Origin of the sequence: Gordonia sp. DT101 (genome assembly GCF_049844895.1) — a bacterium.
In the GTDB taxonomy this organism is placed as follows: domain Bacteria; phylum Actinomycetota; class Actinomycetes; order Mycobacteriales; family Mycobacteriaceae; genus Gordonia.
This window is the reverse complement of the sequence record NZ_JBNCLX010000002.1, coordinates 1,030,999-1,088,669: the sequence shown is the minus strand read 5'-3', so window position 1 is coordinate 1,088,669 and position 57,671 is coordinate 1,030,999. Positions and strand designations below refer to the sequence as shown.

The following is a 57,671-nucleotide window of genomic DNA, read 5'->3' as shown; positions in this document are numbered from 1 at the left end:
GATCTGTCCAACGCGGCGGCGTTCCTGGCCGCGGCCGCCGTCACCCACGGCGCCGTCACCGTGCCGCGGTGGCCCGCGACCACCACACAGCCGGGTGCGCAGATCGTCGACATCCTGGCCGAGATGGGTTGTGCCATCGAATGTGCCGACGGCACACTGACCGTCCGCGGCCCGGAGAAGCTCACCGGGATCAGCATCGACCTGCGCGACGTCGGCGAACTGACCCCCACGGTCGCGGCGCTGTGCGCCCTCGCCGACGGCGAGTCGGTGCTGTCGGGCATCGGCCATCTGCGCGGCCACGAAACCGACCGCCTCGCGGCGCTGTCGACCGAGATCAATCGGCTCGGCGGCGACTGCACCGAGACCGACGACGGTCTGCGGATCAGGCCGACGACGATGCACGGAGCGGTCTGGCAGTCCTATGCCGATCACCGCATGGCCACCGCCGGCGCGCTCATCGGGCTCCGGGTACAGGGGGTCACCGTCGACGACGTGGAGACCACCGCCAAGACCTTGCCCGACTTTCCAGGTATGTGGCAGAAGATGATCGGGCACGTGTGACGTGACGCGCCGCGCCTCGAGCTACGACGAATCCGACGTCCGGATTCGTCCTGGCAAGGGCACCCGGCCGCGCACCAAGACGCGGCCGAGCCACGACGATGCCCAAGACGCGATGGTGGTGTCGGTCGACCGGGGCCGGTGGGGTTGTGTGATCGCCGGCGATCCGGATCGTCACGTGGTGGCGATGCGGGCGCGCGAACTCGGACGCACACCCGTCGTCGTCGGCGATCGCGTGTCGATCGTCGGTGACCTGACCGGACGAGCGGATACGTTGGCGCGCATCGTGAAGGTCGCCGAGCGGAGCACCGTGCTGCGTCGGACCGCCGACGACACCGATCCCTATGAGCGCATCGTCGTGGCGAACTCGGATCAACTGCTGATCGTGACTGCATTGGCCGATCCGCCACCGCGCACCGGGTTCGTCGAGCGCGCGCTCGCCGCAGCATTCGTCGGCGGGCTGATGCCGATTCTGTGCCTGACAAAATCCGATCTCGCCGACCCCGCCGAATTCACCCGTGCGTTCGCCGGTCTCGACCTACCGATCGTGCTCGCCGGTCAAGCCGATCCACTCGACGCGGTGTCGGGCATCCTCGCCGGACACATCACCGCGCTCATCGGACATTCCGGGGTCGGAAAATCGACCTTGGTCAATCGGCTTGTGCCCGATGCGGATCGGGCAACCGGGGTGGTTTCCGGTGTCGGCAAGGGCCGGCACACGTCCACCCAGTCGGTGGCACTGCCGCTGCCCGGCCGGGCCGGGCCGCAGGGTTGGGTGATCGACACCCCGGGCATCCGGTCGTTCGGTCTGGCCCACGTGACCCCCGACGACATCGTCGATGCCTTCGATGACCTGCGCGACGCCATCGAGGACTGTCCGCGGGGCTGTACACACCTCGGCCCGCCCGCCGACCCCGAGTGTGCGCTCGATCAGTTGGAGGGAAATTCGCATCGGCGAGCCATGGCGGTACGGGCCCTGCTCGTGGCGGTCACCGGATCGCCCGAGACCGACTCCGAACGCATGCACGACCACTCCTGACCTCCCGACCGGGCGCAGAATTCCGTCGATCGGGCGCAGAATTTCATCGATCGTGCACGTCCGCGCACGATCGGCGAGAGGAAGCGCACAATCGGCGAAGGGAAGCGCACGATCGACGTAGAACAGGGCACGATCGGCGCGAAACTGTGCCCGATCGGCGAGTGGGTCAGCGGTCGACGACGGTGGTCTCGAAGAAGTAGCGATCAGCGCGGTAAGCATGCCGCCCGACCTCGACGACCCGTCCGGCATCGTCGAATGCCGTGCGCTGCATGGTCAGCAACGGCGCACCGACCTCGTCGCCGAGGAGAGCGGCCTCGTCGGCATCGGCTGCCTTCGCCCCGATTCGCTGACGGGCGAGGCGGATGTGCACACCACGTCCACGCAGCCCCTTGTAGAGGCCACCGTTCTCGAGCTCACCGGCGGGCGGGCAGATGTCGGCCGGCAGGTGATTGATCATCAGCGCCAACGGGTCTCCCCCGGCACTACGCAGTCTCTTGACCGTGACCGCCTCCGCACCCACCGCCATCCCGAGTTCGGTGCGCAGCTCGTCGTCGGGCACCCCGATCCGATATTCCAGCAGCTGCGTCGTGGGATGCATTCCCGCCGTGGTGAGGTCGTCGTACAGACTGGTCAGCTCCACCGACCGATGGACCGGGTTCTGCACCACCTGGGTTCCGACACCACGCTTGCGGACGACCACGCCCTTGTCGACCAATTCCTGGATCGCCTGCCGGATCGTGGGGCGGGACAATTTGAGCCGACTCGCCATGTCGAGTTCGTTCTCCAGCCGATCACCGGGCGTGAGGTCACCACCGACGATCGCCGCCTCGATGGCCTGCGCGAGCTGGTGGTAGAGCGGAACCGGGGTCGACCGATCGAGTTCCACCGGGATGGGCGTGATCACCTCGACACATTAACACCAGTGACATGGACATTAATATGTCTTGACAAGAATCGGTTCGTGAAGGTCAGCCGGGCAGATTGTGCGGGGTGATCACCTGGATACCGGACACCCGCGGCAATTGATCGCCGGGTAGTGCGCCGTGGAACCGCATCACCGACTGCGCCACCTGGCGCATGTCGGCGCGCAGGTCGTGGTGCAGCACCGCGGTCAGGTGGCCGCTGCGCAGCAATGCCCGGTTGGCGTCACCCAGGTCGTGTCCGATGAACGCCTCGCAGGTCCGGTCGGCGGCACCGAACGCCGCGACTATGCCCCCGTTGCCACCGCCGATCGAGTAGACCGCGCCGATGTCCGGGAAGTCGCGCAGGGCGCGGGCGGTGAGCGTCCCACAGGTTGCGTCGAGACCGTCGGAATCCGACACCTCGACGACCCGACGGCCGGGATCGTAGGCGCGCATCGCCGACCGGAAGCCCATCTCGCGTTCTTCCTCGCCGCGGAACATCGCACTACTGGTGATCACCAACACGTCCGCGTGCGCGTGCCGAAGCCATTGGCACATCAGGTATCCCGCGGTGGCACCGGCGGCACGGTTGTCCATCCCGACATAGGCGATCCGCGTACTCATCGGCACATCGGTCACCAGCGTGATCACCGGCACGCGGGCGGCGGTGAGCCGACCGATCGCGGCCGCGACCTCGGGTGTGTCCGGCGCCTTCAGGACCACCGCATGACTGCCCTGTCGGCCGATCGCATCGAGTTGGGCGATGAGGTCGTCGGTCGCCCAGGTCTCCCGGAGGTGATAGCGCGCCCGCATCACCGCCGGCCGCAGACCTGGGAACTCCTGTTCCATCGCCTCCCGGACCAACCCGGAGAACTGGCGCGGGGCCTCCATCACCAGGTCGATCAGGAATCTGCGTCCGGACAGTCGCAGCTGGGTGCGCTGACGATCGAGATCGGTGATGGCCTGCTCGACCTGCAGCACCGTCCCCTCACGCACGCCGGACCGCCCGTGCAGTACACGGTCCACGGTCGCCTCACTGACCCCGGCCTGCCTGGCGATCTCCCGGATCGGATAACGATGTGGCACGGAACACTCCTGAGGGATTCTTGATGGAAATCTGCCCTTGTCCGGACAATAAGATCTTGCCATTCTGGTCAAGTGATCACGGCGGAATCGCCGAGGGCCCGATCTCGCACCACCGACCTTCATCCCGAGAGGAACGCACGCACATGACACTGCGCAGCGCCGGCCCCGCCACCGAGGTCCGCGACGTCACCCGGAGACGGGCCGACCGGATCACCGAGTCCGAGTGCGACCTCGAGGAGTTCGTCGCGCTCACCCAACGCGCCACCGATCTCGCCGACTATCCGCATGCCGACTCCACGGAGCACGGCGTCCTGTTCTACGACTCGGCCTCCGTCGTCTCGGCGAGCGGCGAGGGTCGGGAGGCGCTCGCCGACGAGTTGGCCGATGCATTGCTCAACGGACCCGGCATCGTCGTCTTCCCCGGAGCGTTCGATGATCGCCACGGACTCACCGAGATGACCACGCTGTTCGGGGAGATCATCGCCGACCAGAAGGCATCCGGGACCGTCGGCGGCGATCACTTCGCCAAGCCCGGGGCCAACGATCGGATCTGGAACGGAGTGCAGAAGGTCGCGCTGCGATCGCCCCAACTCTTCGCTCGCTATTACGCCAACGACATACTCGCGCTCATCAGCGAGGCCTGGCTCGGCCCGATGTACCAGGTGACCTCGCAGCCCAATGTGGTCAACCCGGGCGGCACGGCACAGAATCCACATCGCGACTACCACCTCGGCTTCATGAGCACCGGCACCGCAGCCCGGTTCCGGGCGCACACCCATCGTGTGTCGCCGGCCCTGACGCTGCAGGGGGCCGTCGCCCACGTGGACATGCCGATCGAGTCCGGGCCGACGATGTATCTGCCCTTTTCACAGCTCTACGAGGCCGGCTACCTTGCCTTCAACCTGCCGGAGTTCCGCGAGCACTTCGAGAAGAATTACGTCCAGCTGCCACTCCACGCCGGTGACGCGGTGTTCTTCAATCCCGCGCTGTTCCATGCCGCCGGCCAGAACACGTCGTCCGACATCAAACGCATGGCCAACCTGCTTCAGGTGTCGTCGGCATTCGGTCGTGCCATGGACGCGGTCGACCGCAGCGCCGTGGTGCGCGCGCTCTATCCGACACTGCTTGGCCTCGCCGAGGCAGGCGACACCCGTGCGGTGCGGAACGTGATCGCGTCGTCGGCCGAGGGCTACGCCTTCCCGACGAACCTCGACATCGACCAGCCGATCACCGGACTGACCGGCGAGACACAGGCCGAACTCGTGGCACGAGCGGTCGCCGGCCGATTCGATGTCGAACGGTTCGAGCGCGAACTCGCCGAGCTCGCTGCGCGCCACACGGCCTGAACCGAAAGGGTTTCGACGATGACAATCCCATCGAGTCTCGCCGACAGAGTGCTGCTGGTCAGCGGCGGCACTCAGGGCATCGGCGCGGCGATCGTGCGTGCCGCCGCCGAAGCGGGCGCACAGGTCGCGTTCAGCGGGCGCACCGTCGAGAAGGGTGAACAGCTGGCCGCCGAATGCGATGGACGCCCGGTCGTCTTCGTCCAGGCCGACCTGTCCGATCCGGCGGCGGCGACCGAGAGCGTGGCCGCGACGATCGCCGAGTTCGGCCGCATCGACTGCCTGGTGAACGCGGCGGGTACCACCACCCGGGGCAGTCTGCTCGACACCACCCCGGAACTGTTCGACAGCCACATCGCCGTCAACATGCGTGCGCCGTTCTTCACCATGCAGGCCGCGGTGAGAGACATGATCGGCCGCGGTGCACCGGGCAGCATCGTCAACATCATCACCATGTCGTCGTACGGTGGGCAGGCGTACCTCGCCCCGTATTCGGCGTCCAAGGCGGGTCTCGTCGGGTTGACCAAGAACGCCGCCCACGCCCACCGCTGGGATCGTATCCGGATCAACGGGATCAACATCGGGTGGAGCGAGACCGAGGGTGAGACCGACATCCAGAAGCGATTCCACGGCGCCGACGACACCTGGATCGACCAGGCCAACGCCTCGGTGCCGATGGGGAGACTCGGCCAGCCCGACGAGATCGCCGACTTCGTCGTGTTCCTGCTGTCCGACCGCAGCGGGGTGGTGACCGGCTCGGTCATCGACTGGGACCAGATAGTGATGGGTGGGTTCGACTGATGGGACTGACAATCGGGGTCATCGGGCTCGGGCGCATCGGCGGATTTCATGCCGACACACTCGCCGCCCTACCCACCGTCGACCACCTCGTGGTCACCGACGCCCACCCGGCCGCCATCGACGCGACCACTGCCCGGCTGAGCACGGCCCGAGCGGTTTCCGACGCCGACGCACTGTTGAGCGCCGGGATCGACGCGGTGGTCATCGCCAGCGCCACGCCGACGCACGCCGCATTGATCGAGCAGGCCGTCGCCGCCGGGGTTCCGACTCTGTGCGAGAAGCCGATCGCCTTGTCGGTCACGGATTCTGCCGAGGTGGTCCATCGGGTCGCCGACTCCGGTGTGCCGGTGCACATCGGGTACAACAGACGATTCGATCCGGCGATGGCCGCGGCACGTGCGGCGGTCGCCGCGGGCGATCTCGGGTTCATCACCACCGTGCGATCGACCACCCTCGACCCGGCGCCGCCGCCGCGCGACTACATCGCGGCCTCGGGCGGCATCTTCCGGGACTGCGCGGTGCACGATTTCGATACGCTACGTTGGCTACTCGACGATGAGGTGGTCGAGGTGTACGCCGCGGGCGGCAACCAGGGCGACGCGCATTTCGCGGAGGTCGGCGACGTCGACTCCGCGTCGGTCCTGCTGACCTTCGCATCCGGCACCATCGGCGTGGTTTCGGTGACCCGCTACAACGGGCGCGGTTACGACTGCCGGCTCGAGGTGCACGGCAGCACCGATTCCGTCGTCGCCGGCTGGGATGACGGGACTCCCACCCGGAACCTCCAGCCGGGCTACGACTTTCCCGGCGGTACCCCGCACACATTCTTCATGGACCGATTCGCCGCCGCCTACCGCGCCGAGCTGACCGCATTCTGTGACACCGTCACCGGCGACGGATCGCCCGCGCTGTGCACTGCCCGCGACGCGCTCGAAGTCGCGGTGATCGCCGAGGCGGCCAGGCGATCAGCCGCCACCCACCGACCGGTCCGCACCGACGAGGTACGGGCGCATTACGTTACCGCACAACGACAGTGAGGACCCCCGACATGACCAGCGCCGACACGACCACCGGCAGACTGCGTATCGCCGCCGCGCCCATCTCCTGGGGAGTCTGCGAGGTCCCCGGATGGGGATACCAGCTCAGCCCGGAGCGGGTTCTCGGCGAGATGCGCGAACTCGGTGTGACCGCCGCCGAGACCGGCCCCGAGGGGTTCCTACCCACATCGCCCGCGCAGTTGCGCGACACCCTGGCCTCCTACGACCTCCGCTGCGTCGGATCGTTCGTGCCGGTCGTCCTGCACAAGTCCGACCACGATCCGGCCCCGGCGGTGAACGAGGTCCTCGACCGGCTCGAGACCTCTGGCGGCGATGTCCTCGTCCTCGCCGCGGCGACCGGCGTCGACGGCTACGACGACCGGCCGGATCTGACCGATGAGGAGTGGACGACGTTGCTCGCCAACCTCGATCGCCTCGGCGACCTGGCGACGGAGCGCGGTGTCACCGCCGCCCTGCATCCGCACGTGGGCACGATGATCGAGAAGCGCGACGAGGTCTACCGCGTGCTCGAGAACTCGACGATCGGCCTGTGCCTCGACACCGGCCATCTGTTGATCGGGGGTACCGACCCTCTCGAGGTCACCCAGGCGTTCACTGACCGCATCACGCACGCACACCTCAAGGATGTCAAGGTCGAGCTCGCCGAACAGGTGCAGCGCGGTGAGATCACCTACACCGACGCGGTGGCCCAGGGCATGTACGTGCCACTCGGCGCCGGTGAAGCCCATATCGCACGTGTTGTCGGAACCCTCGTCGACGCCGGCTTCGACGGCTGGTACGTGCTCGAGCAGGACACGATTCTCGCCGACGAGTCCGACGGCGACGCCGCCGCAGGCAACGTCGCGGTGTCGATGTCGTTTCTGCGCAAGGCCGCTCAGCGGCCGGTGCGGGTGTGAGCGCCGCATCGGCCCGCCCGCTGCGGATCGGGGTGCTCGGCGCGTCCCGTATCGCCGAGTCGGCGATCGTCGGCCCGGCGCAGGCGTTGGGCCACCGCCTGGTGGCGGTCGCCGCGCGCGACCGCGGCCGGGCGGAGGCCTTCGCGGGCAAGTACGGGGTGGAGCGCGTCCTCGACACGTACCAGGATGTGATCGACGACCCCGAGGTCGACGTCGTCTACAACCCGCTCGCGAACGCCTTGCACGGACCGTGGAACCTCTCGGCGGTGCGGGCCGGCAAACCCGTTCTCAGCGAGAAGCCGTTCGCACGCAACGAGTCCGAGGCACGGCAGGTGGCGGCGGCCGCACAGGCCGCAGGCGTTCCGATCCTCGAGGGATTCCACTATCTCTTCCATCCGCTCATGGCACGCACCTTCGAACTGCTCGACAGCGGGTCGATCGGCGCCGTCCGTCACGTCGAGGTGGTGATGGCGATGCCCTCCCCCGGCGACGAGGATCCGCGGTGGTCCTACGAACTGGCCGGTGGCGCGCTGATGGACCTCGGCTGCTACTCACTGCACGTCTCGCGCGTCTTGGGGCCCTGGTGTGGTGGTGCACCGGAGATCACGGGCGGGCGAGCCGTGCTCCGCGGACCACAGATCGACGAGTCGGCGGTTCTCGACATCCGATATCCCAACGGCGCGACCGGAACCCATGCGATTTCGATGGTCGCCGGCGAATACGTGTTCAGCCTCCGGATCGTCGGCGACGACGGCAGTCTGTACCTCCATGACTACCTCGCCCCCAGCCGCGACGACCGCCTGACCGTCGTGTCGTCGTCGGGCGGGACGGTCGCCGTCGAACATCGCGGCACCCGGTCGACCTACACCTACCAGCTCGAGGCGCTCGCCATCGCCATCGAGCACGGCACCGCGCTGCCCATCGGTCTCGACGACGCCGTCGAGAACATGCGGTACCTCGACGAGGCTTATCGCGCAGTCGGTCTCGATCCGCGCTAGTCCGATCTCGTAGTACAAACACGCGGAATCCGCGTGTTTGTACTACGAGATCTGTGAGACCCGCACGAGCTTTCCGGCCTCCCGCGCCTTGATCGTCCAGACCTCCTGAGCATCGACGGGTAACGCGATGTAGATCGCATCGATCTCCGGGTCGTCGATGAGGTCTTCGTAGAGCCCGTAGCTGACCAGGATGCCCAGCCGGTCGGCGATCTCCCACGCGACCGCGGTGGACGCGCTCGCGACCACCTCGAGGGGACCCGAGACCACTCCGGGCGTGCCCAGTTCACGCACCAGTGCGTCGTCGCAGGTGTCCGCCAACAGGCCCCAGCGAACGCGTTCCCGACCGGCGTACACGAGATCGGGATCCGTTCCGGCGGGTTGCGCCGTGGTCCCGCGCACCATCAACTCCGGTTCCAGCGCGATCGCTCCGTAGAAGCCGAGTCCACCCGTGTTCGCAGGTCGCTCGGAGTCACCGACGAGCGACGCCACCGCGTCCATGGCGGCGTGGCCCAGACCCGCCACGTCCTGGCGGATCGTCGTGAGGTTCACATGTCCGAGCACCATGTGCGGACCGTCGTCGTAGCCGACCACGGACAGGTCGTCGGGGACACGAATCCCGTTGTGTCGCATGACATCGATGAAGCCGACCGCCATCCGGTCGTTGGCCAGGAAAACCGCCGTCGGCAGGCGCAGCTCGGCCAGCAGTCGCTCCGCCGCCAGCGCTCCGGCCTCCTCGGTGTAGTCGCCGACCAGCGTCCGGCATTCGTCGCGGTACCCCGCCGCGGCCATCGCGCCGAGGTATCCGCGTAGCCGCTCGGCAGCGCAGGGATGGTCGCCGCCCTCGATGTGGACGATCGAGGTGTGCCCGAGATCGATCAGATGCTGAACCGCCATCTGCGCGCCACGCCATTCGTCGGTTCCGACGGTCACCGCGACGAGATCCGGGATTCGCTCACCGACCACGACGATCGGCACCTCGCATACGAATCGATCGCCGTGCTCCGCGCCGATCACGATGACCGCCGCGCAGCCCTGATCGGCGAGATCCGCCACTGCGCGGGCCCGTGTGCGCTCCGCGCCGTGCAGCCCCAGCGACAATCGATAGCCGACCGTGTCTGCTCCCGCGTACAGTTCGGCGACCAGATCCGCCTCGAACGGACTCGACGCACCGAACACCACCCCGACCAGGCGATGTTGTCCGCCCGACTTCTCCCCCTGCACCATGACCGGTCCTTTCCGCTGCCTCACAACGTATCCCGCGCGTTCACCGGAATGTGACGGAAACGCGAACCCGCCCGACCCACGAATGGGCCGGGCGGGATCACCGCGGTCTCGGGTTCAGCGACGCAGTTCGTGACTCAAGGTATCGAGTTCGTCACCGCCGGCCATCTGCTGGGTGAGCTCGTCGAGAGTGATCTCGTCGTAGGTGCAGTCCAGCTTCTGCCGCCCGCGGTTGAGCAGGACGAAATGGTCGCCGACCATGTGCGCGTGGTGCGGGTTGTGTGTGATGAAGACGACGCCGAAACCCTGATCGCGCGCTGCCGAGATGTACCGCAGCACTGTGCCCGACTGCTTGACCCCGAGGGCGGCGGTCGGCTCGTCGAGGATGAGCACGCGGGCGCCGAAGTAGATCGCCCGCGAGATCGCCACACACTGCCGCTGGCCGCCCGAGAGTGAACCGATCGGTGCGTCCACGTCAGGCAGGTCGATGCCCATCTTGAACAGCTCTTCCTTGGTGGTCGCCCGCATCGACTGGATATCGAGCATCCGGAACGGACCCTTGCGCAGCTCCTGGCCGAGGAAGAAATTGCGCCACACCGGCATCAACCCGACGACCGCGAGGTCCTGATACACGGTGGCGATGCCGGTCTCGAGGGCGTGCTTGGGAGATTCGAGCCTGGTCTCCTCGCCGTCGATGAGCAGTTCACCCTCGGTCTGCTGATGCAGGCCGGCCATGATCTTGATCAGGGTGGACTTGCCTGCGCCGTTGTCGCCGAGCACGCAGGTCACCTCGCCGGCGTTGACCCGCAGACTGATGTCCTTGAGCGCGATGATCGCGCCGTAGGACTTGCCGACGTTGCGGAGCTCGATCAGTGGCACCTTGCCGCCGCTGGATTCCGATTCGGGTCGCGTCTCGATTGCTGAACTCATTGTCATGTCACCTCTTGGCCGCGTAGTTGCGGAAACTGTTGTTGGCGATCACCGCGAAGAGCAGCATCGCGCCCATGAAGAACTTGAACCAGTCGGGATTCCAGCCGGCGTAGACGATGCCCTGGTTCACCATGCCGAAGATGAAGGCACCGATGGCCGCGCCGACCGCAGTTCCGTACCCGCCGGTGAGCAGGCAGCCGCCCACCACCGCGGCGATGATGTAGAAGAACTCGTTGCCCACACCTTGACCGGACTGCACCGTGTCGAAGGCGAACAGCAGGTGCATACCGACGAACCAGGCGCAGAACCCGACGAACATGAACATGCCGATCTTCACCTTGGTGACCGGCACACCGACCGCACGAGCCGAATCCTGCCCGCCGCCGACCGCGAAGATCCAGTTGCCGATGCGGGTTCGCATCAGCACCCAGGTGGCCACCAGCGTGAACAGAATCCACCAGACGACCGTGATGCGCACCGACACCCCGAAGAGGTTGAACGAGGAGGCGAACACCTTCTGCGCGGAGTCGAAGCCCTGCATGTCCGAGATGGACGGCGTCGCGACCTGCCCGGTGACCAACTTGGTCACCGCCAGGTTGATACCCGTCAACATCAGGAACGTCGACAGGGTGATCAGGAACGACGGGATCTTCGTCTTCATCACCAGATAGCCGTTGAAGAATCCCACCGCGAGCGCCAGCACGAGGGCGAGGACTGCTCCGAGCCAGACGTTGAGGTGCAGGTTGTAGGCGAGCATCGAGGCCGCGAGGGACGAGAACGTCACGGCGACGCCGGTCGAGAGGTCGAACTCGCCGCCGATCATCAGAACCGCGACACCGCAGGCCATGATGCCGATCGTCGAGCTCGCGTACAGGATGGTGGCCAACGCCTCCGGGGTCCGGAACGGCGCGGCGACGATGCAGAAGAAGATGAAGATCGCGATCGCGCCGAACAGGGCGCCGATCTCCGGCCGGACCAGCAGACGCTGCCACGGCTTCTGCCGTTTCACCCGTTCGTCGGTGACGACCTTGTGCGTGGACAGGTCGAGATCAGTGTGTGTGCTCATCGGATTTCCTCGTGGTTCCTGTGGCGGGACCCGCGTCAGCGGGTGCCACCCTTGGCGTACTCGGCGACCTTGTCGATGTTCGATTGATCGATGAACGCGGGGCCCGTGAGTACGGCCTCACCACCGCCGATGGTGTTCCCGTTGGTCAGGTAGAGCCACAGGGAATCGACTGCTTCGTAGCCCTGCAGATAGGGCTGCTGGTCGACGGCCCACGTCACGTCGCCGTTCTGGATCAGCGGAACCAGGGCGGCGTTGGTGTCGAAGGTGACGATCTGGGCTTTGGAGCCGGCGTTGCCCTTGGACTGGACGGCGGTCTGCGCGATCGGCGCACCGAGGGTCACAACCGTGTCGATGGACGGATCCTGCTGCAACTTGGCGGTCATCGTCGCCTCGACGGACGGCATGTCCTTGCTGTTGACGTTGAGGATCTCGAAGCCGCCGGTGAAGCCCTGCTTCACGCCTGCGCATCGGGACTCGAGAGCGACCTGCCCCTGTTCCTGGATGACACACAGGACCTTCTTGCGCCCCTCCTTTGCGAGGCGCTCGCCTGCGGACTTGCCGGCCAGCGTCTCGTCCTGGCCGAAGTACTGCTGGACGCCCATCGCCTTCCAGTCGTCGTAGCCGGCGTTGAACGCGACCACCGGGATCCCGGCGCCGAGTGCCTTCTTCACGGCCGGGGCCATCGCGTCGGGCTTGGCCAGTGTCAGTGCGATGCCGTCGACCTTGCTGTCGATCGCCGTCTGCACCAGGTTCGCCTGGTTCGGCGCCTCGGGATCGGCGGAGTACTGGAGTTTGATGTTGTCCTTCTTGGCGGCCATCTCGGCCCCCTTGCGGATCAGATCCCAGAACGAGTCACCCGGGACCTCATGGGTGATCATCGCGATGGTCTTGGTCGGCGTGCCTGCGTTGCCCGCGCCGCCGCCACCGTTGTCGTTGTCGTCGGGCTTTCCGCCGGTGCTCGAGCAGCCCGCGATGACGACCACTGCCGATGTTGCGACGGCGGCGAGTGCTGCGAGTCGCCGCGCACGTCCCGGTCGACGCCCTGAGGAATGCATCGTTGTATCTTCCCTTCGATGTGAACTGCAGAGCGGCAAGCCACTCTCCTGGTCATGATGTAATACCCGTCACACCGCCGCTGTCAAGACTTTGTTAAGACATACTGATCTACGCGTATCAGCATGGACGGTCGACAGGCACCCACGCAGCGCGCGATGTACACCCAGTACGAGGAGAAGTCGGCGCCCACCAGGTCGGGGCCGAAGGTGCGGGCCGGGTTCATCGAGGTGCCGGAGATCGGACTGCCCCAGAGTCCGGCGAGCGCGATGTAGCCGAGCACGAACGTGCCGAACATTCCGAGACGAAGCATTCCGAGACGAGACATTCCGAGACGAGGCGCCGCCACCCCTGACGGGGATTGTGGAAGTCATCCTTCGGTTCGAGGACCTCGTTCTCGAACAATGTGTCGTCTCCTTCGAGCAGCCGCCAGGAGGCCCTCGGGTCAGGTTCGTATGGAAGGGCTGGGTCTGGGCGGTGCCGTTGTTGCCGGCAGATAGACCGCAAAACCCGTGGGACGGCCGGTGAAGGTGCTCCGTCATTCCAACTCGCAACGCAGTTCGGCCATTCCGGCCCTCCCAGTCGGTGAGCCTGAATTTTGGGGCGTCCGCGTCCCAGGCGTGAGTTGAATCTCGGCACCGGAGCCGATCCACTATCGACGTGGCCCCAAGGCTCGTGCGCCCGCCGCGGTGGGCAGTCGGGTGGCTCCGAACACACAGATCACGGTCAGAGCGGCGAGCAGCATGAATGCTGCCGAGTATGCGCCGGCGGGCAAACCGCGGACGTCGGCGAAGACGGATATGGCGACGGCCACGAGAGCCACCCCGAAGGCCGACCCCAGCTCTTCGACGGCGGCGTGCACCGCATTTGCGTCACTGAGTTCGGCCGCGTCGACGTCGGCGAACGCGAGGGTGTTGTAGGCAGAGAACCCGATGGATCGCAACGCCCCAGACACCACCAGCACCACCACTATCACCGCCGTCGCCGTGCCGGGCCCGAGGACCGCGAGCGCGACGAAAGCGACCACCGACACCACCAGATCCACCACCAGCACGCGTCGGATACCCCAGTGCTGCATCATCGGCGTGGTGAGCGGCTTGACGCCGACGTTGCCGACGAACAGGGCGGTCACCATGGCCCCGGCAGCGACCGGCGACCAGCCGAACTCCAGCTGGAACATCAGCGGCAGCAAGAACGGCACCGCGCTGATCACCAGGCGGTACACCGTCCCGAAACCCACCACCGAGGCGAACGAATGAGTTTGCAGCACATCAAGATTCAGCAATGGATGCGGCGATGTTCGCATCCTCCGCACCGCCCCGACGCCGAGTACCGCCGCAGCGACGACACACCCCGCGATCACGGCCCACTGCGGTGAGTCTGCGGCAACCTGTTGGGCGGCGTATATCGCGGCACCGATCGCCAGGGTCGTGAGTGCGACGCCGGTGACATCGAGTCGTCGACGACCCAAATGACGCTCGGCCGGACGACACCACATCGCCGCGGCACCCAAGCCGACGACACCGATCGGGATGTTGATGGCGAAGATCAGCCGCCAGTCGGAGTGCGTCACGATCAGCCCACCGAACAGCGGCGCCACCACCGGCGCGATCAGCGCCGGCCACGTCAGGTAGGCGATGGCCCGGACCAGCTGTGATCGCTCGACGCTGCGTAACACCGCGAGCCGGCCGACGGGGACCATCATCGCGCCACCCGCGGCCTGCAGCACGCGCATCCCGACCAACGTCGTCAAGTCCGGCGCGAGCGCGCAGCCGGCCGATGCCAGGGTGAACACCGCCACTGCGACGAGGAACACGCGCCGCACCCCGAACCGGTCGGCGACCCACCCGGACAGGGGGATGAGCACGGCGAGCGTGATCAGATACGCCGTCACCACGGCGGTGGCGTCCAGCGGGCGCACACCGAGCTCGGCCGCCATGGCGGGTAGCGCGGTCGCGACGATGGTGGCGTCGAGGATCTCCATGAACAGCGCGCCCGCGCCCAGCAGGGCCAGAGCGTACGGGAAGTCGGCGGGGGCCGACGTCGCCTCGTGCCCCTGTCTCGCGGAGCGGCCGATCACCTCATCGACGCCGGTGAGATCCAGGCCGCCTCCCGCACCGAGGTCGTCATCGCGTCCAGCACCTCGGCGCTGCGCACCGCATCGTCGATCGTGGCACCGCCGGTCCCACCGGTGATCGACGCACAAAAACGTGCCGCCTCGATCACCTTGAGATCGTCGTAGCTCATCGGATTGGCGGCGCCGGGCTGGAACGCGGCGTAGTCACCCGCGCCCGGACCCACGAATCTGGTCGCCACCGCCAGGTCCTGATACTCGCGCCCGTCACCGACCTCGAGTTCACCCATCCGCCGATAGTCCCACCGCACGACGCCCTCGGTGCCATGGACTTCGAAGCCGTAGGAGTTCTGCGCTCCCACCGACACCCGACTCGCCTCCAGTACGCATCGCGCACCCGAGGACATCCGCATCTGCGCGGAGACGTAGTCCTCGTTCTCCACCGGGCCGCGTTCACCCCCGGACGCGAGTTGGTGACCCGACGTCGAACCGGTCGGCCGTGGTCGATCAGGGACGAAGATCGCGGTGTCGGCAACCACCGATTCGATGTCGCCCAGCAGGAACCACACCAGGTCCGCGCCGTGCGACGCCAGGTCGCCGAGCACTCCGTTGCCACCGCGTGCACGCTGGAAACGCCAGCTCAGGGCACCGTCGGGATGGGCAGCGTAATCGCTGAACAACCGGAATCGCGCATGGGTGACCTCGCCGATCCCGCCGGCGGCGATCAGCTCTCGCGCCGCTGCGACCGCGGGTACGTTGCGGTAGTTGAAACCGACCGCGGTCTGCACTCCGGCGGCCCGTGCGGCGGTGGCCACGGCTCGTGCGTCGTCGGCCGACAGACCCACCGGCTTCTCGATCCAGAGGTGCTTGCCCGCCGCGACCACGGCACAGCCGATCTCCCGGTGCAGGAAGTTGGGGGCGGTGACGCTGACCGCACCGATCGCCGGGTCGTCGACCACGTCGTGCCAGTCGGTGACCGTGGACGGCACGTCGAATTGAGCGGCGGCCTCGGCGGCGCGCTCGGCGACCTCATCGGCGATCACCATCAGCTTCGGTACGGGCGTCAGCTGCGGATAATGGTGACGAACCCGTGCGTACGCCTGCGCGTGGGCGCGACCCATCCAGCCGAAGCCCACGATGCCGACAGGCACGACAACGCCTGCGTTGCCGGTTTCGGTGGCGGTGACTTCGGTAGCGGTATCCACTGTCATCTCCAGTCCCTTCGACAGGGCCCCGAATCGGGCCGTGTGATCTCCGACACCACTATGCCAGGTAATAATGTCCGGACAAAGTATTGACTTTGGGCTGTGAACTGACGCACAGTGGATGGCAATGGAAGCCTCGGCCCGTATGTCCCATCGAGGCCCTCACCCGTCCAACCACGAGCAGGGAGCAGTACGTGACCGCACAGCAAGAATCCCGCCTGGGCGAGACACCACACTTCGATGTGCTGGCCATCGGCCGCAGCGGTGTCGACATCTACCCCCAGCAGATCGGGGTCGGCCTCGAGGAGGTCACCAGCTTCGGCAAGTTCCTCGGCGGCAGCGCGGCGAACGTCACCGTCGCAGCGGCGCGACTCGGAGAGCGCAGCGCACTCATCTCGGGTGTCGGTGACGACCCGTTCGGTCGGTTCGTGCGCTCCGAGCTGGTTCGATTGGGGGTCGACAACCGATTCGTCGGGATCGACGACGAGTACGCCACTCCCGTCACCTTCTGCGAGATCTTTCCGCCGGACGATTTCCCGCTGTACTTCTACCGCAAGCCGACTGCCCCGGATCTGCAGGTTGCGGTCGCCGACCTCGACATCGCCGCGGTCCACGACGCGCGCCTCTATTGGTCGACCGTCACGGGTCTGTCCGAAGAGCCCTCGCGCAGTGCCCACTTCGCCGCATGGGAAGCACGCGGGCGTCAGTCGCTCACGGTTCTCGATCTCGACTACCGACCGATGTTCTGGTCCACGCCGCAGGCAGCCACCGAACAGGTTCGCCGCGCGTTGTCACATGTCACCGTCGCCGTCGGCAATCGCGAGGAGTGCGAGATCGCGGTCGGCGAGACCGACCCGCACGCCGCGGCCGATGCGCTGCTCGACCTCGGTGTCGAACTGGCGATCGTCAAGCAGGGCCCCAAGGGAGTGCTCGGCAAGACCCGCACCGAGTCCGTCGAGGTCGCGCCCATGCCGGTCGACGTCGTGAACGGGCTCGGCGCGGGCGACAGCTTCGGCGGCAGCCTGTGTCACGGATTGCTCGAGGGCTGGCCGCTGGAGAAGATCTTGCGCCACGCCAACGCGGCCGGCGCGATCGTCGCAGGCCGACTCGAGTGCTCTACCGCCATGCCCACCGCCGACGAGGTCGCCGAGCTCGCCACCACCGCTGAGGAGAAGATCCATGTCTGAGGTCGCGACGCCCCCCGGCCCACCCGGAGCCGTGATCGACCGCAACGGCGTGGCGGCAGCAGCGTGCTCGACGTACGCCGAGGTGACCGCCATCCGGGCCACCCACCCACAGGCCATCGCCGAGGCATGGGCACGACGGCGGCGGCGCGCGACGGTCACCGGTTCCGACCGCCTCATGATCGTCGCCGCCGATCACCCCGCTCGCGGCGCACTCACCGTCGGATCGAATCCGACCGCGATGAACAGCCGTTCCGATCTGCTCGACCGCCTGCGCACCGCCCTGGCCAACCCCGGCGTCGACGGCGTGCTGGCCACCTCCGACGTCTTGGAGGACCTGCTGCTGCTCGGCGCACTCGAGGACAAGGTCGTGTTCTCCTCGATGAACCGCGGTGGCCTCGCCGGTGCGTCGTTCGAGCTCGACGATCGGATGACCGCGGCGACCGCGTCATGGACCATCGACACGGGTCTCAACGGCGCGAAGATGCTGTGCCGGGTGGACCTGGCCGACGAGGGGACGCTGAACATGATGACGGCTTGCGCCGCTGCCGTCGACCAGCTCGCCGCCGGCGGATCGATCGCCATGCTCGAGCCGTTCCTGTCGTCACGTATCGACGGCAAGGTGCGCAACGACCTGACCGCCGACGCGGTGATCAAGTCGATGCACATCGTGCAGGGCCTCGGCTCGACGTCGGCCTACACGTGGCTGAAGCTTCCGGTGGTCGACGAGATGGAACGCGTCATGGACGCCACGACACTGCCCACCCTGTTGCTCGGTGGCGACCCGCAGACCGCCCCGGACGCGACATTTGCGAGTTGGGAACGCGCCCTGCGTATCCCATCGGTCCGCGGTCTGATCGTGGGCCGAACGCTGCTCTACCCTGGCGATGACGATGTGGCCACCGCGGTCGACACCGCGGTCAACCTGGTGAGGTGAGCCGATGAACAGCAAGTACTACATTCCGACGCGGTCTGCCACCGCACCGCTGACGGTCGACGTCACGCCGGAATCGGCGGGCTGGACAAAATCATCTCTGTTCGTCGTCGAACTCGGTGCCGGCGAGGCGATCACCCGGCGGTCCGGTGAGGACGAGATCATCGTGGTGCCGCTGTCCGGCTCTGCGGCGGTGGCTTCCGGTCACCGGTCCTTCGAGTTGGCCGGGCGCGCAAGCGTGTTCGACGGTCCGAGCGACTTCGCCTACGTCGGTCGGGATTCCGAGTTCACCGTGACGAGCGCGCCGGGGGGGCGCTTCGCTCTCTGTGGCGCCCGAGCCGCGACGACACTGCCGTTCCGGTACGTGCCGGCCGCCGACGTCGCGGTGGAACTGCGCGGTGCCGGCAATTGCAGCCGGCAGGTGCACAACTTCGGTACCGCAGACGCATTCGAGGCCGACTCGATCATCGCCTGCGAGGTCATCACCCCCGGCGGCAACTGGTCGAGTTACCCGGCCCACAAGCACGACGAGAACAGCGAGAACGAGTCCCAACTCGAGGAGATCTACTACTTCGAGATCGCCGACGGCCCCGACGGGTCACCGGGCTTCGGCTACCACCGCGTATATGGCACCCCCGAACGTCCGATCGAGGTGCTCGAAGAGGTACGCAGCGGCGACGTGGTCCTGGTCCCACACGGCTACCACGGGCCATCCATCGCAGCGCCCGGCTATCACATGTACTACCTGAACGTGATGGCCGGATCGGGCGAACGCACCTGGAAGATCTGCGACGACCCCGCCCACACCTGGTTGCGCGGGAGTTGGGAACACCAGGACATCGATCCCCGACTCCCCCTGCACGAGAGACCAGCCCGCTGATGGATCTCGATTTCGACAAGCTCAACCCGGCGGATACGCCACTCACTTCGTTCCTGGCTACTCGATCAGCGGAAGGCACGAGAGACCGAACGCGCGATCTCGACCGCCGATCGAGTAGCCCGAGGCGCCGGCCGAGGGCCATCCATCCGCCGATCGAGTAGCCCGAGGCGCCAGCCGAGGGCGTATCGAGATCCTCACCCGACCAACACAGAAAGAAGCCATCGTGGCACCGATCAATCAGGGACGAGACGGCGGCGTGACCGGCGTGCGGACGCCCCACGGTGAACCGACCGTCCGACTGACCGTTTCGCAGGCGACCGTGCGATTCCTCGCCAACCAGTTCGTGGAGCGTGACGGCGAGCGTATGAAGTTCTTCGCCGGTTGTTTCGGCATCTTCGGTCACGGCAACGTCGCCGGCCTCGGTCAGGCGTTGCTGCAGAACGAGATCGACGATGTGGACAACGGTCGTGACCTGTCGCTCACGTATGTCCTCGGCCGCAACGAGCAGGCGATGGTCCATTCCGCGGTCGGCTACGCCCGGATGAAGGACCGCCTGCAGGCCTGGGCCGTCACCGCCTCGGTGGGCCCCGGCGCTACCAACATGCTCACCGGTGCCGCATTGGCCACCATCAACCGCATACCCGTCCTTCTCCTTCCGGCGGACACCTTCGCCACCCGCGCCACCTCTCCGGTGCTGCAGGAACTCGAACTCCCGTCGTCGGGCGACATCAGCGTCAACGACGCATTCAAACCCGTCTCGCGCTACTTCGACCGCGTGTGGCGACCCGAGCAGCTGCCCGGCGCACTCCTGGGCGCCATGCGGGTGTTGACCGACCCGGTGGAGACCGGCGCGGCCACCGTCGCCATCCCACAGGACGTCCAGGCCGAGGCGTTCGACTGGCCGGAATCGCTGTTCGCCGAACGCACCTGGCATGTCGCCCGGCCATTGCCGGAACGCCACGTGATCGCCGAGGCAGCCGAGATCATCCGGTCGGCCAGGCGGCCGCTCATCGTCGCCGGCGGCGGCGTCATCTACAGCGACGCCACCGAGTCGCTCGCGAGGTTCTGCGCCCGCACCGGAATCCCGGTCGGCCAGAGCCAGGCCGGCAAAGGTTCGCTCCCCTACGATCACCCGCAGTCGGTCGGCGCCATCGGCTCGACCGGCACCACCGCGGCCAACGCTCTGGCGGCCGAGGCGGACGTGGTGATCGGGATCGGCACCCGCTACAGCGACTTCACCACCGCCTCCCGCACCGCCTTCACCGGCGATGGGGTGCGATTCGTGAACATCAATGTGGCATCGCTGGATTCGGTCAAGCACAGCGGGTACAGCGTGGTGTCCGACGCACGCGAATCGCTGGACGCCCTCGCCGAACTGCTCGCCGACCACACCGTCGACGACGACTACCGCGAGCGCGTCGCGACGCTGGCGGCCGAGTGGGATGCCATCGTCGAACAGGCCTACTCCCCGACCGCGGTCGGCACCAACGTCGCCACCGGCGAGGAGGCGCTCACCCAGGGCGCCGTGATCGGCCTCGTCAACGAAACCTCCGATCCACGCGATGTGGTGGTCTGCGCCGCCGGCTCGATGCCGGGTGATCTCCACAAACTCTGGCGCACGCGAGATTCCAAGGGCTATCACGTCGAGTACGGGTACTCGTGCATGGGTTACGAAGTCGCCGGCGGCCTCGGCGTGAAGATGGCCTGCCCGGACCGCGACGTCTTCGTCATGGTCGGCGACGGCTCCTACCTGATGATGGCCACCGAACTGGTCACCGCCGTGCAGGAGAATCTCAAGGTGATCGTGGTCCTCGTGCAGAACCACGGCTTCGCATCGATCGGCTCGTTGTCGGAATCGCTGGGCTCGCAACGCTTCGGCACCAACTATCGTTACCGCGGCGACAACGGCCGTCTCGAGGGCTCGACGCTGCCCATCGATCTCGCCGCCAACGCCGCGTCGCTCGGGGCCGACGTCATCCGCGCCACCACCACCGCCGAGTTCGCCGATGCCATCAAGGCGGCCAAGGCCGGGGAGCGCACCACCGTCATCCACGTCGAGACCGATCCGTTGATCGGCGCGCCGGACAGCGAATCCTGGTGGGACGTACCAGTGGCGGAGACCTCCACCCTCGAATCCACGCAACAGGCGCACGACGTCTATACGAAGTGGAAGGCCGTTCAGCGGCCGTATCTGAGCCCCACCTCCACCAGCGACCCGACCTCGTCCACGAACGGAGAGAACCAGTGAAAGACTTGCGCATCGCCGTCCTCGGCGTCGGCATGATGGGTGCCGACCACGTCGCCCGCATCACCGAGCGCACCAAGGGCGCCACCGTCACCGTGCTCAACGACTACTTCCCGGAAAAGGCCGACGAACTGGCCGCGAGCATCCCGGGTTGTCGGGTCATCAACGACCCGCTCGACGCGATCGCCGATCCTGAGGTCGATGCAATCATCCTGGCCACGCCCGGACCGACGCACGAGAAGCAACTGGTGGCCTGTCTGGAGAACGGCAAGCCGGTCATGTGCGAGAAGCCGCTGACCACCGACGTCACCACCTCGCTCGAGATCGTCAAGCGGGAGGCGGAGTTGGGCCGCAAGCTGATCCAGGTCGGCTTCATGCGGCGGTTCGACCACGAATATGAACAGCTCAAGGGCCTGATCGACGACGGTACGTTCGGTCAGGTGTTGCTCGCCCACTGCGTGCACCGCAACCCGGCCGTCCCGCCGAGCTTTGACAGCTCGATGATCGTCAAGGACTCACTCGTCCACGAGGTCGACGTCACGCGATTCCTGTTCGACGAAGAGATCACCTCGGTCCAGATCATCGCCCCGGGCGCGAATCCCAATGCGCCCGAGGGACTGAAGGATCCGCAGATCGCGATCTTCACCACCGAGTCGGGTCGCCACGTGGATGTGGAGTGTTTCGTCACCACTGGTGTGGCCTACGAGGTGCGCACCGAGCTCGTCGGCGAGCTCGGTTCGGCCTTCATCGGCCTCGATCAGGGCCTGATCCGCAAGCAGCGCAACCCGGTCCAGTCCGACACCGGTGACGGCCGCAAGATCGCCGGCATCGTCGGCGGCAACATCACACCGTCCTTCGTCGAGCGATTCGGTCAGGCCTACGACAACGAGATCCAGCGCTGGGTCAATGCGGTGCGTGCCGGGATCAACGTCGATGGCCCGGGCGCCTGGGACGGGTACGCCGCCGCGGCCGTGTGCGCCGCAGGTGTCAAGGCGCTCGACACCGGAGAGCGTCAGACGGTCGACATGGTTTCCCGGGCGTCGATTCCGGGAGCCTGATCGCGCTCGACTCAAATCCCCGAACCGCCGGTCGAGCAGTCCCGACCCCCCAACCGCCGGTCGAGCAGTTCCGAGCCTCAACCGCCGGTCGAGTAGCTCCGAGCCTCAACCGCCGGTCGAGTAGCTCCGAGCCGCTAGGCGAGGAACGTATCGAGACCCCCCCAACAGGTCTCGATACGCCACTCACGCCGTTCGCGGCCACTCGACCATCGTGAACAACCCCACAGGAGAACACCATGTCCGTCAACACCATCGGCCATTGGCTCAACAACAAGGCCTACCCCGGCACCAGCAGCAATTCCGCACCGGTCACCAATCCGGCCACCGGCGAGGTCACCGGCGCGGTCGCGCTGGCCAATATCGAAGACGCGCGTGCGGTGATCGACGCCGCCGCCGCCGCATTCCCCGCCTGGCGCGACACGTCATTGGCCAAGCGCACCGCGATCCTGTTCAAGTTCCGCGAACTGCTCGAAGCCCGCAAGCCCGAACTGGCCGAGATCATCACCGCCGAACACGGCAAGGTCCTCTCCGACGCCCTCGGCGAGATCAGCCGCGGCCAGGAGGTCGCCGAGTTCGCCTGCGGTATCCCACATCTGCTCAAGGGCGGCTTCACCGAGAATGCCTCCACCAAGGTCGACGTCTTCTCCGTGCGCCAGCCGCTGGGCCCGGTCGGCATCATCAGCCCGTTCAACTTCCCCGCCATGGTGCCGATGTGGTTCTTCCCCATCGCCATCGCCGCCGGCAACACCATCGTCCTCAAACCCTCGGAGAAGGACCCGTCGGCGTCGCTGTGGCTCGCCGAACTCTGGAAAGAAGCCGGCCTGCCCGAAGGCGTCTTCAACGTCCTGCAGGGCGACAAGCTCGCTGTCGACGAACTGCTGACCAACACGGCGATCAAGTCGATCAGCTTCGTCGGCTCCACCCCGATCGCCCAATACGTCTACGCCACCGGCACCTCCGCCGGCAAACGCGTCCAGGCCTTGGGCGGCGCCAAGAACCACGCCATCGTGCTACCCGACGCCGACCTGGACCTCGCCGCCGACGCCATGGTCAACGCCGGCTTCGGCTCCGCAGGCGAACGCTGCATGGCCATCTCGGCCTGCGTCGCCGTCGGTGACATCGCCGACGAACTCGTCGCCAAGATCGCCGAACGCGCCAAGACCATCAAGACCGGTGACGGCACCAAGAACTCCGACATGGGACCGCTGGTCACCAAGGCCCACCGCGACAAGGTCGCCTCCTACGTCGACGCAGGCGAGGCCGACGGCGCCACCCTGATCCTCGACGGACGGGAGGTCACCGCTGACGGCGGAGCCAACGGCTTCTGGCTCGGCCCGACGTTGATCGACGACGTCACCACCGACATGAGCATCTACACCGACGAGATCTTCGGCCCGGTCCTCTCGGTCGTCCGGGTCGACACCTACGACGAAGCGCTCGAACTGATCAACTCCAACCAATACGGCAACGGCACCGCCATCTTCACCAACGACGGTGGCGCAGCACGCCGATTCCAGAACGAGGTCGAAGTCGGCATGGTCGGCATCAACGTGCCCATCCCGGTCCCGATGGCCTACTACAGCTTCGGCGGCTGGAAGAACTCGCTGTTCGGTGATACCCATGCCCACGGCATGGAAGGCGTCAACTTCTTCACCCGCGGCAAAGCCATCACCAGCCGCTGGCTCGACCCTTCACACGGCGGCCTCAACCTCGGCTTCCCCCAGAACGCCTGAGACAGAACGCATGAGACAGCGCGCTTGAGTCACAGCACCAACCGGAGCAGTTACCGTTTGGCTCGCCCGCCGGGCCAAACGGCAACCTCTGGATTCACTCGACAAAGTGGACCGGTGCGGTGGTGCCTCGAACCACGAGCTGCGGGCGGCGCACAATCGCCGGAGGATCACTCCCACCGATCATCGCGAGCGCCCCGGACACCGCGTCGCAGGCCATCTGGCGCGCATCCTGGGACACCGTCGTCAGCGGTACCCGCAGCCCCGCCGCCAACCGTGCATCGTCGTAGCCGACCACCGAGATATCCTCGGGCACAGACATTCCCGCACGGATTATCGTGTCGATGACGCCAGTTGCACAGTCGTCATTGAAGGCGATCACGGCGGTAGGCAGGTCACCTGCGTCGAGTATCGTCCCCATCGCTCGAGCACCGTCGATCTGCCCGAGTCCGCCGCTGACGATTCGCAGCCCGCGGTCCTGCCGATGGCGACGCATCGCAGCGCGGAAGCCGGCTCGCCGCTCATCCGCACCGGGCGCATCTCCGCCGTCGATGTGCACGACGGCGGAATGTCCGAGTTCCACGAGGTGATCGACGGCCAAGCCGATACCCGCGGTGTCATCGCTGCGCACGTATCCCGTCCGCGGATCGTCGACCCCCTGTGCGACCACGACGACCGGTAGACGCTCCACGAGCGTCGACAACTCGATGCCGTCGAGACGAGGCCCCAGCAAGATCGCCGCCTCGCAGCGCTCACGCACAACTGTCTCGACCGCACTCGATTCGGACCGGCTCGGCGCGACCGCACTGATCACCACGTCATATCCGGCCTCGGCGGCCTCGCGATAGATCTCCTCGACCAGGTCACCATGGAAGGGTTCACGTAGTTCGAAGGTGACGCCGAGCAGTCGCGACGACGACTGCCGCAGCTTCCTGGCCCGTTGATCCGGTACGTAGCCCATCTCATCGGCGATCCTCAGCACCCGCTCACGGGTTTCGTCGCTGGCACCCGGCACGCCGCGCATCACAATCGAGACAAGGGCCTTCGACACGCCCGCCGCTTGTGCGACGTCGATGAGCGTCGTTCTGCTGCCGCGCCTCTCCACCATGTATCCCTCTCTTGACCAGATGTGAATGCCGGCACTACTCTAGCCTAGAACGTTCTACTAGAACGATCTAGTCCGATTCCTTCCCGCTCGCGTCCGGAGACTCACATGACCGCCACCACCCCCGCCTCGATCCCGGTGCCGTCGCGCGGCGCGACGGCACCGATCCGCATTGCCACCATCGGAGCCGGCCGCATCGGCAGCAGTCATACCGAACTGATCACCCGGCACGTGCCGGGTGCCGTCGTCGCGGCCGTCGCCGATCCGGTCGACGGTGCGGCCGAGCGGCTCGCGGCGGTGGCCGGGGCCGGGTTCGCCACCACCGACATCGACGACGTGTTCGCGTCGCCCGATGTCGACGCCGTCCTGATCACCGCACCCGCACGTAGCCACAGCGAATTGGTCTGTCGCGCAGCGGCGGCCGGAAAACACGTCTTCTGCGAGAAGCCGATGGCGGTGACCCTCGACGAGGCCGATCAGGCGATCGCCGCGGCATCGGACCACGATGTCGTGCTGCAGGTCGGGTTCAACCGCCGGTTCGCCCCCGGTTTCGCCGCCGCCCGCCGGGCGGTCGACGACGGCCGGGTCGGCACCCCGCAGCTGCTGCGCTCGCTGACCCGCGATCCCGGCCCGTGGCAGGTGGATCCGGCCCGCGTCCCGCAGTGGACGATCTTCCTGGAGACGCTGATCCACGATTTCGACACACTGTGCTTCCTCAATCCGGGCGCCCGCCCGGTGTCGGTCCACGCCTTCGCCGATGCGCTGATCCGGCCGGATGCCCGAGAGAGTGGCCATCTCGACACCGCTGTCGTGACGATCACTTTCGACAACGGCGCGATCGCCACCGCCGAGGCCAGCTTCTCGGCGCTGTACGGATACGACGTCCGCGCCGAGGTGTTCGGCTCGGCGGGTATGGCGACCGCTGGTGACGGACGCACCACCGACATGACGTTCTACGGTGCGGCGGGAGTCGAGATCGACACCGCCCGGCGCGACACCGTGCTCCTGCACAGTGCCTACGTAGGCGAGCTCACGGCATTCGTCGAGTCGGTGCGCGGCGGATCGCCTGCCCCGGTCGGCGGGGCGGACGCCCGGACCGCGTTGCAGATCGCATTGGCGGCGATCCACAGCGTCGAGACTGGCGGCACCATCACGATCGGCGAGGTCCGCTGATGAGCTACCGGCTGGCGGCCAGTGCCGAGATGCTCTATCTCAACCGGCCTTTCGTCGATCGGGTGCGGACCATCCACGAACGAGGGCTCCTGGTGGAGGTCTGGGACTGGTCTACCAAGGACATCGATGCCCTTGTCGCCACCGGCGCCGAGTTCGCCTCGATGACCGGGTACCTGACCGGCAATCTCACCGATTCCGACGGCATCTCCGCGTTTCTCGACTCGGCGGAGGAGTCGATCACGGTAGCCGCCCGCCTCGACTGCCCAAGCCTCAACGTGCACGGCACCGGTCTGGGCCCGGAGGGCCTGCCGATCGCTCCGGTCGAAGTGGTGACGCCCGAGATGTGGCTCACCGCGGCGGACACCTTGGGCCGGCTCGCGGAGATCGGCGAACGTCACGGCAGGGTCTTCACCCTGGAGAACCTCAATCTCGCCATCGACCATCCAGGTACCCCCTTCGCGACCGCCGCGGACACCATGACCCTGGTGAGGGCCGTCGGCTCCCCGCACCTGCGGATGAACCTCGACCTGTACCACGCTCAGATCGGTGAGGGTAACCTCATCGAATTGATCCGGGCAGCAATGCCTTTCGTCGGCGAGATCCAGGTTGCCGATGTGCCAGGCCGTTGCGAGCCGGGAACCGGGGAGATCAACTACCCGGCAATCGCCACCGTGCTGAAAGAGATCGGCTACACCGGCGTCGTCGGCCTCGAGGGCTGGGCAAGGACCGACCCGGACAGCGCCCTCGACGCCTTCATGACAGCGTTCGCCTGACCCGTACGGGCCGCGCCAACTCGAGCACGATGTCAAGCACGGCCCGGGCCGCGCGTGATGGCGTGCGGGTGGACGAATGGGCAATCGCGATGTCCCACATCAACGGGGTGTCCGAACACGGCACGATGACCGCACCGGCCTGCATGTGCGCCACGCCGAGCGGAACGAGTGTCACCCCGAACCCCTTGACCGCCAAGCTCATCCCGAAGAACTGATCGGCCACCTCGATCACCGTCCGCCGGTTCGGGATGTCGCGGTCGACGACCGCGCGGGTGCCCCAACCGGGTGGATAGTCGATGACGCGTTCCTCGGCAAGGTCAGCGGTCGCGAAGGTGCCGGCCTGCGCCAGACGGTGATCGGGCGAGCACACCAGTACCAGCGGTTCCTGCGCGAGCCGGTGAACCGCGATGCCGGGGATCAGCTCCGGGTACGCCCCCAGGAAGGCAAGGTCGAGGGTGCCGGCGCGCACCCCGACGATGTTGCCGGAGCTGCCGTGGGGATTCTGACGCATGGCGATCGTGATCCCGGGATGCCGCCGGTGGATCTCGGCGAATGCCTCGGCCAGATCTATGGAGACGACATTGATGAGCGCGCCGACAGCGACCTCTCCGCGGATATCGCCGCGGACTTCGTCGACCGCGTCGAAGATGTCCGCGCGTGCGCGCAGGGCGGCGCGCGCCGGGCTGACGATCGCGCGACCGGTGTCGGTCAGGACGAGCACTGTGGGTGTGCGATCAAAGACGCGCTCCCCCAGTTCACGCTCCATCTTGGCGACACCCGTGGACACCGCCGACTGCACGACGTTGAGTGATCGCGCGGCGGCGGTGAACGTGCCGTGGTCGCAGCAGGCGAGGAAGTATTCCAGGTGACGCAGCTCCATGCCGGCCTCCATCGCAATCAAAGATGTCTATATCGAAATCTATCGCTTTTCTTGAGAGCTTGGCAGCCGGACAATGTTCAGATGGCCACCACCATCTCTGTCCCCGTCCGAGCACAGACCCACCTCAGTCGCGTCGTGGTCTTCCTGTTCGCGGTGACTGCGGGTTCATCGGCCGGCTGTCTCTACTACCTGCAACCGCTCCTGCACGAGATCAGCGTCGACTTCTCGATCTCGACCGCGACGGCGGGTTTGCTGATCGCGGTCACCCAGATCGGTTACCTGCTCGGCCTCGCCTTCGTCGTCCCGCTCGGCGACTTCGTCAACCGCCGCCGACTGGTGACCGGTCTCCTCGCCGTGTCGTGCCTCGCCCTGGTGGCCGCAGGCCTGATGCCCGCGTACGGAGGCCTGGTGACGATGGTGTTCGCGGTCGGGGTGTCGGCATCGGCCGCACAGGTCGTGGTGCCGTGGGCGGCCGCGATCGCGGCACCGAACGAGCGCGGCGCGGTCGTCGGGAACGTGATGAGCGGACTGCTCATCGGCATCCTGTCCTCCCGGGTCCTCAGCGGACTGGTCGCCGAGGTCGGCGGCTGGCGGGCGATCCTGTTCGTCGCCGCGGGACTACAGGTGGCGATGGCGGTGGCGGTCTGGTTCCGCGCTCCCGAAGCGCGGCCCGAGGCCGCCGGATCGGGTCAGAGCTATCCCCAGGTCCTCCGGTCGATCCTGACCCTCGTGCGCACCCACGACGTGTTGCGGCACCGCATGTTCCTGGGTGGGCTCAGCATGGCGGCCTTCAGTTGCATGTGGACCGCGATCGCCTTCCTGCTGGCCGGCGCGGGTGACTCGAGCTATTCGTACTCGGAGGCGGAGATCGGCCTGTTCGGACTCGCCGGGGTGGCGGGTGCGCTGATTGCGCCCGTCGTCGGCAAGCTGGCCGACCGAGGCTATCTGCGTCACACCCAGTACGGCGTGTGGGGCGCGCAGATCGCCGGATGGGTCCTGCTGTGGGCCGGTGCACATCACGTCGTGGTGCTGGTGATCGCCCTGCTCATCTTCGATTTCGGCGTCCAGGGCGTCCAGCTGGCCAATCAGACCGGCGTGTATTCGCTTGACGGCCAAGCTCGTTCGCGACTGACCACGGCCTACATGGTGGCGTACTTCGCGGGTGGCGTGATCGGCTCGACGGTCGGTGGCTGGGCGTACCAGGCGGGCGGCTGGCCCCTCGTCTGCACGATCGGGACGGGATCGGCGATCGTCGGGCTCGCGACCTGGGCGATCTTCTCGTGGACCGAACGTGGCCATCCGCTCCAAGGCCGGGCCGCTCATGCCGAATTGCGTGGGGCGGTTCGGGGCTGACGGTTCGCGGTTTCGATACGCCGACTCGCTGCCGCTCGCAGGCTACTCAACCAGCAGGGGGAGGGCTCGCCGGCTATTCAACCAGCCGGGGCGGGCTCGGCGACTACTCAACCAGCGGAAGTCGCGCCTCGCCGGTCGGTATCGAGATCACCTACGCAACAGCTTCTTTCGCCGCAGATCGGCAATGGCGGTCTTGAGCCCGCGGGTCCGTGGCATACCGGCGAAGCGTCGCTCCGACGCCGTCTCCGGCGCGTCGTCGGCGGTGTCACGAAGGAACCGATCGGGCAACGCGAGTTTGTTGATGGTGCGCAGTGTCTGCAGGTACTGCACGAACAGTGAACCGGTCGTATAGGGCAGATCGTACTTGTCACACAGTTCGCGCACCCGCACACCGATGTCGGCGTAGCGGTTACTGGGCAGGTCCGGATAGAGGTGATGCTCGATCTGATAACAGAGATTGCCGCTCAGGAAGGCCGTCGCCGGGCCCGCGTCGAAATTGGCGGTACCGAGCATCTGCCGGAGATACCACTGTCCGGGTGTCTCGTCGGTGAGTGAATCGACGGTGAACTTCTCTGCGCCATCCGGGAAATGACCGCAGAAGATGACCACGTACGCCCAGAGGTTGCGGATCAGATTCGCACTGAGGTTCGCGGTCAAGGTGTGCACATAGTTCGGACCGGTCAGTGCCGGGAACAGTACGTAGTCCTTGCCGACCTGCTTGCCGATCTTGCGCAGGAACACCTTGATCTGAGGTACTGCAACATCTTTCGGCTTCGTGCCGTTGATGACCTCTTTGAGTTCGAGGTCGTGCAGTCCGATTCCCCACTCGAAGGTTGCGGCGAGGACGAGGTTGAACACCGGCTGCAGGATGCGCCGCGGCTCCCACGGCTCGTCGCGAGTCACGCGGAGGATCTTGTAACCGACGTCGTGATCCATCCCGACCACGTTGGTGTACTTGTGGTGGATGTAGTTGTGCGAGTGCTTCCAATGCGGGGACGCGCACACCATGTCCCACTCCCACGTCGTGGAGTGGACCTCGGGATCATTCATCCAATCCCATTGCCCGTGCATCACATTGTGCCCGAGCTCCATGTTCTCGATGATCTTGGAAAGGGCCAGCGCACCGGTCCCGAGCAGCCACAGCGAACGCTTGTGACTGCCGAACAACGCAAGCCGACCGGCCACCTCGAGCGCACGGTGGGCGAAGATCGTCCGACGCAGGTAGCGGACATCACGAACGCCTCGATCGGCTTCGATCTCACGTCGAAGTGCATCGAGTTCAGCGCCCAATGCCTCGACGTCCGCATCACTCAGATGGGCGTAGGCATTGATGTCGGTTATGGCCATCGGCACCCATTATGCCCGTGCAGCGAATGGACGGTCCACGGACCTCGGCCCCCACACATCACCGAGGGTCAGGCCGCCGGACGCTGCTGGAGGTGCACCTCGGTTCGCGCGGCAGACACGTCGGCGCGCCGTCCTCGACGACGCAGCGTCCGGATGGCCGAACGCAGGCCGCGTCGGCGACCGGTCTCGGAATCGACCGACGCCATCAGCCGCGCGCCTTCCGGGAGTCCCTGCTTGAACCGACGCTCGGAGGCCGTCTCCGGCGCATCGTCGACGGTCGCCTTGAGGTACTTGTTCGGCAGCGACAGCTTCGCGATGGTGCGCCACGATTTCGCGTACTGCACCGGGAACGAACCCGTGGTGTACGGGAGGTCGTACTTCTCGCACAACGCCCGCACGCGCACCGAGATCTCGGCGAGCCGGTTGCTGGGGAGGTCGGGGAAGATGTGGTGCTCGATCTGGTAGGACAGATTCCCGCTCATGAATGCCAGCACCGGGCCGCTGCGGAAGTTCGCACTGCCCAGCATCTGTCGCAGATACCACTCGCCCTGCGTCTCACTGTCGACGTCCTGCTTGGTGAACTTCTCGGCACCGTCGGGAAAATGGCCGCAGAAGATGACCGCGTTGGTCCACACGTTGCGGATGAAATTGCCCATCAGGTTCGCCGTCAGCGCCTTGCGGAAGGCTTGTCCCACGCCGACGCTCCGGCCGGTCGCCCCGGCCACCAGCGCCGGATACACCGCGTAGTCCTTGACGACCTGCTTGCCGACCTTCTTGCCGACGTCGGCGAGGTCGCGGTGGAACTGCTCTTTGGCCTCGGGCGTCTTGCGCTTCTTGGCCAGCTCGAGATGCTGTGCGGCGACACCGTATTCGAAGCCCGCGGCCAGCACCGTGTTGTAGAAGAGGTTGCCGAGGTAGAACGGCCGCCAGCGCTGGTCGCGCGTGACGCGCAGCAGGCCGTAGCCCACGTCGTCGTCCATCCCGAGGACGTTCGTGTACTTGTGATGGATGTAGTTGTGGGTGTGCTTCCAGTGCGCCGACGGGCCGGTGTTGTCCCACTCCCAGGTCGTCGAGTGCACCTCGGGATCGTTCATCCAATCCCACTGCCCGTGCATCACGTTGTGTCCGAGTTCCATGTTCTCGACGATCTTGGCGACGCCGAGTGCTCCCGCACCCGCCCACCACATCGAGCGCTTCGACGAACCGAAGATCAGCGCCCGGCCGGCGAGCTCCAGACCGCGCTGGAAGCGGATGGTGTTGCGGAGATAGCGCGCGTCGCGCTCACCGCGATCGGCCTCGATGTCGGCGCGGATCGCGTCGAGCTCCGCGCCGAGTGCCTCGATCTCCACCTCGGTGAGGTGCGCGTACTCGGGGATGTCGGTAATCGCCATGTGTGCTCCCGTTCGCATCGACCTACCAAACCGTAACTTACGCAAGCGTAGGTTGAGCGGCGCGGTCCTGTCCACCCTCTGCCGGGGTTCACCGGGGGAATGTGACCCAACCCACTCGGGGGTCAGTCGCAGAGCAGCTCGAACCCGATGAGGTCCTCGAAGACGCCGGCAGAACTCGCCGCGAGTTCCTGGGTGCCGAACTCTCGGAATCCGGCCGATTGCGCCAGTGACTTCGAGCCCCCGTTGCTCGCCGCTGCGAACATCGTCAAACGGCGCATGCCCATGACGCCGAACGCGTGATCCACCACGGCGGGAAAGGCCTCGGCCAGGACACCGCTGCCTCGCGCATCGGGATGCGTGTAGAAGCCGGCCTCGGCGCCGGTCACCTCGTCGATGCCGAGGAGGGTGATGTCGCCGAGGTAGGTGTCGGTCGCCAGATCGGCCACCACCCACGTGCACGTCTCGCCACGCGCAGCCGTCCACCACTTGCGCTGTCGCTCGGCGGCGGCATGCTCGAGAGTCAGGGGAACCGGCCGCCCGAAGAGGTACTTCCGAGAGACCGGGTCGTCGAGCGTCTCTCGAATCCGTTCATCATCGGACTCCAGCAGTGGCCGCAACCGAAATCGCTCGGTCTCGAAAGTGCTTGCGCACCAAGTGGTCTTCGGAGTGAGGGGATCGTCGGCACGTAAGCTGCCCACCCATGTGTCGCAGATCGTGCCACGGATCTCGACCCCGTCCCGGACGACGGCGTCGAGAGTGAATCCGCAAGCGTGGGCGACCCGGAGACTGGCGAGATTGCCCGCTGCCGCCTGCCACCGCACCACTCGCTTGCCGACACCGAATGCGTGATCGACCGCCAGCCGAACCGAATGCTGCATCACACCGAGACCACGGGCATCGGGATGGAGCGCGAAACCGATGTCGGCGATCGCACCGGCGCCGCGGATGTCGACGTTGCCGACGTACCGATCGCCGTGGTCGATGGCCCAGCCCATCGCGGTTCCCTCATCCCATCCACGTGGGATGTCTGCGAGCGCGAACTGCTCGGCGTCGCCACGTGCGTACGGGGTGGGTACCCGGGTCCAGCGGATCATCTGGGGGTCGGTCGCCATCTCGACGATCCGGCCGACATCCGTCGATCGATGCGCACGCAGCGTCACGACTCCGTCGGTCAGGACCGGGACATCGGGCGACCACGAGGGTTCAGCGGGCACCCGACTCACTCCGCACAGCAGTGTTCACGCGGTCAGCCTAACCGGTCAGACCGGTCATACGCCGAGTGTGCAGTCCCCGGCCGCTGCACTGATACACGTCTGGATCCGTTCACCCTCGACGTGCTCGGTCCCCGACCGCAGATCGCGCACACACCCTTTGTCCAGCATCACGACGCAGCTCTGGCAGATCCCCATCCGGCAACCGAACGGCATCATCACACCTGCGGATTCGCCCGCCTCGAGCAACGTCGTCGCGCCGTCGATCTCGGCGGTCCGTCCCGACCGGCCGAAGGTCACGGTCCCGCCCTCGGCACCTACCGCGCCGCGTTCGAGGGCGAACCGCTCGATGTGCAGGTGGTCGTCCGTCCCGGCATCGGCATACATCCGGTGCACGGCGTCCAGGAACGAAACCGGCCCGCACGCCCACGTCTCCCGCTCGAGCCAATCCGGCGCCAGGTCCGCGAGTCGTGCCGGCGTCACCTTGCCGTCGGTGCGCGTGTACTGGATGTGCAGGTCGACCACACCGTCGGCGGCCATGGTCGCCAGTTCGTCCCCGAACAGCAGGTCGGCGGGTGTGGGGGTCGAGTGGATCACGCGGATGTCCGCGCGCTGCCCGCGGTGGCGCACCATCCGCAGCATCGACATGATGGGCGTGATGCCGCTCCCGGCGGTCACGAAGAGGATCTTCGCCGGCAACGGCTCCGGCAGGACGAACTCGCCGGCCGGCGCCGCCAAGCGGACCACGGTGCCCGGCTGCAGACCGTTCACCAGGTGCGACGAGAGAAAACCCTCGGGCATCGCCTTCACCGTGATCGTGATGGTCTTGCCGTCGACGCCGTCGCCCGACCCGATCGGCGCTGAGGTCAGCGAGTACGACCGCCAGGTCCATCGCCCCTCCATCAGGACGCCGATCCCGACGTATTGGCCGGGGCGGTAATCAAGGGAGAAGCCCCAGCCGGGGCGGATGCGGATGGTCGCCGAGTCCTCGGTCTCCGACGTCACCGAGACGACCTTTCCGCGCAGTTCGCGGGCCGACCAGAGCGGGTTGGCCAGATGCAGGTAGTCGTCGGGCAACAGCGGAGTGGTGATCCGCGCGAACGCCGCCCGGGCCCATTGCGCACCGCGACTGCGCGCGGCGACATCGGCCACCGGTTCCTCGAATCGTTCGAGCCAACCCACCTGAGCACCACCTCACTCGCGTGCCCGGGGGCCGCGCGTCGACAACCTACGCTTCCGTAGGTTACGCGACGGCGGTCGCGCTCGCGCAGATGGTCAGAGCGACTCGGGCAGGATCAGAGCAACTCGAGCAGAAACGGAAGTTCCTGCGTGGCGTACCAGGCGAGGTCGAAGTCCTCCACGTCACCGACTGCGAGCTCGGCGTCCTGATCACCGAGGTCGGCGGCGTCGATCACCACAACGGCGGCCCGGACCTTGTCCTGCGCCTCGGCGACGTCGACGTGGACGGACGCGATGTCGCGCAGGGCGACCGGTCCACTGATCTTGACCACCGCGTCGTCGAGGTCCGGACGCAGACCGACATCGTCGACGTCCGCGGCGACCACCGCGCGGCGGGGCGGGAGTCTGGGCGTGTCTCCGGCTTTCGGGGTGCGCTCGTCCTCGCCGAGGTCCGCGTCGCCGTCGAGGTCACCGGGTTCGGGCGTCTCACCGGCGAGCAGTCGCAGCGACGCACGCGCCGCCTCACGCATCGCCACCTCGGCCAACTCCTCGTCGTCGCCGGAGAGAAACGATTCACGCAACGCCGGGGTGAGGGCGAATCCCGTCCCACCGATGGCCCGGAACTCCCCGCTCTCACTGAGCTCGATCAGCATGGTCAGTGTCGCCGGCAGATAGACCCGCATCGCAACCGTCCCCTCACCCGTTCACCACAACTCGTTCACACAACTCGTTCAACCCTATCCGCCGAAGCGGCTGTTCGGCGGACGCGCCGGTCACCGACCTGCGCGGACGCCGGCGTCGATCACTTGGTCGCCTCGAGTTCCTCATAGGCCTCCGTCACGTAGTCGGTCATCGCCGGCAGATCGCTCAGCACCCCCCGATCCGCGATGAAAGCGAACCGGAGGCTGTTGCGGTAGTCGACGACGCTGATCGCGAGGGCCCGTTGGGCCATGAGTGCCGGGATCGCGTACACCTCCACCACCGGGCAGCCGGCGACGTAACGCCCGGCCACCGGCAGGGTCCCCATCCCGACCGGCACGTTGTAATTGCGTCTGTTCAGACTGCGGAACGCCCGCGAACTGAACTCAGGGAAGGGCACCACACCGAGCTCGGGAAGCAGCGGCCGCGGGCCCATCGAGAGCCGCCGTGACGACTGCGAATACCGATTGGCCAGGCCGGCGACCTGGGCGAGCCGAACGGCCGGATTATCCTCGCCCACAGGCAGATCCGTGACAAAACTGGCCTTGCCGACGGTGATCCAGCGTCCATCGGCGTCGACCCGTCGCTCCACAGCCGGGTCGCGCGCCGACAAGGGCAGGACGACGCGAACGGTGTCGCCGGCTTCCACCGACTCATCGTAGGAGAGCATCCACCTGCGCATCGCGCCAGAGATGATGGCGAGCTCGACGTCGTTGACGGTGCAGTCGTAGCGATCGGCGATCTTGGCACACCCGCGCCGCGGTACCGAGGCGACCGCGAAGGTCCGGGTGGACGTGGTCGAACTGTTCAACCGACTCTGGGGCGCGGAGTCGGTCATCTGCTGGAGCACACTCCCGACCCGGCGGAGAGTGCCTTCGGCCGTCGATCGGAGGTCCCCGACGATGGAGTTGTTGTGCACCAGCGAATCGACCAGGTCACCCGGCCGCGACAGTGCCTCGGCGATGGCACCGAGCGCGAGATTGGCGCTGCCCGGGGGCGAGCCGGGCATCCAGAGATCTTCGGGCAACGGCTCGACCGTACGGGTGTCGTCGCAGATCACCTCGCTGATCTCCAGAGCGTCGTGGGCGTCGACCATGCATCGGTGGGTTTTCGTGAGGATCGCGAGCTTGCCGTCGGGCAGGCCCTCGATGAGGTACATCTCCCAGAGCGGCCGCGTGCGATCGAGAGGACGCGACATGACCCTGGCGATGAGGTCCTGCAACTGGACGGTGTCGCCCGGTCGAGGGAGACCGGAGCGGCGGATGTGGAAGTTGATGTCGAAGTCGCGGTCGTCGACCCACACCGGCCTGGCCAGGCCGAGCGTCACCTCACGGATGATCTGGCGGTAGCGCGGGACCAGCTGAAGGCGATTCTCCACCAGCGCGACCAGGCGCGAATAGTCCAGGACCGGGGCCGGCGGCCTGTCGTCCGAACCCGCTCCGCCCGCTGTGGCCGTCGGCGCCTTCCTCGTACGGGAAGCGCCTGTGCCGCCACGTTTCTCCGTGTGGCTCGGGTCGATCACCAGGAGAGCTCCCAGATGCGTCGTGGAACCCGACTCGTCGAGGAAGTAGAACATCGCGTCATGCGCGGAGAGCCGGTTCACCACGAGGACGATCCTAGTTGCCTCAGCTCGTCTCGCCCGTCGGATGCGGCGTCCGCCTGCAACCGGTGACCGACCGCGGCCCCGGGAAATGGGCTCGAACAGCACACCGACCAGCGGTGCGAACGCACCGTAGGTCGACCTGGCACCGTTCATCACCGGCCGCACCGGCCTCGAGAATCCCGTCGGCGAGCGATTCGACACGTTGATCCATCGCAACGAGACCGCGCTGAAGATCCTCGTCACGTCGTCCGGCGCCGGTGTGTCAGCGGACTGACCATCGCCAGGCAGCGCCGATCAGACGATGGTGAAATCAACCAGTTGCCAACGATATTCGACGTTTCGTGGCAGCGCCGGCCGGTAGCGGCCCGGCGCAACCCGGACCCGGCACGGCAATTGCTCGATGCGTGCGGCGAATGCGCGAACCCGTTCGCCACGACGACAACTGCCGAACACCTCGGCAGCGCCCGGCCCACGCATCTGTACATGGACCCGGCGCAGGGTCGCCGCGTTGTCCATGACGTGAGGCGGTGCGCCAGAGGACGGCCGTACCGGACCGTGGACACGGGCGAGTGCCGTCAGCTCCGCGAGCAACTGCTGCGTGACGACGCCGTCGAGCTGATTCACTCCGCGCCGACGATCGAGCACCTCGAGGACCAGGGTCACGGTGCCGACCGCGAAACGTCTCGCCTCGACGGCCCTCGCCGACCCGTTGATTGCTTCCCGCCGCCGCACACCGGCCGGCGCCCGCGGCGCGGACGGCCGGTCAGCCTCCGCGGACCGAACCGGCGGTTCGTACGGCGGAGCGGGGCGGATCAGGACTCGAGGCGTCTCCATGAGTATCGGACGCACCGGACCTGCGACCGGTTCCCTTCACGCCGGACGAATCCGCCGAGGTCGTGTCAGCGACGCTTCTTCTTGGACTTCGGCGGCTTGGCGCGGCTGTTGCCCTTCGAGTTGTCGCGTGCGGCGGCCCTACGTTCGCGACGGCTCGCCGACACCAGCGCCGGGTCCTCGTGTTCCTCTTCCTCGGAATGGGTCTCGGTCCCGCCACCCTCCGACGGACCCGAGTACGTCATCGGGACCTCGGGCTGCTCGACGCCCACCGCACGCAGTGCAGCGGGAACCTCCTGCTCCTCACCCACCGGTGAGGGTGCGGGCGCCCCGCCGTTGCCGGCACCCACGTATGCGGGGGCCGCGGGTGCAGCAACCGGCGCGGGTGTCGGCGCAGCGGCCGGCTCCGCCTGCTCGGTCTGCACCTGGACGTTGTAGAGGAACTGCAGCGTCTCCTCCTTGAGCCCCTCGAGCATCCCGCTGAACATGTCGAAGCCCTCGCGCTGGTACTCCACGACCGGATCGCGCTGGGCCATCGACCGGAGGTGGATGCCCTCACGGAGGTAGTCCATCTCGTAGAGGTGGTCCTGCCATTTGCGGTCGAGGACCGTCAGCAGGATGGTGCGCTCGAGCTGGCGCATGGCACCGTCGCCGGCGATCTCCTCGATCTCGGTCTCGCGCGCCTCGTAGGCCTGGTGCGCATCGCCCACCAGAATCTCTTTGAGCTCGTCGGCGTCGACGTCGTCACGTTCGCCGAACTCGTTCTCACCGACGACCTTCTTGGGATCGAGGTCGATCGGATAAAGCGTGCTCAAGGCCTTCCAGAGCTCGTCGAGGTCCCAGTCCTCGGCATAGCCCTCGGCGGTGGCACCCTCCACGTAGGCGCCGACCACATCGTCGATCATGGTCTGCACCTCGGCTCGGTGATCCTCACCCTCGAGGATGGTGCGGCGCTCCCCGTAGATGACCTTGCGCTGCTCGTTCATCACCTCGTCGTACTTGAGGACGTTCTTGCGGACCTCGAAGTTCTGCTGCTCGACCTGCGTCTGCGCGCTCCGGATGGCCTTGGTGACCATCTTCGCCTCGATCGGCACGTCGTCGGGCAGGTTCACGCGGTTCATGATCGACTCGAGTGCGGCACCGTTGAACCGCCGCATGAGTTCGTCACCGAGTGAGAGATAGAACCGGGACTCGCCGGGGTCGCCCTGGCGACCCGAACGTCCGCGCAACTGGTTGTCGATACGGCGCGATTCGTGGCGTTCGGTGCCCAGGACGTAGAGACCGCCGGCCTCCTTGACCGCCTCCGCCTCTTCTGCTGCGGCCCGACGGGCGACCTCGATGGCCTCCGGCCACGCCTCCTCGTACTGGTCCGGGGTGTTGACCGGGTCCAGTCCCGCCTTGCGCAGGCGGGCGTCGGCGATGATGTCCGGGTTGCCGCCGAGCACGACGTCGGTACCACGACCGGCCATGTTGGTGGCCACGGTCACCGCACCGGTACGGCCGGCCTCGGCAATGATCTGTGCCTCCTGCTCATGGAACTTGGCGTTCAGCACGTTGTGCGGGATGCCGCGCTTGGTGAGCTGCCGGGACAGATACTCCGACCGCTCGACGCTGGTGGTGCCGATGAGGACCGGCTGGCCCTTCTCGTGGCTCTCGGTGATGTCGTCGACGACGGCGTCGAACTTCGCCTCTTCGGTCTTGTAGATGAGGTCGACCTGGTCCTTGCGAACCATCGGCTTGTTCGTCGGGATGGGCAGCACACCCAGCTTGTAGATCTGATCGAACTCCGCGGCCTCGGTCTCGGCCGTACCCGTCATCCCGGCGAGCTTGTCGTACATGCGGAAGTAGTTCTGGAGCGTGATCGTGGCCAGGGTCTGGTTCTCGGCCTTGATCTCGACGTGTTCTTTCGCCTCGATCGCCTGGTGCAGACCCTCGTTGAACCGGCGGCCGTCCAGCACACGACCGGTGAACTCGTCGACGATGAGGACTTCGCCGTTGCGGACGATGTAGTCCTTGTCCTTGTAGAAGAGTTCCTTGACCTTGATCGAGTTGTTGAGGTAGCTCACCAGGGGCGAATTGGCGGCCTCGTACAGATTGTCGATGCCGAGCTGGTCCTCGACGAACTCGACGCCGGCCTCGTGCACACCGATCGTCTTCTTCTTGATGTCGACCTCGTAGTGCAGGTCCTTCTCGAGCAGGGGCGCGATCCGGGCGAACTCGGAGTACCACTTGCTCGAGCCCTCGGCCGGGCCCGAGATGATCAGCGGCGTGCGTGCCTCGTCGATGAGGATCGAGTCGACCTCGTCCACGATCGCGTAGTTGTGACCGCGCTGGACGAGATCGGGCAACGAGTGCGCCATGTTGTCGCGCAGGTAGTCGAAGCCGAACTCGTTGTTGGTGCCATAGGTGATGTCGGCGGCGTAGGCCTCGCGACGCTGGTCGGAGTTCATCCCGGTGAGGATCACCGCGGTGTCGAGCCCGAGGAAGCGATGCACGCGCCCCATCCACTCGGAGTCACGTTTGGCCAGGTAGTCGTTGACGGTGACGACGTGGACGCCGTCGCCCGAGAGCGCGTTGAGATATGCCGGCAGCACACAGGTCAGGGTCTTGCCCTCACCGGTCTTCATCTCGGCGATGTTGCCGTAATGCAGCGCCGCGCCACCCATGATCTGGACATGGAAGTGCTTCTGCTCGAGCACCCGCCAGGCCGCCTCGCGGGCGACCGCGAAGGCCTCGGGGAGCAGTTCGTCCAGCGCCGCGCCGTCGGCGTGCCGCTCCTTGAACTCGTCGGTCTTGGCGCGCAGCTCGGCGTCCGTCAGTGCCTCGACCTCGTCGGACAGGCTCTCGACATGCGATGCGATCGCACCGAGTCGCTTGACCATCCGGCCTTCGCCGACGCGTAGCAGCTTGTTCAGCACCGTGGATCGAGTCCCTAACTCTTGTCGACTACACACGAAATCCGGCCCGCAACCTGCACAGGCCGGATTCCATGGTACTCAGCTTGTCTTAGTGCAACCTGATCGGTGCCCCGATCACCTGCACGTGGTCATCATCCCGAGGAGTCGCGTCCTCAGGGTGTCGGCCTCACGCCAGACGTATCAATCCGTAGTCGAAGGCGTGACGCCGATAGACCACCGACGGCTTGTCACTCTCCTTGTCGTGGAACAAGAAGAAATCGTGGCCGACGAGCTCCATCTCGTAGAGGGCGTCATCGACCGACATCGGGATCGCCTCGTGTTCCTTGACACGCACCACCTGGCCCGGGTCGTGGTACTCCACCCCGTCGTCCCAGGACGCCGCCGTGTCGCCGGATTCGGCGTCGGGTTGGGCGCTGAGCTGGTTGTCCCGTAGAGGTGGCGCACCGACCTCGGTGGCCTCGGCGACCGAGAGCGGTCGGCGGTTGCCGTAGGAGACGCGACGACGGTCCTTCACCCGCCGCAGGCGCGACTCGAGTTTGTCGAGTGCGCCCTCGAGCGCGGCATAGAAGTTCTCGCCGCACGCCTGCGCGCGTGCCTTGGGACCCTTGCCGATCGCGGTGATCTCGACCTGTTGGCACACCTTGGACTGCCTGCGGTTGCGTTCGTGATTCAGCTCGACGTCGAAGCGGAAGATGGCGGGGTCGAACCGCTCGAGCCGAGCGAGCTTGTCGCCGACATAGACGCGGTAATGCTGAGGGATATCGACGTTGCGGCCGCTGATGGCGACCTTGGCATTGGGTTCGGCAGGTTCGTCGGCATCGACGGTGCCAGGTGGTCGGACGAAGGCGAAACTGGGATCGAACGCTTGGTCGTCCAGCGATGAGGAATCGGGCGAGGTGTCGTGTTCGGAGTCGTTCTCGGGTGGCCGTGCGTCACCGATCTTCGATTCGCGATGGCCTTTGCGGTGGATGACTGTTGACATATACAACTTCCTCCTCTTGATGGTTCCCGGCCGACCACGCGGAATCTCATCGACGCGAACCCGATCCGACCACCGTGGTAGGGGCGGCAAGGTGCCGCTGGTGGGACCGTCACGCACATCGACCGCCAGTTCTCGAGCGTGCCTGCGGGAGTGCCGCGGCGTCCCGGGGCGCAAGACCTGTCTGGGCCGATAGCGCGCACGTCAAATCTGTTGTCGCGCTGAGACTCTGTTGTCGGATAGGAATCGTGGCCATGCCAGCCGACGGCTGACACTCAGGAGCAGGGGCCTCACCTCCTCGCGAAAAGCGGCGGCTACCTGTTGTGCCTTCGACGGTAGCCCGAAGTTCGCCTACTGGCCACGTTTCTACGCAACATGAGCGATGTCCGTCGAGGTCGGGCCGGAAGTCCCCGTCGTCGTGTACGGCATGTCGGCGGCCCCGGAACTGTTGTGCACAGGCGGTTGTACACAGGCGGTTGTACACAAGCGAGGGATTGTCCACAGAAGGACGGCCCCGCCGTCGGTGGCGTGTACGGCGGCCATGTCCGTGGCACCCTCGAGCCGTGTCCGTCCACCGCCGCAGCCGAACCGTGGCGACCATCGCCGAGATCGTCCGGTCGGGCTCCGATCTCGTCGTCCCACTGGAATGCGGTGGCTGCTCGGCGCCCGACGTCCGCTGGTGTGCCGACTGTGCGGCCACGCTCTCCGACGACCCGGTGGCGCTGAGCCCGCGTGTGGAGGTGGGCGTGGACACCTGGGCGCTGGGTCGCTACCGAGGCCCCTACCGCGCAGCACTGATCGCGATGAAGGAACAGGGTCGGCGTGACCTCACGGTGCCGGTGGGCGCAGCGGTGGCACGCGGTATCGCCACCCTCGCGCGCTGGGGCGAGTTCCCGGATACCCGAGACCTCACCCTGGTCCCGGCGCCCACGCGGCGTTCCTCGGCACGACGCCGCGGCGGCGACCCCGTCACCGCGTTCGCACGTGTGGCGGCGACCCGACTCGGGGCGCGCGTAGGTGTCTCGGAACTTCTCGTCACCACGGCACGAGCCCGCGATTCGGCCGGCCTCGACGCCCGCCACCGGGTCCGCAACCTTTCCGGTTCGATCGCGCTGCGGAGGACACGGGCGGCACCGCGCGGCACGATCCTGCTGGTCGACGACGTCCTCACCACGGGGGCGACCGCGTCGGAATCGGTGCGCGTGCTCGCACGGCATGGTTGGGCGTTGCACGCTGTGATCGTCGTGGCGGGCGCCTGACGAACCCGGCGCCCGCGACCACCGCGCCCGGCCGGGCCAGCGCGATCAGGGCAGGACCGGGATGACGTCGGGCGCCATCGCCGGCTCGACCTCCGTCCAGTACTGGTCGGGCTGGCCGTTCGCACTGCCGAACCGCAGCACCCCGCGTGTGTCACCGGCGTAGACGGTGGATTGATCGGCCACAACCGCCCGCACCGGAGGCGAGAGATTGCCGCTGAGCAGGCCGACCGCGGGCGTGCCGTTGATCGAGAGCTGCACGACCGGCGACTCCACCGCATCGCGGGCGACCATCAGGGTCGTCGGCGATGCCCAGTCCAGCGAGACCGCGCGATTTCCGATGTTGTAGGCCGCGATCCGCGGGCTGGTCAGCGACACCGCACCCTCGGCGTTGGTCGAGACCACCGCGAACACGACCTGCCCTCCGACGAGCAACGCCGCGCGCACACCGTCGGGCGACACCTGCAGCTCGCTGATCGGCCCGCGCGCGACCGTCGCGATCGAGGACGCGTCGACGGTCGTCAGCCGGTCGCTGTCGCCGGACTCCTCACGCACCCACTCGACGGGACGACCGTCGATCACCGTCCAGATCGTGTTCTCGTCGGGGCCGAAGGACGGGCGGGTGATCGAGTTCCCGGACACCACCGTGCCCATCTCCCCGCCGTACGGACCGATGGCCAGATCGAGCCGTGGACCTGCGCCGCTGTGGGCGAGCGCGGCGGCGACCCGTTGCCCGTCCGCCGAGATGGTCGCCGACCGGACTGCCTGTCCGGTCCCCAGCGGGCCTCCCACCGGGACGGTGCCGTTGTCGGTGACCTTGAGCAGGGCGCCGGAGCGGATGATGTTGAGCCCGACGTCGGTGGACGGCACCGCGGTCGGATCGAAGGCCTGCACATCGGTGGTCTGCCATCCCGAGGCTCGCTCCGGGATCAGTGGACCGCCGTCGGCGTTGATCACGTACGGGCCGCCGATGTCGGCGCCGTCGAGCGTCCAGATGATCTGGGCGGCAAGGACTGTGCGATCACGAACGGACGCCGAGCCGATACCGGTGAGCTCGACGCGAACCCCGCCGCCGGACAACGGTGACACGGGCCCCCGCAGCGCGGAACCGTTCGGGAACCCACTGTCGACGGAGCCGTCGAGGTCGGCGGCCTGACCCGCGATGAGGTGGTTGATCAGCTCGGTCGGCTCCGACGCCTTGCCGCCGTAGAGCCAGCGCGGGTCGGCCACCAGCCGGGTGAGGCTCCGGTCGGTGAAGTACAGGCTCACCGATCGATAGGTGGCATCGAACTGACTGCGATCGATCATCGTGCCGTTGGGCAGCGGGCCGTCGATCCGCCACTGGTCGCCGGAACGTACGAGCGTCAATGCCGTCTCCACCCGACCGGTCGCGGGCGTCAACTGGCCGTTGGACTTGAGCGTCCCGACGTTGTCACCGATCAGACGAAGTCGCACCGCGTCCTCGTTGCGCTGGTCGACGAACACATTGACCTCGTCGACGACCAGCATGTCGCCCCGGTCGTCCCACTGTTCGGAGGCGGCCGGGGTCAAGAACTTCCGAGCCGCATGATGACCTTCTTCGGGATCGGCGGTCGCCTTGAGGAACGCCCGTACCAATGACTCCGGGTCCATGTCCGACTGCGGAACCGGGACCGCATTGGTCGGCCCCTCGCGCTGGAATGCGGTGATCGGTTGCGGCGACGAACTGTTCGGGATCGAGCCGCAGGCGCTCAGGATGGACGTCGTCAGCAGTGCGACCACCAACGGCCAGCGCCGTCGTCGCCGCCGCGATCCTCGCAAGACGGAGTGCGGATCAGGAGTTCGCACCGTCACCTCCCCCGGGACCGGGCTCGGCGGGCGACGACGACGACGACGACGGATCGTCGTGCTCCATTTCCGCTTCGGTCCTGACCGCAGCGCTCTTCGCTGCGCTTCGCGTGGCGGTCGCCGACCTGCCCGCACCCCCGACCGGTTTGAGCGGCAACGGGCTGCCGAGGAGTTTGTGCCCCCGCACCAGCGGCAAGGTCAGGCGGAAGCTGGCACCCTTGCCGGGCTCACCCCATGCCTCCAGGCGTCCCTGGTGCAACCGGGCGTCCTCGATGCTGATCGCCAGTCCCAGCCCGGTGCCGCCCGAGCGCCGGAAGCGCGACGGATCGGATCGCCAGAAGCGGTTGAACACGAGTTTCTCTTCACCTGGACGGAGGCCGATGCCGTGGTCGCGGACGGTGAGCGCGACCGCGTCGCCGTCCGAGCGCATGGTCAGCGTGACCGGGTTGCGCTCGCCGTGGTCGATCGCATTGGCCAGCAGATTGCGCAATATCCTCTCCACGCGCCGCGGGTCGATCTCGGCGATCACCGGCTCGGCCGGCAGATCGAGGACGAGCTCGGTGCCGGTCTCCTCGGCGAGATGGCTGACCGTGGCGAGGGCACCGTCGATCGGAATCGCCATGTCCATCCGCTCGGCGGCCAGTTCGGCCATGCCCGCGTCGTGCCGGGAGATCTCGAGGAGCTCGTTCAGCAGTGTCTCGAAGCGGTCGAGTTCTTTGTCGAGAAGTTCGACCGAGCGTTTCCGCACGGGGTCCAGGTCGTCGCGACCCTCGTACAGCACGTCCGAGGCCATCCGGACCGTCGTCAGCGGCGTCCGCAGCTCGTGACTCACGTCGGAGGTGAACTGCCGCTGCAGCCCGCCGAACTCCTCGAGATGCGTGATCTGCTTGGACAGACTCTCGGCCATGTCGTTGAACGACATGGCGAGTCGTGCCATGTCGTCCTCGCCCCGCACCGGCATTCGCTCTTTGAGCCGGCCGTCGGCGAAGCGCACCGCGATCCGCGACGCGGACCGCACGGGCTGCACGACCTGGCGCGAGACCAGCCAGGCGATGGCGGCCAGCAGCCCGAGCAGGACCACGCCACCGGTCAGCAGCGTGCCCCGGACGAGATCGACGGTGTTCTGCTCGCTGGTGAGCGGGAACACCAGGTACAGCTCCAGGCCGGGTACGGACGCATTGGTCGGGGTGCCGACGACGAGTGCGGGTTCGGTGCCGCCGGACGACGTCGGGATCGAGGTGTACTGATAGGCGACCTGGCCGCCCTGGACCATGTCGCGCAGGTTGTCGGGGATCTCCGTGGCCGGTCCGACCCCGCTGTCGCCGCCGTCGTCGTCGGTGCCGGGCACCAGCAGGACGGTGTCGAAGGTACCGACGCTGCCCGAGCTGTCGGTGGCGTCCACGTCGCGATCCGTGAGCAGGGACCTGGTCTGGCGGAGCCGGTTCTGGACCGAGGTGTTGCCGTTGCTGCCGCCGAGGTCGCGTTCGACCGAGACGCGTGCCCGTTCCACCTCCTCGGTGGCCGCAGTGAGTTTGACGTCCAGCAGGCGATCGGTGATCTGGCTGATCAGCACGAAGACGAGAATCAGGATCACGACAAAAGACAGCACCAACGTCGACACCACGACGCGGAGCTGCAGTGATCGTCGCCAGATTCTGCCGAAGGCTCGACCGGCACTGCTTGCGATGCGGGTGATGCGCCCGAAGGTGCTGTTGACGCGGCGGCGGGGCCTCCCGATCACGGTGGGCCGGCCTTGTAGCCGACCCCCCTCACCGTCAGGACCACTTCGGGATTCTCCGGGTCGGTCTCGACCTTCGCTCGCAGACGCTGGACATGCACGTTGACGAGTCTAGTGTCCGCCGGGTGGCGATAACCCCACACCTGTTCCAGCAGGACGTCGCGGGTGAAGACCTGCCGCGGCTTGCGGGCCAGGGCGACCAGCAGATCGAACTCCAGCGGGGTCAACGAGATGGGCACACCGTCGCGGGTGACCTTGTGTGCCGGCACGTCGATCTCCACCGGACCGATCGAGAGCAACTCCGCGGGCTCCTCGTCGGTGCGACGCAGGCGGGCACGGACCCGGGCGACGAGTTCCTTCGGCTTGAAAGGCTTGACCATGTAGTCGTCGGCGCCCGACTCGAGACCGAGGACCACGTCCACCGTGTCGGACTTCGCGGTGAGCATCACGATCGGCACCCCGGAATCGGCGCGCAGTACCCGGCACACGTCGATGCCGTTCATGCCCGGGAGCATGAGGTCGAGGAGGACGAGGTCCGGCCGGATCTCGCGTACCGCGGTCAGCGCCTGCGTCCCGTCGCCGACCACGAACGGTTCGAAACCTTCACCCCGAAGCACGATGGTCAGCATCTCGGCGAGAGCGGCGTCGTCGTCGACGACGAGGATGCGAGGCTTCATGTTCACAATGGTGACACTTTCGTGACCCAACCGCGGCGATGACGCGCCGAACCCGCCGCGACGGCCTGGCGAGCGACCGCCGCGTCGATCGATATCATCGCCCTCGTGGGCCAACTGATTGCGGTCGAGGGACTCGACGGCGCGGGCAAGAACACACTGGTGACCGGTCTGGTCGACCGGTGGCGCGACAAGGGATTGCGCGTATGGACACTGACGTTCCCCCGATACGGCGCGTCCGTCACCGCCGATCTGGCGGCCGAGGCCTTGCACGGACAGCACGGTGATCTACGCGACAGCGTCTATGCCATGGCCCTGATGTTCGCGCTCGACCGCGCGGGCGCCGCCGACGAGATCCGGAAGGCCCTCGGCGAGCACGACATCGTGGTGCTCGACCGGTACGTCGCATCGAACGCCGCCTACAACGCGGCCCGACTCGATCAAGCCGCCGACGGCGAGATGGTCGGCTGGGTTGCCGATCTCGAGTTCGGTCGTTTCGAGCTCCCGGTACCCGATCGCCATGTGCTCCTCGGGGTGCCACCCGAGGTCGCGATGGATCGCGCGGCCCATCGGGCGGCCACCGATTCGACTCGGCCGCAAGACCTCTACGAACGCGACCGCGACCTGCAGGTGCGTGTCGATTCGGTGTACCGCCAACTGGCGCGGTCCCGATGGATGTCACCCTGGGTGGCGACGACCGACGGTGACGTCGAGGAGCTCGCCCGCCGTCTGTCGGCCGAATGAGGATCCGTGCCGATCATCAGGGTTTTCGCTAGCCTGAGATGATCCCGCCCGTATGGAGGACGCCGTATTAAGGACGCCGCATGACCCACCAGCCAGCGCCCGGCGGAGGGGCTCACCACGGCCCCGACCCGGGGACGAACGGTCCACCGTGGCCCGAGGTCGGAGCGGCTGATCAGAACGGTCCGGCCTCCGGCGAATCACCTGCACCCCGACACGGGCAGCCACCCCAACCCGGTGTGTCACAACCAGGAACGTGGCAGTCGGGTTCGTGGCAACCGGGAACAGGGCAACCGGGAACGTCCGTGCCACCCCCGCCGCCGGGGATGTCCGCCGGCGGCCACCCGATGCATGCGGCCGTTCCTGGTCCACCGGCCGGAGTTCCCCAACAACCGCCATACGGCCCGGCCGGGTATCCGCAGTTTGCCCAGGGCGGCTTTCCGCCCGGCGGATATCCACCGGGCCCCTATGCGCCCGGTGGGCCGATACCGGGGATGCCGTTCCCGCCCCAGCGACGGCGACAACACACCGGCGCGGTGATCGCGGCGGCCGTCGTCGGCATGCTCGTGGTGGTGGCGGTGGCCGTGGTGTTCGTCAGCGCCGCAGTCCGTTCCGTCGACCCGGACGGCGGGGACGTCGCCGTCAACACACCGCCGAACGCCACCGACGGCCAGCCGAGAACGGGATCGCCCGGCTCCGGCGGGACGGCCGCGAACCAGGCCGAGGTGACCGCCATCCGGTCAGCGATGCAGAACTTTGTCGACGCGGTCAACGCGCGCGACGTCGGACGGATTCAGGCGTCGGTGTGCAGCGTGGTGCGCCCGCAGGTCACGCGCCCCCTCGACCTCACCGGCAATGTCGTCCTCGACGCGTTGTCCGCGGTGACCGTGACCGGCGACTCCGCCGAGTCGACGGTGAGTACACATCTCGAGCTCGGAAATCAGCGGTCGACGCCGAAGCAGAACGCCGAGAGCTTCGCCCGCGAGGACGGCACCTGGTTCGTGTGCCCGGGCGCCGAACCCGATATCGGGACGTAGCCTCCTCCGCTGAGCCTCCCCCCGTCGACAGCAACCGGATTCGCGCCGACGGCAACATGTTTCGCGCCGAGAGCAACCGCAAATACGCCGACAGCACCCCGGTTCCGATGAGAACCTGGGTGCTGTCGGGTGCGTGTGCCGTCAGTAGCGGTAGTGCTCAGGCTTGTACGGCCCCTCGACGTCCACGTTGATGTACTCGGCCTGCTCCTTGGTGAGCTTGGTGAGCGTACCGCCGAGCGCCTCGACGTGAATCTTCGCCACCTTCTCGTCCAGATGCTTGGGCAGCCGGTAGACCTCGTTGTCGTACTCGTCCTTCTTGGTCCAGAGTTCGATCTGGGCGATCACCTGGTTCGAGAAGCTGTTGCTCATCACGAACGACGGGTGCCCGGTTGCGTTGCCCAGGTTGAGCAGTCGTCCCTCGGACAGCACGATGATCGACTTGCCGTTCTCGAAGATCCACTGATCGACCTGCGGCTTGACGATGATCCGCTTGGCTCCGGAGCCTTCCAGCCCGGCCATGTCGATCTCGTTGTCGAAGTGGCCGATGTTGCCGAGGATCGCCTGGTTCTTCATCTCCCGCATGTGCGCGAGCGTGATGATTCCGAGATTGCCCGTGGATGTGATGACGATGTCCGCGTTGCCGATCGCCTCCTCGACGGTGACCACGTCGAATCCGTCCATCAGCGCCTGCAGCGCGTTGATCGGGTCGATCTCGGTGACCTGGACCCGGGCACCCTGACCGGCCAGCGACTCCGCACAGCCCTTACCGACGTCGCCGTATCCACAGATGAGGACCTTCTTGCCACCGATGAGAACGTCGGTGCCGCGGTTGATCCCGTCGATCAGCGAGTGCCGGGTGCCGTACTTGTTGTCGAACTTCGACTTGGTGACCGAATCGTTGACGTTGATGGCCGGGAAGGTGAGCTCTCCGGCGGCCGCGAACTGGTACAGCCGCAGCACGCCGGTGGTGGTCTCCTCGGTGACGCCCTGGACCGAATCGGCGATGGTCGACCACTTGGTCTTGTCCGCCTCGAAGCTCGCGCGCAGCAGTTCCAGGAAGACCTTGTACTCGGCCGAATGATCGTCGTCGGCGGGCGGCACGAGACCGGCCTTCTCGAACTCCGCGCCGCGCAGCACGAGCATGGTGGCGTCGCCGCCGTCGTCGAGGATCATGTTCGCCGGCTGATCGGGCCAGGTGAGCATCTGCTCGGCCGCCCACCAGTACTCCTCGAGGGTCTCGCCCTTCCACGCGAAGACCGGCACACCCTTCGGCTCGTCCGGTGTGCCGTGGGGTCCGACGACGATCGCGGCCGCCGCGTGATCCTGCGTCGAGAAGATGTTGCAGGACGCCCAGCGCACCTCTGCGCCGAGGGCGACCAGGGTCTCGATGAGCACGGCGGTCTGCACCGTCATGTGCAGCGAGCCCGAGATGCGGGCGCCCTTGAGCGGCAGCACGTCTGCATTCTCACGTCGCAGCGACATCAGGCCCGGCATCTCGTGTTCGGCGAGCTCGATCTCCTTGCGGCCGAAGTCCGCGAGGGACAGGTCGGCCACCTTGAAGTCGATCCCGTTGCGGCTGTCGGCGTGCAATGCCTGCGCAGTCGTCATGTGATCCCCTTGTCGTTCGCTGTCGGGCACTGCTGGTGCAGTGCGGAAGGCGTTCGACTCAGGCTATCGGACCCGGTCCGGCGGGTTGCCACCCTACCGCCGTGACCGGTCGGGCGAGGGGTGTCCGCTCCCCTATCGCCCTTCTTTCGATCCCACCGGATCGGCGATCTCACCGCGCTCACGTTTGCCGACCATCGAATGGCGCTGGCCGTAGAGGAAGTAGACCGCTATACCGATCACCATCCAGACGACGAACCGGATCCAGGTGAGCGCCGAAAGGTTCAGCATCAGCCACAGACACGCGAGGATCGCCAGCACCGGGATCACCGGCCCGCCCGGCACGGTGAAGCCCCGGTCGAGATCGGGCCGGGTCCGGCGCAGCACCATCACGCCGCCGGCCACCACGATGAAGGCGAACAAGGTGCCGACGTTCACCATCTCCTCGAGCTTGTCGATCGGGAAGAACCCGGCGACGACGGCCACCACGACGCCGATGAGGATCGTCAGGCGGGCGGGCGTCCCGAAGCGCGGATGGGTCTTGGACATCGCGCGCGGCAACAGTCCGTCGCGGCACATCGCGAACAGGATTCGCGACTGACCGAGCATCAGGACCATCACCACAGTTGTGAGGCCCGCGAGCGCTCCGATGGCGATGACCTTCTCCGCCCAGGTCACCCCGTTCAGCGCAAAGGCGTCCGCAAGATTCGCCGCGTCACCGTCCTCGGTGGTGGCGAGTTGCTTGTAGCTGACCATGCCGGTCACCACGATCGTGACGAGAACGTAGAGCACCGTGACGATGGCCAGCGAGCCAAGGATGCCGCGCGGGACATCCTTTCTCGGATTCTTGGTCTCCTCCGCAGTGGTGGCGACGACATCGAACCCGATGAACGCGAAGAACACGATGGACGCGGCGGCCAGCACGCCGTACCAGCCGTAGGAACTGTCGCCGCCGCCGGTGATGAGCGAGAACAGTGTGGAGTCCACGGACTTCTCGGTGCCGGCGCCGTGCTCTGCCGGAGGCACGAACGGCGTGTAGTTGTCGGCTTTGACGTAGAAGAAGCCCACGATGATCACCATCAGCACGACCGCGACCTTGATCGCGGTGATGATCGCCGACACCAGCGACGAGAGCCGGGTCCCGAGGACCAGCAGCGACGTCACGGCGGCGATGATGACAATCGCGCCCCAATCGACGTCGAATCCCCCGATGTCGACGGTGCCGCCGGCGAATCCGAACACGCTGCCGAGGTAACTGGACCAACCCTTGGCCACCACCGCGGCGCCGACCGCGAACTCCAGGATGAGATCCCACCCGAGGATCCACGCCAGGAACTCGCCGAAGGTGGCGTAGCCGAAGGTGTAGGCAGACCCGGCGACCGGGACCGTCGAGGCGAACTCCGCGTAGCAGAGCGCGGCGAGCGCGCAGGCGATCGCCGCCATCACGAACGACACCGAGATGGCCGGGCCTGCCTTGTCGCCGGCGATCGATGCGGTGATGGTGAAGATGCCGGCGCCGATCACCACCGACACCCCGAAGACGATCAGATTCCAGGCGGAGAGGTCCTTGCGGAGTCTGTGCTCCGGTTCATCCGTATCGGCCATCGACTGCTCGATGGACTTCCTGCGGGTGAGCGGATTGGCCATCCGATGGACCTCCCGTTACCCGAGCCAGGGTCAGGATCGCTGCCCGACTCGATCGTCGCGAACGTCTGGTGAAGCGATTGCCTACGCTAGCCCACACCGACGGGACGCGCGGCGCGAATGCCGGTTCGCGTGTCACGTCCGGCAGTGGCAGTAGGACTCAGCCACCGACGTCGCGGTCGATGTCGGGTTCGAGATAGATGACCCGTGCCTGCGGCACCGCCGAACGCACCCGGACCTCCGCCGCGTCGATCGTGCGCGCGACGGTGATGGCGTCGACGCCCGCCGGTATGGCGATCTTCGCGGCGACGAGAAGCTCCTCGGGCCCGAGGTATTGGGTCTTCATGTGGATGACACGGTCGACGCCGCCGGCGGCCAGCGCCGTCAGCAACGCCTGTTCCTCGTCCTCGGTCGCCCCTTCGCCGATCAGCAGACTCTTCATCTCCACGATCAGGATGATCGCGATGACACCGAGCAGGACGCCGATCGCCAAGGTGCCGACACCGTCCCACACCGCGTCTCCGGTCAGCATCGTGAGTCCGACACCGGCCAACGCGAGCACCAGGCCGATCAGGGCGCCGGAGTCTTCGAGTAGCACGACCGGCAGCTCGGGGGAACGCGAATTGCGGATGAAGCGCCACCAACTCGCCTTGCCCTTCAACGGCTTCGATTCACGGTAGGCGGTGGTGAAGCTGTATCCCTCGAGGCAGATGGCCAGGACCAGGATGATGACCGCCACGAGCGGCGATTCGAGATCGTGGTCGTGGGCGTGCTGGATCTTGTGGATGCCTTCGTAGATCGCGAACAGCGATCCCAGGCTGAACAACACCAGGGCGACGACGAAGGAGTAGAAGTACCGGCTGCGCCCATACCCGAAGGGGTGCAGCCGGTCCGCCTTCTTGGCGGCGCGCTGCTGGCCCAGCAGCAGGAGCCCCTGGTTCGACGTGTCCGCGACCGAGTGCACCGCCTCCGCGAGCATCGACGACGACCCGGTGATCACGAATCCCACGAACTTCGCCAAGGCGATACCGGCATTGGCCAGCAGCGCCGCGATGATCGCGCGTTTGGAGCCCTCGACTGACACGTTCTTCTCCTTGGTCCACGCGGCCGACCGCGCAAATCTCAACTGCCAGACAGACCGGTCGGACTCTACCGATTTGTCCGGCTCGGCGAGAAACGAACCCCGGCGAGAAATGTTACGAGGGGCCACCGAGCATCGGTGGCCCCTCGTACATCATCCAACGGTCAGAAAGTGCCCTTGAAGGTATTGCCGATCGACCGGTCGGTCTCGCCCATGCGCTCCGAGGCGTTCTGCACGCCCCGGCCCAGCCCGTTGAGCTGCTCACGCGCCTGGCCGAACAGGGTGTCCCACCGGGCCTGAGCATCCTGGTAGTGAGCAGCGGCGTCGGGCGATGCCCAGTTGCCCTGCAGCTGGTGGACCTGCCGCTTGAGCTGGCCGGCAAGCTGCTCGAGGGCATTGAACTGCTGGTGGATGTTGCCCGACAGATCACCGAGATTGCCGTGGTCGTAACTGATCGCGCCTGTCATGATGTCTCCTTGAGGATGGTTCGGATGGGTGAGTCGAGGTGTGCGCCGGCCGGATCAGATCCGGAGGCCACCGTCGATGCTCGCGGTGATCGCCTGTCCCACACTGTGGTCGAGATCCTCATAGCCGCTGAAGCCGCTGGTCAGGTTGTTCTCGATCTCCTGGAGAATGGCCTGCAGTTTGGTCGCCGATCCCTGCCAGTCGCTGCTGGTGTTGCCGAACGCGACCTGCGCGGTACCTTTCCATCCGGCCTGACCGTTCTCGGTGTGGCCCTGGATCGATCGCAGAATGCCCTGCATCTCGTTCACGATCTGGCTGATCGCCTTCGCGGATGCGTGCGCGTCGCCCAGATCGACTTTGACCACACCGTGGCCGCCTGCTTCGGTCATGTTGTGTCTCCTTCTGTGTTACGGCACCGCACGGCGATGCCCCGTTGGTATCCGAATAGAGCGGCCCGCTCGCGGTGCTCCCGGCGCCGGTGACACAGATACCCTGACAATTCCCCCGCCCGGTTCATGGCATCCACCGTCCCTCGGGCAAGGTCTCGATCAGCAGGCCGACGGCCTGACCGATGCGATGTCCACTGCCCGGGGAGAGGGTGGTCCACACCCGCCCGTCCGGAGACTTGCTGGGACTGGCGACGATCCGACCTCGATCGGTGTCGAAAATTGCCAGTGCACCAGAAGATTGAGCGCCGGCACCCCCGGTCCAGGAGACCGCGACGATCTCCGATCGGGTGTGACAGCTCATGAGCGTCGAGGCCATCGCGATGGCATCGGAGCTCGGAGCGCCGAGCGCGTGCAGCGCGTCGGCGGTGTCGTTCGAGTTCTGACAGTCGGCGAGACGCGCCGCCAGTTCGTCTGCCGGAGCGCTGAATCCGGCGATACCGGCACCGACCGCCTCGTCGAACTCCCGCGCCACGATGCCCCCCAGATCCGATTCATCGGGCACCGCCAGCTGCCTGAGCTCGATCCGTGACCCCTCACGACGAGCGAGCACATGATCGTGCCCGTTGCGCGCCAAGCAGATCCGGCGAATCCCGTCGGTGTGGCCCGGCCTGTCCGTCATGGTCCGGATCTCGAGCCGACGCTCGGGCGCCGACAGCACTCGTAGTGCTGTGGCGAGCCAGCCCGTCGGTTCGCCGCCGTCGAGGAGTCCGAGTTCGCCGATCGCCCTGTCTGCCACCGCGTTGGCGGCCGCGTGATCGTCGGAATCCGCGTGGGTGGCCCACAGGTCCAGGACGACGGGCCACGTCTGTACGCCAGCACGTTCCCCGAGTCGCCTCAGGACATCCACCTCGAGCGCGACTCGTACCGGGGTTGTCACACCGTGCATGTCAGCCTCCCCGATGCTGGTCGAGGGACAGGGTCTCGGTCAGATATCGGGGGTCGAGTGATCTCGGTCCGGACGCCGAGACATGGTGCGCAGCAGGTTGCTCGGCGACCGCGAGCTCTGCCCACGTGGACGAACGCTCGTCGGCCGCCGACGCCGACGGACCATCCGCCTCGTCGACGTCGGCCTGCTCCGGAGCCGCCGGGCCGCGCGTGGCGCCACGTTCCGTCGCGGCCAATCCCGTGTGCGGGGCCATCGGCCCCATCGGGGCATTCGACGCCGGCGACCCGGCCGATGTGTTCGTCGCTGGAACGGGTGTGCCACCACCGGCACCACCGGCGAGGATCGTCGGCGCATAGCGGGTCTTCTCCGACGGCGGCGCCGCGACGCCACCCGTCGGGATGCCGCCCATCGGGACAGGTGGCGCCGACGTCGCCGGCGCCGGGTGAGTGGCCGCTCGTGCCGCCGCCTGTCGCGCGGCCCGCTCAGCTCCCAGCGGGTCCGCGGACACGAGATCGGGAGCGGGCCGGGAATCGATCCACGGGCGCGCTGCAGGTTCGGTGGCGGCCTCGTAGGTCTCCATCACGCGCGCAGCCCGCAATTTCTGGTCGTGCAGCGCACGCTCGGCGTGTGCAGCAGCACCCACGAGGGCGGGTGCGAGCGCGCTGACGACCGAGGCCGCGTGCATCGCCGTCTCGGCGACATCCACCTCGACGAGGTTCGGCATGGTCAGGCGGGCCACCGTCACTGCCGCCGCCTGACCTTCGGCGCGCCCGGCATTCCGCCCGGCCGCGGCCGCCGCCTCGGCGAACCAGGGCGCGAGTCGCGTCAGCTTCTCGAACGCCGCACTGGTGTGCGGGGATCGCCAGTTCAGTCCGAGCGTGGCCAGGATCGAGCCGTACTCCGTCGCTGCGGACGCCAGCTCGGCGGACACCTTTGCCCAGGCGAGGCCGGCATCGGTCAGTGGTCCAGGTCCGGGACCGTCACCGAGGTCGAAGGCGAGCTTCTCGGTGGGGCGTGCGTCCCAGATGACGCCGGTGAAGCCGGTCAACTCACTCTCCTCTCTCGTCGATGGTCGAATCGGGATGGCCAGATCAGCATCGGCCGTGGCGTCAGGCGTTCGAGCTCCGGAACGCGGATGCCGCGTCGTCGTCGCCGGCCCGGTACCCCGTCGCCTGCGCACGCAGCACCGCAGCGATCTTGCGGAGTTCCTCGACCCCGCGGGCGGAGTCCGTGGCGAAGGTCTCCGCCACCGCGTTGAAGCTCCTGGCCGAGGTCTCGGACACCTCGTCCTGGCCGGCGGCGTGCACGGTCAGTGCCGGTTCCGCTGCTCCCAGTGACTGTTCGAGCCGATCGGCGAGCCCGTCGAGACGCCCGGCTGCCGAGATGAGTTCTGCCGGGTCCACATCGAGCTGCGCCTGGTTCGTTTCGCCGGTCATGTCTCCTCGTTCCGGTCGGTGTTCTGGTCGATGGTCTGGTTGTGGTACCCGGGGACTCACGTCCCGGTGGTCGGCCCGCCGGGCGGCGGTCCGAGCCGGAGCTCGATGTCGGGCGACGGCGCGCGCTCCGGCTCCTCCTCATCCCCGAGTACGGCGGGAACCACGTCGGGTACCTCGCCGACCACCTGCTGTCCGTTGTCTTCGGTCACCAGGTAGTCGGGCACCTGGTGTTGTTCGTTGGACGCACCGGCGCCACGGGCGGTTCCCGCGGCTCCCATCGGCGCCATCGACGCAGGCATCGAGCTGGTGGACGTCACGGTCCCGCGGGTGGCCTGCTGCGGGCTGTAGCCGGCCGGCTCGGTCATCCCGAGGGCGGGGCTCGTGAACGGGCGCGGCGCCAGCGGTGCCGCTGCGGCACCGACGGCGCCGATGCCGCCACCGCCACCGGCATGTCCCTTGCCACCGCCGCCACCGGCACCCCCACCGCCTGGACCGCCGCCCTTGCCCGCGACCGGATCTCCCTTCGCGGACATGAGCGGGTCCGCCTTGGCGCTCGACAACATGCTGCTCACCGGTGATGCGATCATCGACGGGAGCTCGGACGCCGACGACACCGCCGGGGATACGCCGTCGAGGACCGCGCCGGCCACCGCGAACGGCGACTGCGTCGCGGCCGCGGGCGCCGGTGCGTTGGTGATCGGGACCGGTGCGCCGTTCGTCGTCATCTTGGCGGTGGGTCCGAGCAGCTGTGCACGGGTGAGGGCGACCTGCGCGGTCGCCTCGGCGAGACCTTCGGTGGCGAACCCGACCGCTGCTCCCTGTCCGAACGGCGTCATGATCAGCGGGATGGTCGCGGAGATCTTGCCGATCGTCGCCGCGATGATCGCCTGCACCGCAGCGAGTCCCGTTCCGACGATCCCGGCCGCGGCCTGGATGTCGAACGACATCCCGGTGCCCTGCGTGGTGACGTTTGCCGTGTCGCCGGTAGCGATCGCCGACTTGCCGACGGCTGCGGTCGACGCGGTCCCGGTCCAGAGCTTGTCGAGGGCCTTGACCGCCCCGGAACTCATGGACATCGTCGTCTCGAGCACCTTCGACAGGCTCTGGAAGATCGCCGAGGGATCGAAGT

The 57,671-nt window shown here is 67.0% G+C and carries 51 protein-coding genes and 1 pseudogene (2 of these 52 only partly in view); 20 read left to right on the top strand and 32 right to left on the bottom strand.

What is annotated here, in order from left to right; translation table 11 throughout:
* Both aroA and rsgA read left to right on the top strand, forming a co-directional pair.
* Window positions 1-561, top strand: partial view of a 3-phosphoshikimate 1-carboxyvinyltransferase gene (gene aroA / locus ACLQ3I_RS11270; RefSeq protein WP_425801856.1) — the 3' portion only. The gene continues 705 nt to the left of window position 1, outside the view; 561 of the gene's 1,266 nt are visible here — the last part of the coding sequence; its start codon lies off the left edge, out of view; its stop codon occupies window positions 559-561.
* A 1-nt stretch (window position 562) separates the two neighbouring features.
* A complete protein-coding gene (rsgA, locus tag ACLQ3I_RS11265; protein ID WP_425790949.1) occupies window positions 563-1,597 on the top strand; it encodes a ribosome small subunit-dependent GTPase A in 1,035 nt (344 codons plus the stop codon).
* 166 nt (window positions 1,598-1,763) lie between these two features.
* Here rsgA and ACLQ3I_RS11260 read toward each other — a convergent pair whose 3' ends face one another.
* Together ACLQ3I_RS11260 and ACLQ3I_RS11255 are read right to left on the bottom strand one after the other, a co-directional pair.
* Complete coding sequence (locus tag ACLQ3I_RS11260; protein WP_425790947.1) at window positions 1,764-2,501, bottom strand: GntR family transcriptional regulator; 738 nt, start codon at window positions 2,499-2,501, stop codon at window positions 1,764-1,766.
* 64 nt (window positions 2,502-2,565) lie between these two features.
* Window positions 2,566-3,585 (bottom strand): LacI family DNA-binding transcriptional regulator, encoded by a 1,020-nt coding sequence (locus ACLQ3I_RS11255; RefSeq protein WP_425790945.1) that lies wholly within the window; start codon window positions 3,583-3,585, stop codon window positions 2,566-2,568.
* A 143-nt stretch (window positions 3,586-3,728) separates the two neighbouring features.
* Here ACLQ3I_RS11255 and ACLQ3I_RS11250 point away from each other — a divergent pair, with 143 nt between their 5' ends.
* From ACLQ3I_RS11250 to ACLQ3I_RS11230, 5 genes are read left to right on the top strand one after another with little or no spacing between them, the layout of a single operon-like run.
* Window positions 3,729-4,931: a phytanoyl-CoA dioxygenase family protein gene (locus ACLQ3I_RS11250; protein ID WP_425801854.1), complete on the top strand. Its 1,203-nt coding sequence runs from the start codon at window positions 3,729-3,731 to the stop codon at window positions 4,929-4,931.
* A gap of 18 nt (window positions 4,932-4,949) precedes the next feature.
* On the top strand, window positions 4,950-5,729 hold the full coding sequence (locus tag ACLQ3I_RS11245) for an SDR family oxidoreductase (RefSeq protein WP_425801852.1): 780 nt from the start codon (window positions 4,950-4,952) through the stop codon (window positions 5,727-5,729).
* The gene (locus ACLQ3I_RS11240; RefSeq protein ID WP_425801850.1) at window positions 5,729-6,766 is read left to right on the top strand and encodes a Gfo/Idh/MocA family protein; all 1,038 of its coding nucleotides are present in this window, start codon (window positions 5,729-5,731) and stop codon (window positions 6,764-6,766) included. Before ACLQ3I_RS11245 ends, ACLQ3I_RS11240 begins: the two co-directional genes overlap by 1 nt.
* Window positions 6,767-6,777: 11 nt before the next feature.
* Complete coding sequence (locus tag ACLQ3I_RS11235; RefSeq protein WP_425790937.1) at window positions 6,778-7,683, top strand: sugar phosphate isomerase/epimerase family protein; 906 nt, start codon at window positions 6,778-6,780, stop codon at window positions 7,681-7,683.
* Complete coding sequence (locus ACLQ3I_RS11230; protein WP_425790935.1) at window positions 7,680-8,681, top strand: Gfo/Idh/MocA family protein; 1,002 nt, start codon at window positions 7,680-7,682, stop codon at window positions 8,679-8,681. Before ACLQ3I_RS11235 ends, ACLQ3I_RS11230 begins: the two co-directional genes overlap by 4 nt.
* Before the next feature lie 42 nt (window positions 8,682-8,723).
* Here the strand turns inward: ACLQ3I_RS11230 and ACLQ3I_RS11225 are convergent, their stop codons facing one another.
* The 7 genes from ACLQ3I_RS11225 to ACLQ3I_RS11195 all read right to left on the bottom strand — a co-directional run bounded on the left by ACLQ3I_RS11225 (window position 8,724) and on the right by ACLQ3I_RS11195 (window position 16,236).
* Window positions 8,724-9,905: a substrate-binding domain-containing protein gene (locus ACLQ3I_RS11225; protein ID WP_425790933.1), complete on the bottom strand. Its 1,182-nt coding sequence runs from the start codon at window positions 9,903-9,905 to the stop codon at window positions 8,724-8,726.
* Between the two features lie 114 nt (window positions 9,906-10,019).
* Window positions 10,020-10,832 (bottom strand): ATP-binding cassette domain-containing protein, encoded by an 813-nt coding sequence (locus ACLQ3I_RS11220; RefSeq protein WP_267629763.1) that lies wholly within the window; start codon window positions 10,830-10,832, stop codon window positions 10,020-10,022.
* Between the two features lie 7 nt (window positions 10,833-10,839).
* Window positions 10,840-11,898: an ABC transporter permease gene (locus ACLQ3I_RS11215; RefSeq protein WP_425801847.1), complete on the bottom strand. Its 1,059-nt coding sequence runs from the start codon at window positions 11,896-11,898 to the stop codon at window positions 10,840-10,842.
* A gap of 35 nt (window positions 11,899-11,933) precedes the next feature.
* The gene (locus ACLQ3I_RS11210; RefSeq protein ID WP_425790927.1) at window positions 11,934-12,953 is read right to left on the bottom strand and encodes a substrate-binding domain-containing protein; all 1,020 of its coding nucleotides are present in this window, start codon (window positions 12,951-12,953) and stop codon (window positions 11,934-11,936) included.
* An 83-nt stretch (window positions 12,954-13,036) separates the two neighbouring features.
* Entirely contained in the window at window positions 13,037-13,177 is a 141-nt protein-coding gene (locus ACLQ3I_RS11205; protein ID WP_425792076.1) for an aquaporin, read from the bottom strand.
* A gap of 426 nt (window positions 13,178-13,603) precedes the next feature.
* The gene (locus ACLQ3I_RS11200) at window positions 13,604-14,935 is read right to left on the bottom strand and encodes an MFS transporter (protein ID WP_425801972.1); all 1,332 of its coding nucleotides are present in this window, start codon (window positions 14,933-14,935) and stop codon (window positions 13,604-13,606) included.
* Window positions 14,936-15,027: 92 nt separating this feature from the next.
* A complete protein-coding gene (locus tag ACLQ3I_RS11195; RefSeq protein ID WP_425801844.1) occupies window positions 15,028-16,236 on the bottom strand; it encodes a Gfo/Idh/MocA family protein in 1,209 nt (402 codons plus the stop codon).
* Between the two features lie 188 nt (window positions 16,237-16,424).
* Here ACLQ3I_RS11195 and iolC point away from each other — a divergent pair, with 188 nt between their 5' ends.
* The 6 genes from iolC (at window position 16,425) to ACLQ3I_RS11165 (ending at window position 24,264) form a co-directional block, all read left to right on the top strand.
* Complete coding sequence (gene iolC / locus ACLQ3I_RS11190) at window positions 16,425-17,417, top strand: 5-dehydro-2-deoxygluconokinase (protein WP_425790923.1); 993 nt, start codon at window positions 16,425-16,427, stop codon at window positions 17,415-17,417.
* A complete protein-coding gene (locus tag ACLQ3I_RS11185) occupies window positions 17,410-18,351 on the top strand; it encodes a Cgl0159 family (beta/alpha)8-fold protein (RefSeq protein WP_425801842.1) in 942 nt (313 codons plus the stop codon). The genes iolC and ACLQ3I_RS11185 overlap by 8 nt, the downstream gene beginning before the upstream one ends.
* A gap of 4 nt (window positions 18,352-18,355) precedes the next feature.
* Window positions 18,356-19,228 carry a 5-deoxy-glucuronate isomerase gene (iolB, locus tag ACLQ3I_RS11180; RefSeq protein ID WP_425801840.1) on the top strand — a complete coding sequence of 291 codons (873 nt, stop codon included), beginning with the start codon at window positions 18,356-18,358 and terminating at the stop codon, window positions 19,226-19,228.
* A gap of 223 nt (window positions 19,229-19,451) precedes the next feature.
* Window positions 19,452-21,476, top strand: coding sequence for a 3D-(3,5/4)-trihydroxycyclohexane-1,2-dione acylhydrolase (decyclizing) (gene iolD / locus ACLQ3I_RS11175; RefSeq protein WP_425801838.1), 2,025 nt, complete (start codon window positions 19,452-19,454; stop codon window positions 21,474-21,476).
* The gene (locus tag ACLQ3I_RS11170; RefSeq protein ID WP_425790915.1) at window positions 21,473-22,531 is read left to right on the top strand and encodes a Gfo/Idh/MocA family protein; all 1,059 of its coding nucleotides are present in this window, start codon (window positions 21,473-21,475) and stop codon (window positions 22,529-22,531) included. Before iolD ends, ACLQ3I_RS11170 begins: the two co-directional genes overlap by 4 nt.
* Before the next feature lie 236 nt (window positions 22,532-22,767).
* On the top strand, window positions 22,768-24,264 hold the full coding sequence (locus tag ACLQ3I_RS11165; RefSeq protein ID WP_425801836.1) for a CoA-acylating methylmalonate-semialdehyde dehydrogenase: 1,497 nt from the start codon (window positions 22,768-22,770) through the stop codon (window positions 24,262-24,264).
* A gap of 94 nt (window positions 24,265-24,358) precedes the next feature.
* Here the strand turns inward: ACLQ3I_RS11165 and ACLQ3I_RS11160 are convergent, their stop codons facing one another.
* Window positions 24,359-25,369 carry a LacI family DNA-binding transcriptional regulator gene (locus ACLQ3I_RS11160; protein WP_425790911.1) on the bottom strand — a complete coding sequence of 337 codons (1,011 nt, stop codon included), beginning with the start codon at window positions 25,367-25,369 and terminating at the stop codon, window positions 24,359-24,361.
* A gap of 105 nt (window positions 25,370-25,474) precedes the next feature.
* Between ACLQ3I_RS11160 and ACLQ3I_RS11155 the strand changes: the two genes are divergently transcribed.
* Both ACLQ3I_RS11155 and ACLQ3I_RS11150 read left to right on the top strand, forming a co-directional pair.
* Entirely contained in the window at window positions 25,475-26,539 is a 1,065-nt protein-coding gene (locus ACLQ3I_RS11155; protein ID WP_425790909.1) for a Gfo/Idh/MocA family oxidoreductase, read from the top strand.
* Complete coding sequence (locus tag ACLQ3I_RS11150) at window positions 26,539-27,312, top strand: TIM barrel protein (RefSeq protein ID WP_425790907.1); 774 nt, start codon at window positions 26,539-26,541, stop codon at window positions 27,310-27,312. The genes ACLQ3I_RS11155 and ACLQ3I_RS11150 overlap by 1 nt, the downstream gene beginning before the upstream one ends.
* Here the strand turns inward: ACLQ3I_RS11150 and ACLQ3I_RS11145 are convergent.
* Complete coding sequence (locus ACLQ3I_RS11145) at window positions 27,293-28,192, bottom strand: LysR family transcriptional regulator (protein WP_425790905.1); 900 nt, start codon at window positions 28,190-28,192, stop codon at window positions 27,293-27,295. The two genes, ACLQ3I_RS11150 and ACLQ3I_RS11145, sit on opposite strands and share 20 nt — an antisense overlap.
* An 81-nt stretch (window positions 28,193-28,273) precedes the next feature.
* Here ACLQ3I_RS11145 and ACLQ3I_RS11140 point away from each other — a divergent pair, with 81 nt between their 5' ends.
* On the top strand, window positions 28,274-29,545 hold the full coding sequence (locus ACLQ3I_RS11140) for an MFS transporter (RefSeq protein WP_425801834.1): 1,272 nt from the start codon (window positions 28,274-28,276) through the stop codon (window positions 29,543-29,545).
* Window positions 29,546-29,692: 147 nt separating this feature from the next.
* On the opposite strand, the gene ACLQ3I_RS11135 is transcribed toward ACLQ3I_RS11140, so the two are convergent.
* From ACLQ3I_RS11135 to ACLQ3I_RS11110, 6 genes are all read right to left on the bottom strand, one after another.
* Window positions 29,693-30,892, bottom strand: coding sequence for a fatty acid desaturase family protein (locus ACLQ3I_RS11135; RefSeq protein ID WP_425801832.1), 1,200 nt, complete (start codon window positions 30,890-30,892; stop codon window positions 29,693-29,695).
* A gap of 68 nt (window positions 30,893-30,960) precedes the next feature.
* The gene (locus ACLQ3I_RS11130; RefSeq protein ID WP_425790899.1) at window positions 30,961-32,283 is read right to left on the bottom strand and encodes a fatty acid desaturase family protein; all 1,323 of its coding nucleotides are present in this window, start codon (window positions 32,281-32,283) and stop codon (window positions 30,961-30,963) included.
* Between the two features lie 122 nt (window positions 32,284-32,405).
* Window positions 32,406-33,506 (bottom strand): GNAT family N-acetyltransferase, encoded by a 1,101-nt coding sequence (locus ACLQ3I_RS11125; RefSeq protein ID WP_425801830.1) that lies wholly within the window; start codon window positions 33,504-33,506, stop codon window positions 32,406-32,408.
* Between the two features lie 45 nt (window positions 33,507-33,551).
* Entirely contained in the window at window positions 33,552-34,676 is a 1,125-nt protein-coding gene (locus tag ACLQ3I_RS11120) for a ferredoxin reductase (RefSeq protein WP_425790895.1), read from the bottom strand.
* A 113-nt stretch (window positions 34,677-34,789) separates the two neighbouring features.
* Complete coding sequence (locus ACLQ3I_RS11115) at window positions 34,790-35,356, bottom strand: DUF6912 family protein (RefSeq protein ID WP_425801828.1); 567 nt, start codon at window positions 35,354-35,356, stop codon at window positions 34,790-34,792.
* Between the two features lie 119 nt (window positions 35,357-35,475).
* Entirely contained in the window at window positions 35,476-36,978 is a 1,503-nt protein-coding gene (locus tag ACLQ3I_RS11110; RefSeq protein ID WP_425790891.1) for a wax ester/triacylglycerol synthase domain-containing protein, read from the bottom strand.
* A 130-nt stretch (window positions 36,979-37,108) separates the two neighbouring features.
* On the opposite strand from ACLQ3I_RS11110, the pseudogene ACLQ3I_RS11105 reads away from it, so the two are divergent.
* A pseudogene (locus ACLQ3I_RS11105) lies at window positions 37,109-37,249 on the top strand (2,3-butanediol dehydrogenase); the annotation flags it as partial.
* 20 nt (window positions 37,250-37,269) lie between these two features.
* Here ACLQ3I_RS11105 and ACLQ3I_RS11100 read toward each other — a convergent pair.
* The 3 genes from ACLQ3I_RS11100 to hpf form a co-directional block, all read right to left on the bottom strand.
* On the bottom strand, window positions 37,270-37,809 hold the full coding sequence (locus tag ACLQ3I_RS11100) for an Rv3235 family protein (RefSeq protein WP_425801970.1): 540 nt from the start codon (window positions 37,807-37,809) through the stop codon (window positions 37,270-37,272).
* A 65-nt stretch (window positions 37,810-37,874) separates the two neighbouring features.
* The gene (secA, locus tag ACLQ3I_RS11095; protein ID WP_425801826.1) at window positions 37,875-40,724 is read right to left on the bottom strand and encodes a preprotein translocase subunit SecA; all 2,850 of its coding nucleotides are present in this window, start codon (window positions 40,722-40,724) and stop codon (window positions 37,875-37,877) included.
* A gap of 166 nt (window positions 40,725-40,890) precedes the next feature.
* Entirely contained in the window at window positions 40,891-41,706 is an 816-nt protein-coding gene (hpf, locus tag ACLQ3I_RS11090) for a ribosome hibernation-promoting factor, HPF/YfiA family (protein WP_425790885.1), read from the bottom strand.
* Between the two features lie 560 nt (window positions 41,707-42,266).
* On the opposite strand from hpf, the gene ACLQ3I_RS11085 reads away from it, so the two are divergent.
* Window positions 42,267-42,962, top strand: a complete 696-nt coding sequence (locus ACLQ3I_RS11085; protein WP_425801824.1) for a ComF family protein — start codon at window positions 42,267-42,269, stop codon at window positions 42,960-42,962.
* Between the two features lie 45 nt (window positions 42,963-43,007).
* Here ACLQ3I_RS11085 and lpqB read toward each other — a convergent pair whose 3' ends face one another.
* Genes lpqB through mtrA form a run of 3 tightly spaced genes read right to left on the bottom strand, consistent with a single transcriptional unit; the run spans window position 43,008 to window position 47,201 of the window.
* Window positions 43,008-44,786, bottom strand: a complete 1,779-nt coding sequence (gene lpqB / locus ACLQ3I_RS11080; protein WP_425790881.1) for an MtrAB system accessory lipoprotein LpqB — start codon at window positions 44,784-44,786, stop codon at window positions 43,008-43,010.
* Window positions 44,773-46,527 (bottom strand): MtrAB system histidine kinase MtrB, encoded by a 1,755-nt coding sequence (mtrB, locus tag ACLQ3I_RS11075; protein WP_425801822.1) that lies wholly within the window; start codon window positions 46,525-46,527, stop codon window positions 44,773-44,775. The genes lpqB and mtrB overlap by 14 nt, the downstream gene beginning before the upstream one ends.
* A complete protein-coding gene (gene mtrA / locus ACLQ3I_RS11070) occupies window positions 46,524-47,201 on the bottom strand; it encodes an MtrAB system response regulator MtrA (protein WP_004023513.1) in 678 nt (225 codons plus the stop codon). Before mtrA ends, mtrB begins: the two co-directional genes overlap by 4 nt.
* Window positions 47,202-47,306: 105 nt before the next feature.
* On the opposite strand from mtrA, the gene ACLQ3I_RS11065 reads away from it, so the two are divergent.
* Together ACLQ3I_RS11065 and ACLQ3I_RS11060 are read left to right on the top strand one after the other, a co-directional pair.
* On the top strand, window positions 47,307-47,942 hold the full coding sequence (locus tag ACLQ3I_RS11065; protein ID WP_425790876.1) for a dTMP kinase: 636 nt from the start codon (window positions 47,307-47,309) through the stop codon (window positions 47,940-47,942).
* A 302-nt stretch (window positions 47,943-48,244) separates the two neighbouring features.
* Window positions 48,245-48,976 carry a hypothetical protein gene (locus ACLQ3I_RS11060; RefSeq protein ID WP_425801820.1) on the top strand — a complete coding sequence of 244 codons (732 nt, stop codon included), beginning with the start codon at window positions 48,245-48,247 and terminating at the stop codon, window positions 48,974-48,976.
* A 141-nt stretch (window positions 48,977-49,117) separates the two neighbouring features.
* Here the strand turns inward: ACLQ3I_RS11060 and ahcY are convergent, their stop codons facing one another.
* From ahcY to ACLQ3I_RS11015, 9 genes are all read right to left on the bottom strand, one after another.
* Window positions 49,118-50,584 (bottom strand): adenosylhomocysteinase, encoded by a 1,467-nt coding sequence (ahcY, locus tag ACLQ3I_RS11055; RefSeq protein WP_425790872.1) that lies wholly within the window; start codon window positions 50,582-50,584, stop codon window positions 49,118-49,120.
* A gap of 132 nt (window positions 50,585-50,716) precedes the next feature.
* Complete coding sequence (locus ACLQ3I_RS11050; protein ID WP_425790870.1) at window positions 50,717-52,228, bottom strand: amino acid permease; 1,512 nt, start codon at window positions 52,226-52,228, stop codon at window positions 50,717-50,719.
* A 157-nt stretch (window positions 52,229-52,385) separates the two neighbouring features.
* On the bottom strand, window positions 52,386-53,309 hold the full coding sequence (locus ACLQ3I_RS11045) for a cation diffusion facilitator family transporter (RefSeq protein ID WP_425801818.1): 924 nt from the start codon (window positions 53,307-53,309) through the stop codon (window positions 52,386-52,388).
* Window positions 53,310-53,470: 161 nt separating this feature from the next.
* Window positions 53,471-53,773: a WXG100 family type VII secretion target gene (locus ACLQ3I_RS11040; RefSeq protein WP_425790866.1), complete on the bottom strand. Its 303-nt coding sequence runs from the start codon at window positions 53,771-53,773 to the stop codon at window positions 53,471-53,473.
* 54 nt (window positions 53,774-53,827) lie between these two features.
* Window positions 53,828-54,160, bottom strand: coding sequence for a WXG100 family type VII secretion target (locus ACLQ3I_RS11035; RefSeq protein ID WP_425790864.1), 333 nt, complete (start codon window positions 54,158-54,160; stop codon window positions 53,828-53,830).
* Between the two features lie 124 nt (window positions 54,161-54,284).
* Window positions 54,285-55,106 carry an ESX secretion-associated protein EspG gene (locus ACLQ3I_RS11030; RefSeq protein ID WP_425790862.1) on the bottom strand — a complete coding sequence of 274 codons (822 nt, stop codon included), beginning with the start codon at window positions 55,104-55,106 and terminating at the stop codon, window positions 54,285-54,287.
* Window position 55,107: 1 nt separating this feature from the next.
* Window positions 55,108-56,154, bottom strand: a complete 1,047-nt coding sequence (locus tag ACLQ3I_RS11025; RefSeq protein ID WP_425790860.1) for a PPE domain-containing protein — start codon at window positions 56,152-56,154, stop codon at window positions 55,108-55,110.
* A gap of 61 nt (window positions 56,155-56,215) precedes the next feature.
* Window positions 56,216-56,542 (bottom strand): PE family protein, encoded by a 327-nt coding sequence (locus tag ACLQ3I_RS11020; protein ID WP_425790857.1) that lies wholly within the window; start codon window positions 56,540-56,542, stop codon window positions 56,216-56,218.
* 56 nt (window positions 56,543-56,598) lie between these two features.
* Window positions 56,599-57,671: the 3' portion of a hypothetical protein gene (locus tag ACLQ3I_RS11015; RefSeq protein ID WP_425792074.1), read on the bottom strand. The gene runs 235 nt beyond the window's last position; the window shows 1,073 of its 1,308 coding nt (coding positions 236-1,308); its start codon lies off the right edge, out of view — the gene reads right to left on this strand; it ends in the stop codon at window positions 56,599-56,601.

Coding starts and splice junctions, on each gene's coding strand:
- ACLQ3I_RS11240 (WP_425801850.1), top strand. CDS start 5,729: ATGGGACTGACAATCGGGGTCATCGGGCTCGGGCGCATCGGCGGATTT.
- ACLQ3I_RS11225 (WP_425790933.1), bottom strand. CDS start 9,905: ATGGTGCAGGGGGAGAAGTCGGGCGGACAACATCGCCTGGTCGGGGTG.
- ACLQ3I_RS11145 (WP_425790905.1), bottom strand. CDS start 28,192: ATGGAGCTGCGTCACCTGGAATACTTCCTCGCCTGCTGCGACCACGGC.
- ACLQ3I_RS11135 (WP_425801832.1), bottom strand. CDS start 30,892: ATGGCCATAACCGACATCAATGCCTACGCCCATCTGAGTGATGCGGAC.
- ACLQ3I_RS11040 (WP_425790866.1), bottom strand. CDS start 53,773: ATGACAGGCGCGATCAGTTACGACCACGGCAATCTCGGTGATCTGTCG.
- ACLQ3I_RS11210 (WP_425790927.1), bottom strand. CDS start 12,953: ATGCATTCCTCAGGGCGTCGACCGGGACGTGCGCGGCGACTCGCAGCA.
- ACLQ3I_RS11140 (WP_425801834.1), top strand. CDS start 28,274: ATGGCCACCACCATCTCTGTCCCCGTCCGAGCACAGACCCACCTCAGT.
- ACLQ3I_RS11100 (WP_425801970.1), bottom strand. CDS start 37,809: ATGGAGACGCCTCGAGTCCTGATCCGCCCCGCTCCGCCGTACGAACCG.
- ACLQ3I_RS11245 (WP_425801852.1), top strand. CDS start 4,950: ATGACAATCCCATCGAGTCTCGCCGACAGAGTGCTGCTGGTCAGCGGC.
- ACLQ3I_RS11115 (WP_425801828.1), bottom strand. CDS start 35,356: ATGCGGGTCTATCTGCCGGCGACACTGACCATGCTGATCGAGCTCAGT.
- ACLQ3I_RS11150 (WP_425790907.1), top strand. CDS start 26,539: ATGAGCTACCGGCTGGCGGCCAGTGCCGAGATGCTCTATCTCAACCGG.
- ACLQ3I_RS11205 (WP_425792076.1), bottom strand. CDS start 13,177: ATGAACCCGGCCCGCACCTTCGGCCCCGACCTGGTGGGCGCCGACTTC.
- ACLQ3I_RS11030 (WP_425790862.1), bottom strand. CDS start 55,106: ATGCACGGTGTGACAACCCCGGTACGAGTCGCGCTCGAGGTGGATGTC.
- ACLQ3I_RS11020 (WP_425790857.1), bottom strand. CDS start 56,542: ATGACCGGCGAAACGAACCAGGCGCAGCTCGATGTGGACCCGGCAGAA.
- mtrA (WP_004023513.1), bottom strand. CDS start 47,201: ATGAAGCCTCGCATCCTCGTCGTCGACGACGACGCCGCTCTCGCCGAG.
- ACLQ3I_RS11155 (WP_425790909.1), top strand. CDS start 25,475: ATGACCGCCACCACCCCCGCCTCGATCCCGGTGCCGTCGCGCGGCGCG.
- ACLQ3I_RS11215 (WP_425801847.1), bottom strand. CDS start 11,898: ATGAGCACACACACTGATCTCGACCTGTCCACGCACAAGGTCGTCACC.
- ACLQ3I_RS11130 (WP_425790899.1), bottom strand. CDS start 32,283: ATGGCGATTACCGACATCCCCGAGTACGCGCACCTCACCGAGGTGGAG.
- ACLQ3I_RS11195 (WP_425801844.1), bottom strand. CDS start 16,236: ATGACAGTGGATACCGCTACCGAAGTCACCGCCACCGAAACCGGCAAC.
- iolB (WP_425801840.1), top strand. CDS start 18,356: ATGAACAGCAAGTACTACATTCCGACGCGGTCTGCCACCGCACCGCTG.
- ahcY (WP_425790872.1), bottom strand. CDS start 50,584: ATGACGACTGCGCAGGCATTGCACGCCGACAGCCGCAACGGGATCGAC.
- ACLQ3I_RS11050 (WP_425790870.1), bottom strand. CDS start 52,228: ATGGCCAATCCGCTCACCCGCAGGAAGTCCATCGAGCAGTCGATGGCC.
- ACLQ3I_RS11250 (WP_425801854.1), top strand. CDS start 3,729: ATGACACTGCGCAGCGCCGGCCCCGCCACCGAGGTCCGCGACGTCACC.
- ACLQ3I_RS11200 (WP_425801972.1), bottom strand. CDS start 14,935: ATGGAGATCCTCGACGCCACCATCGTCGCGACCGCGCTACCCGCCATG.
- ACLQ3I_RS11035 (WP_425790864.1), bottom strand. CDS start 54,160: ATGACCGAAGCAGGCGGCCACGGTGTGGTCAAAGTCGATCTGGGCGAC.
- ACLQ3I_RS11220 (WP_267629763.1), bottom strand. CDS start 10,832: ATGAGTTCAGCAATCGAGACGCGACCCGAATCGGAATCCAGCGGCGGC.
- ACLQ3I_RS11235 (WP_425790937.1), top strand. CDS start 6,778: ATGACCAGCGCCGACACGACCACCGGCAGACTGCGTATCGCCGCCGCG.
- ACLQ3I_RS11160 (WP_425790911.1), bottom strand. CDS start 25,369: ATGGTGGAGAGGCGCGGCAGCAGAACGACGCTCATCGACGTCGCACAA.
- hpf (WP_425790885.1), bottom strand. CDS start 41,706: ATGTCAACAGTCATCCACCGCAAAGGCCATCGCGAATCGAAGATCGGT.
- ACLQ3I_RS11185 (WP_425801842.1), top strand. CDS start 17,410: ATGTCTGAGGTCGCGACGCCCCCCGGCCCACCCGGAGCCGTGATCGAC.
- ACLQ3I_RS11165 (WP_425801836.1), top strand. CDS start 22,768: ATGTCCGTCAACACCATCGGCCATTGGCTCAACAACAAGGCCTACCCC.